Annotated in this window: 40 protein-coding genes (1 of these 40 running past the window's edge); 23 read left to right on the top strand and 17 right to left on the bottom strand. The window is 39.4% G+C overall.

The features are described from left to right. From IFO69_RS21255 to IFO69_RS21245, 3 genes are all read left to right on the top strand, one after another. On the top strand, positions 1-1,781 hold the 3' portion of the coding sequence (locus IFO69_RS21255) for a PSD1 and planctomycete cytochrome C domain-containing protein (protein ID WP_192012168.1). Its footprint begins 532 nt before the window's first position; the window shows 1,781 of its 2,313 coding nt (coding positions 533-2,313); the start codon falls outside the window, past its left edge; it ends in the stop codon at positions 1,779-1,781. A gap of 1 nt (position 1,782) precedes the next feature. Then, positions 1,783-3,237: a DUF1501 domain-containing protein gene (locus IFO69_RS21250; RefSeq protein WP_192012167.1), complete on the top strand. Its 1,455-nt coding sequence runs from the start codon at positions 1,783-1,785 to the stop codon at positions 3,235-3,237. A 62-nt stretch (positions 3,238-3,299) separates the two neighbouring features. Continuing rightward, on the top strand, positions 3,300-5,435 hold the full coding sequence (locus tag IFO69_RS21245; protein WP_192012166.1) for an FN3 associated domain-containing protein: 2,136 nt from the start codon (positions 3,300-3,302) through the stop codon (positions 5,433-5,435). A 34-nt stretch (positions 5,436-5,469) separates the two neighbouring features. Here IFO69_RS21245 and msrB read toward each other — a convergent pair whose 3' ends face one another. From msrB to IFO69_RS21230, 3 genes are all read right to left on the bottom strand, one after another. Beyond that, a complete protein-coding gene (msrB, locus tag IFO69_RS21240; RefSeq protein ID WP_192012165.1) occupies positions 5,470-5,988 on the bottom strand; it encodes a peptide-methionine (R)-S-oxide reductase MsrB in 519 nt (172 codons plus the stop codon). A 28-nt stretch (positions 5,989-6,016) separates the two neighbouring features. After that, positions 6,017-6,637, bottom strand: coding sequence for a peptide-methionine (S)-S-oxide reductase MsrA (gene msrA, locus IFO69_RS21235; protein ID WP_192012164.1), 621 nt, complete (start codon positions 6,635-6,637; stop codon positions 6,017-6,019). Between the two features lie 138 nt (positions 6,638-6,775). Then, positions 6,776-7,357 (bottom strand): RNA polymerase sigma-70 factor, encoded by a 582-nt coding sequence (locus tag IFO69_RS21230; protein WP_192012163.1) that lies wholly within the window; start codon positions 7,355-7,357, stop codon positions 6,776-6,778. 209 nt (positions 7,358-7,566) lie between these two features. On the opposite strand from IFO69_RS21230, the gene IFO69_RS21225 reads away from it, so the two are divergent. From IFO69_RS21225 to IFO69_RS21210, 4 genes are all read left to right on the top strand, one after another. Continuing rightward, on the top strand, positions 7,567-8,619 hold the full coding sequence (locus IFO69_RS21225) for a FecR family protein (protein ID WP_192012162.1): 1,053 nt from the start codon (positions 7,567-7,569) through the stop codon (positions 8,617-8,619). Positions 8,620-8,746: 127 nt separating this feature from the next. Next, the gene (locus IFO69_RS21220; protein ID WP_192012161.1) at positions 8,747-12,271 is read left to right on the top strand and encodes a SusC/RagA family TonB-linked outer membrane protein; all 3,525 of its coding nucleotides are present in this window, start codon (positions 8,747-8,749) and stop codon (positions 12,269-12,271) included. Between the two features lie 12 nt (positions 12,272-12,283). Next, positions 12,284-14,041 carry a RagB/SusD family nutrient uptake outer membrane protein gene (locus tag IFO69_RS21215; protein ID WP_192012160.1) on the top strand — a complete coding sequence of 586 codons (1,758 nt, stop codon included), beginning with the start codon at positions 12,284-12,286 and terminating at the stop codon, positions 14,039-14,041. A 148-nt stretch (positions 14,042-14,189) separates the two neighbouring features. Next, a complete protein-coding gene (locus tag IFO69_RS21210) occupies positions 14,190-14,873 on the top strand; it encodes a 3-keto-disaccharide hydrolase (RefSeq protein ID WP_225444247.1) in 684 nt (227 codons plus the stop codon). Between the two features lie 109 nt (positions 14,874-14,982). Here the strand turns inward: IFO69_RS21210 and IFO69_RS21205 are convergent, their stop codons facing one another. Then, the gene (locus tag IFO69_RS21205) at positions 14,983-15,162 is read right to left on the bottom strand and encodes a histone H1 (RefSeq protein WP_192012159.1); all 180 of its coding nucleotides are present in this window, start codon (positions 15,160-15,162) and stop codon (positions 14,983-14,985) included. Between the two features lie 366 nt (positions 15,163-15,528). Here IFO69_RS21205 and IFO69_RS21200 point away from each other — a divergent pair, with 366 nt between their 5' ends. After that, positions 15,529-15,894 (top strand): hypothetical protein, encoded by a 366-nt coding sequence (locus IFO69_RS21200; RefSeq protein ID WP_192012158.1) that lies wholly within the window; start codon positions 15,529-15,531, stop codon positions 15,892-15,894. An 88-nt stretch (positions 15,895-15,982) separates the two neighbouring features. Here IFO69_RS21200 and IFO69_RS21195 read toward each other — a convergent pair whose 3' ends face one another. After that, a complete protein-coding gene (locus IFO69_RS21195) occupies positions 15,983-17,308 on the bottom strand; it encodes a DUF6600 domain-containing protein (protein ID WP_192012157.1) in 1,326 nt (441 codons plus the stop codon). Positions 17,309-17,772: 464 nt separating this feature from the next. Here IFO69_RS21195 and IFO69_RS21190 point away from each other — a divergent pair, with 464 nt between their 5' ends. From IFO69_RS21190 to IFO69_RS21155, 8 genes are all read left to right on the top strand, one after another. After that, positions 17,773-18,813, top strand: a complete 1,041-nt coding sequence (locus IFO69_RS21190; protein ID WP_192012156.1) for a LacI family DNA-binding transcriptional regulator — start codon at positions 17,773-17,775, stop codon at positions 18,811-18,813. A gap of 582 nt (positions 18,814-19,395) precedes the next feature. Further along, positions 19,396-22,467 (top strand): SusC/RagA family TonB-linked outer membrane protein, encoded by a 3,072-nt coding sequence (locus IFO69_RS21185; RefSeq protein ID WP_192012155.1) that lies wholly within the window; start codon positions 19,396-19,398, stop codon positions 22,465-22,467. A 12-nt stretch (positions 22,468-22,479) separates the two neighbouring features. Then, the gene (locus IFO69_RS21180) at positions 22,480-24,108 is read left to right on the top strand and encodes a RagB/SusD family nutrient uptake outer membrane protein (RefSeq protein WP_192012154.1); all 1,629 of its coding nucleotides are present in this window, start codon (positions 22,480-22,482) and stop codon (positions 24,106-24,108) included. A 276-nt stretch (positions 24,109-24,384) separates the two neighbouring features. Continuing rightward, complete coding sequence (locus IFO69_RS21175) at positions 24,385-26,679, top strand: GH92 family glycosyl hydrolase (RefSeq protein WP_192012153.1); 2,295 nt, start codon at positions 24,385-24,387, stop codon at positions 26,677-26,679. Positions 26,680-26,733: 54 nt separating this feature from the next. After that, positions 26,734-27,612, top strand: a complete 879-nt coding sequence (locus IFO69_RS21170; RefSeq protein ID WP_192012152.1) for an ROK family protein — start codon at positions 26,734-26,736, stop codon at positions 27,610-27,612. A 38-nt stretch (positions 27,613-27,650) separates the two neighbouring features. Then, complete coding sequence (locus IFO69_RS21165) at positions 27,651-29,060, top strand: sugar MFS transporter (protein ID WP_192012151.1); 1,410 nt, start codon at positions 27,651-27,653, stop codon at positions 29,058-29,060. Positions 29,061-29,063: 3 nt separating this feature from the next. Next, positions 29,064-31,373, top strand: coding sequence for a GH92 family glycosyl hydrolase (locus IFO69_RS21160; RefSeq protein WP_192012150.1), 2,310 nt, complete (start codon positions 29,064-29,066; stop codon positions 31,371-31,373). Positions 31,374-31,423: 50 nt separating this feature from the next. Beyond that, positions 31,424-31,936, top strand: a complete 513-nt coding sequence (locus IFO69_RS21155; RefSeq protein ID WP_192012149.1) for a cupin domain-containing protein — start codon at positions 31,424-31,426, stop codon at positions 31,934-31,936. Positions 31,937-31,981: 45 nt separating this feature from the next. Here the strand turns inward: IFO69_RS21155 and IFO69_RS21150 are convergent, their stop codons facing one another. The 10 genes from IFO69_RS21150 to IFO69_RS21105 form a co-directional block, all read right to left on the bottom strand. Then, positions 31,982-33,340, bottom strand: a complete 1,359-nt coding sequence (locus tag IFO69_RS21150) for a vanadium-dependent haloperoxidase (RefSeq protein ID WP_192012148.1) — start codon at positions 33,338-33,340, stop codon at positions 31,982-31,984. Beyond that, complete coding sequence (locus IFO69_RS21145; RefSeq protein ID WP_192012147.1) at positions 33,337-36,669, bottom strand: VCBS repeat-containing protein; 3,333 nt, start codon at positions 36,667-36,669, stop codon at positions 33,337-33,339. The genes IFO69_RS21150 and IFO69_RS21145 overlap by 4 nt, the downstream gene beginning before the upstream one ends. Before the next feature lie 132 nt (positions 36,670-36,801). Further along, positions 36,802-37,677: an ROK family protein gene (locus IFO69_RS21140; RefSeq protein WP_192012146.1), complete on the bottom strand. Its 876-nt coding sequence runs from the start codon at positions 37,675-37,677 to the stop codon at positions 36,802-36,804. A gap of 87 nt (positions 37,678-37,764) precedes the next feature. Next, entirely contained in the window at positions 37,765-40,092 is a 2,328-nt protein-coding gene (locus tag IFO69_RS21135; RefSeq protein ID WP_192012145.1) for a PIG-L family deacetylase, read from the bottom strand. Between the two features lie 73 nt (positions 40,093-40,165). After that, on the bottom strand, positions 40,166-41,404 hold the full coding sequence (locus IFO69_RS21130) for an ROK family transcriptional regulator (RefSeq protein ID WP_192012144.1): 1,239 nt from the start codon (positions 41,402-41,404) through the stop codon (positions 40,166-40,168). A 338-nt stretch (positions 41,405-41,742) separates the two neighbouring features. After that, positions 41,743-43,311: a toxin-antitoxin system YwqK family antitoxin gene (locus tag IFO69_RS21125; protein ID WP_192012143.1), complete on the bottom strand. Its 1,569-nt coding sequence runs from the start codon at positions 43,309-43,311 to the stop codon at positions 41,743-41,745. Positions 43,312-43,401: 90 nt separating this feature from the next. Then, entirely contained in the window at positions 43,402-43,974 is a 573-nt protein-coding gene (locus tag IFO69_RS21120) for a hypothetical protein (protein ID WP_192012142.1), read from the bottom strand. 3 nt (positions 43,975-43,977) lie between these two features. Then, on the bottom strand, positions 43,978-44,976 hold the full coding sequence (locus tag IFO69_RS21115; RefSeq protein ID WP_192012141.1) for a 3-oxoacyl-ACP synthase III family protein: 999 nt from the start codon (positions 44,974-44,976) through the stop codon (positions 43,978-43,980). A 116-nt stretch (positions 44,977-45,092) separates the two neighbouring features. Next, on the bottom strand, positions 45,093-45,791 hold the full coding sequence (locus tag IFO69_RS21110) for an SOS response-associated peptidase (RefSeq protein WP_192012197.1): 699 nt from the start codon (positions 45,789-45,791) through the stop codon (positions 45,093-45,095). Between the two features lie 26 nt (positions 45,792-45,817). Then, the gene (locus IFO69_RS21105; protein WP_192012196.1) at positions 45,818-46,777 is read right to left on the bottom strand and encodes a YheT family hydrolase; all 960 of its coding nucleotides are present in this window, start codon (positions 46,775-46,777) and stop codon (positions 45,818-45,820) included. Positions 46,778-46,899: 122 nt separating this feature from the next. On the opposite strand from IFO69_RS21105, the gene IFO69_RS21100 reads away from it, so the two are divergent. Continuing rightward, the gene (locus IFO69_RS21100) at positions 46,900-48,552 is read left to right on the top strand and encodes a pyruvate dehydrogenase complex dihydrolipoamide acetyltransferase (protein ID WP_192012140.1); all 1,653 of its coding nucleotides are present in this window, start codon (positions 46,900-46,902) and stop codon (positions 48,550-48,552) included. A gap of 125 nt (positions 48,553-48,677) precedes the next feature. Next, positions 48,678-49,217, top strand: coding sequence for an ATP-dependent protease subunit HslV (hslV, locus tag IFO69_RS21095; protein ID WP_192012139.1), 540 nt, complete (start codon positions 48,678-48,680; stop codon positions 49,215-49,217). A gap of 56 nt (positions 49,218-49,273) precedes the next feature. On the opposite strand, the gene IFO69_RS21090 is transcribed toward hslV, so the two are convergent. Both IFO69_RS21090 and IFO69_RS21085 read right to left on the bottom strand, forming a co-directional pair. Next, positions 49,274-51,988 carry a response regulator gene (locus IFO69_RS21090; RefSeq protein ID WP_192012138.1) on the bottom strand — a complete coding sequence of 905 codons (2,715 nt, stop codon included), beginning with the start codon at positions 51,986-51,988 and terminating at the stop codon, positions 49,274-49,276. Positions 51,989-52,048: 60 nt separating this feature from the next. Further along, entirely contained in the window at positions 52,049-52,441 is a 393-nt protein-coding gene (locus IFO69_RS21085; protein WP_192012137.1) for a Dabb family protein, read from the bottom strand. A gap of 198 nt (positions 52,442-52,639) precedes the next feature. On the opposite strand from IFO69_RS21085, the gene IFO69_RS21080 reads away from it, so the two are divergent. The 5 genes from IFO69_RS21080 to IFO69_RS21060 all read left to right on the top strand — a co-directional run bounded on the left by IFO69_RS21080 (position 52,640) and on the right by IFO69_RS21060 (position 57,522). Then, positions 52,640-53,626, top strand: coding sequence for an aldo/keto reductase (locus tag IFO69_RS21080; protein WP_192012136.1), 987 nt, complete (start codon positions 52,640-52,642; stop codon positions 53,624-53,626). Between the two features lie 31 nt (positions 53,627-53,657). Beyond that, positions 53,658-54,554 (top strand): aldo/keto reductase, encoded by an 897-nt coding sequence (locus IFO69_RS21075; protein WP_192012135.1) that lies wholly within the window; start codon positions 53,658-53,660, stop codon positions 54,552-54,554. A gap of 187 nt (positions 54,555-54,741) precedes the next feature. After that, the gene (locus IFO69_RS21070) at positions 54,742-55,062 is read left to right on the top strand and encodes a hypothetical protein (RefSeq protein ID WP_225444246.1); all 321 of its coding nucleotides are present in this window, start codon (positions 54,742-54,744) and stop codon (positions 55,060-55,062) included. A 144-nt stretch (positions 55,063-55,206) separates the two neighbouring features. Further along, positions 55,207-56,862 carry a SulP family inorganic anion transporter gene (locus IFO69_RS21065; protein WP_192012134.1) on the top strand — a complete coding sequence of 552 codons (1,656 nt, stop codon included), beginning with the start codon at positions 55,207-55,209 and terminating at the stop codon, positions 56,860-56,862. A gap of 21 nt (positions 56,863-56,883) precedes the next feature. Then, a complete protein-coding gene (locus IFO69_RS21060; RefSeq protein WP_192012133.1) occupies positions 56,884-57,522 on the top strand; it encodes a carbonic anhydrase family protein in 639 nt (212 codons plus the stop codon). Positions 57,523-57,671 lie beyond the last annotated feature (149 nt).

The following is a 57,671-nucleotide window of genomic DNA, read 5'->3' as shown; positions in this document are numbered from 1 at the left end:
ATGATGAGGCTAATTCCTATGCGTTGATTAAAAGGTTGAGTTTGGATATTTCTGGCTTGCCTCCAACAATGGAGATGATGGAAAAGTACCAAAATCTTGATGATGAAAAGTATGAGACTTTGGTGGATGATTTATTGAACAAGGATGCTTTTGGTGAAAAGCTGGCTGTATTATGGATGGATATTTCCAGGTATGCGGACAGCTACGGATATCAGGATGACGAATACCGTACCCAATGGCCTTACCGTGATTGGGTGATACATGCGTTTAATAAAAACATGCCCTATGACGATTTTATCACATGGCAGTTGGCCGGAGATATGCTGCCCAATGCTACCAAAGAACAAATATTGGCAACGGCATTTAACCGAAATCATAAGTATACAGAAGAAGGGGGTGTTATTCATGAAGAATATAGAGTGGAGTATGTTTTGGATAAGACCAATACTTTTAGCAAAGGGATTTTAGGTGTTACGATGGAGTGTGCCCAATGTCACGACCACAAATACGACCCCTTTTCCCAAGAAAATTATTATGAGCTTTATGCCTTTTTCAACAATACCCCGGAGAAAGGATTTGAAGGAGATGTCTCCCGAAGCAAACCTGCAAAGACACCAATCCTTTGGATAGATCAGAAAGATTTTCAAAAAGAGGGAATATTGGATTACCTCAATCATCAAGACACCAGTAAAATCATGGTTTCAGTAATGGATGAATTGGACACGCTTAGAAAAACCTTCATTTTAGACAGAGGTGTTTACGATGCACCATCCAAAGAAGTTAAGCCTGGTACTCCTTCTTCTATCATGAAATTTGACGACCAGTATTCCAAAGACCGTCTTGGACTGGCCAAGTGGACAACGAATAAGAATAATCCACTTACCGCCAGGGTTTTTGTCAATTTGATTTGGCAGGAGATTTTTGGGCAGGGCATTGTGAAATCAGCGGGGGACTTTGGGATGCAAGGTGACCTGCCTACTCATCCAGAGTTATTAGACTGGTTGGCAGTGGACTTTATGGAAAATGGTTGGGATATCAAGCGGTTGATGAAGCAGATTTTCATTTCATCCACTTACAGACAAAGTTCCGAAGTGAATAACAAAGCATTGCGAAAAGATCCAGAAAACCTTTATTTATCTAGGGCGCCTAGGTTACGCCTTACTGCTGAAAGTGTTCAAGATCTGGTCTTGGCTTCTAGTGGACTACTTAATACTGAGATTGGAGGGCCTAGCATCAAACCTTACCAACCTGATGGGTTATGGGAAGCGGCAACTTCAGGTAGGGGGACACTGGCAAAGTATGTCCAAGATCACGGTGATGACCTTTACAGGAGAGGTTTGTATCACTTCATCAAACTTACAGTGCCTCCTCCCAAAGCCATTATTTTTGATGCCAGTAACAGGGATCGATGTGAGGTGACTAGAGGAAGGACGAATACACCTTTGCAGGCATTGGTGATGTTAAACGACCCATTTGTACTTGAGGCTTCGAGGGTTTTGGCGACAAAAATCGAAAAAGAAAATATGACTCCTGAGGAAGGTATTCAGTGGGTTTTCCAGAAAGTTTTGTGTAGGGAAATGACTGGAGAGGAGGAAGGTTTGATGTTGGAGTATTATCAAGAGGAGAAGACAAGGTTTGATAGCCATTCCGATCAAGTGAAAGTGAGTTTGGAAGTAGGGGAGATGGAAATGGATGAATCAGGTATTTCAGCGGAATCGGCTGCGATGATGCAGGTGATTGTGGCATTGTATAATTTGGAAGAAACGATTACAAAAATATAGGATGGAGAAGGAAGTATTAGAGCACGGATTAAACCAGAACAGAAGAAAATTCCTTTCTAAACTAAGCTTAGGTTTGGGAAGTATGGCTTTGGGCTCTCTATTGGTGCCTGACTTGTTTACCGGCAAGTCCAGTGCTGAAGAGGATATTATGGCTGCATTACCCCACTTTGCCCCAAAAGCAAAAAGGGTAATTTACCTCTTTCAAAATGGAGCACCCAGCCAACTGGAGTCTTTTGACTACAAGCCTCTTTTGAATAAAAGAATGGGAGAAGACCTTCCAGAGAGTATCAGGATGGGGCAAAGGCTAACGGGCATGACAGCTGGTCAGAGTTCTTTTCCGCTTGTTGGGTCCTATTATGGGTTTAACCAATATGGAGAAGCAAGGGCTTGGATCAGTGACTTGTTTCCCCATACTGCCAAGATTGTCGATGATATATGTATCGTGAAGTCTATGCATACGGAGGCGATCAACCATGATCCGGCTTTGACCTTTTTCCAGACTGGTGCTCAGGTGGGAAATAGGCCAAGTATGGGGTCTTGGTTGAGTTATGGTTTAGGTAGTGAAAACAATAATTTACCAGCCTTCTGTGTGCTATTAAGTAGGGGCAAAGGAAACGGGCAGGGCGTGTACTCCAAGCTTTGGTCCAATGGCTTTTTGGATGCAGTGCATCAAGGCGTTCAGTTTTCAAGCTCTGAAGATCCAGTGCTTTATTTGGGAGATCCGGAGGGTATGAAGCGAATGGATAGAAGAAGGATGTTGGATAAGATTGCGGCCATGAACCAAATGTCTTATGAAGAATATGGTGATCCTGAAATTCAAGCAAAAATCCAACAATACGAGATGGCATTTCGAATGCAGACTGCTGTGCCAGAAGTAACGGATGTGTCCAAAGAGCCTGATAGCATTATCAAGCTATATGGCCCAGATTGCCTCGTTCCAGGAACTTATGCCGCCAATTGTCTTTTGGCACGAAAACTTTCTGAAAATGGGGTGCGATTTGTGCAATTATACCATCAAGGCTGGGACCAACACGGTAACCTCCCCAATGAGATGGCTGGACAAGCCCAAGATGTAGATCAAGCTTCTGCGGCTTTGATCACAGATTTGAAACAAAGAGGCTTACTGGATGAAACATTGGTGATATGGGGAGGAGAGTTTGGAAGGACAAATTACTGTCAAGGCAAGATGTCTGCAGATAATTATGGTAGGGACCATCATCCAAGAGCATTTTCTGTGTGGATGGCCGGAGGAGGAGTGAAGTCGGGAATGGTCTATGGAGAAACTGATGAGTTTGGCTATAATATCGTCAAAGATCCAGTTCACGTACATGACTTTCAAGCCACTATTTTACACCTTATGGGAATTGACCACGAGCGCTTGACCTTTAAGCACCTTGGAAGAAGGTACCGCTTGACAGATGTGCATGGCGCTGTAGTCAAAGATATCTTGGTGTAATTGCCGAATTGTGTGTTTTTACGCCTAACAAAGAAGGAAGCATTCTTACGAATTAAGCATTAATGAATATCAGAAATAACCTCCAAAGTTGGCTGGAAAATGCCCTTATTGTATTTACTGGTCTGCTGATAATTTTCCTGATCGGAGGAGACCGTCTAGTGGTACCGCCGATTCTTCAAGTATTAGGACGAAGTCATCCTTTGATTTTGCACTTCCCCATAGTGCTGATGTTGGTGGCTTTAGTATTTGTGTTGGTTCCCAATATCCTGCCCACACCACATCAACAGAGAATGGCCAGGTGGTCATTGCTTTTAGCCACTTTTTTTGCTGGAATAGCGGTGTTGAGCGGTTGGATGTTAAGTCAAGAGGAAGGGTATGAGGGAGATAACCTCAACCTTCACAAATGGATGGGGGTAAGTGTTTATTTCATTGCCCTGCTGGTTTATTTTACCTTGGATAAATGGCCAAAAATGCAAAAATCCCTGAGCTTGGCTTTAGTGGTGGTCTTGATTGGAGCGGGGCATTGGGGAGCTAATTTGACCCACGGAACCGATTTTTTAATGGCACCTTTGCAAGCAGATAGTGAAGGTAAGGTTTCTTTAGAGGAGGCAGAGGTGTTTACCCATTTGGTGAAGCCTATATTGGATAATAAGTGTATCAGTTGTCATCAGGCCAGTAAAATCAAAGGAGGCTTGCGATTGGATGAGGTGGAGTTTATTGTCAAAGGTGGAAAAAATGGAGCATTGTTCGATTCTACCCATTGGGAGAAATCTCTTTTGGTACACCGCATAGAGCTTCCAAAGGAAGAGAAAAAGCATATGCCCCCGAAGGGTAAGGCCCAGTTGAGTCCAGAGGAACTAGAAATATTAAAACTTTGGGTTCAGGGCGGAGCAGATTTTGAAGGCACTTTGGCTGATCAAGGTCAAGAAAGTCCCCTCTATCAGTTGGCAAGCCTACAAATGGAAAAAGATGCTCCTTATGATTTTCCAGCAGCCAAAGAAGAAGATGTAGAAAGCTTGAATAATTTTTATCGTTTGGTTGAACCAATATTTCCAGGTTCACCAGCACTTTCTGTTTCTTATTTTGGAGCAGGAGCATTTGACGCAAAATCCCTTTCTGACTTAAGTAAGATTAAGGATCAAGTGGTGAGTTTGAATTTAAATAAAATGCCTCTTGAAGGGGTTGATCTGAAAGCAATTGGTGCCTTAGAGAATCTTGAAGACCTAAAACTCAATTCGACTGGTGTGAAGGCTAACCAACTAGGCTTTCTTCCAGATTTGCCCCATTTAAAGCAGCTTTCCTTGGCTGGAAATGAACTTGACAAATCAGTATTTGAAATATTGGGAAAGGTGAAACTTCTTGAGTCCCTGAGTCTGTGGGATACAGGTTTGACAGAGAAGGACAGTGAAGGTTTTACGAAAAAAATGCCTCATGTGATATTGGAATGGGGATTTCAGGATGAAGGAATTGTTTATCGACTTAATGCTCCGCAAGTAAAATTTGAAAATAAGATTTTCAAAGATTCAGAGGAAGTGGTTTTAAAACATCCTATTGGTTCGGTGCAGATTAGGTATACCCTGGATGGCAGTGAGCCAGATAGTCTGAACAGCTTGGTTTATGAAGAGCCCATTCATTTGGAAGAAACAGTTCAGCTAAAAGCAACAGCATTCGCAAAAGGCTGGTCTAAAAGTGAAACTGCAACAGAAAGTTTTTATCAAGCTGGATTGATTAATCCTGATCATGTCGATTTAAAAACAAGTCCTTCAGGAAATTATCAAGGGAAGGGCAAAGAAACCTTGGTGGATCAAAAGAAAGGAGATTCCAATTATGCCTCCGGTGACTGGTTGGGATTTAGAGATGAGCCACTCGATTTGTTCGTTGATTTAGGAGAGCAGACCGCTTCCAAACTGGCCGTGAGTTTAATGTATCATGAGGAAGCTCATATTTTCCCTCCTGTCAAGGTGATTCTGGAGGGAAAATCAAATGGAAGTCAGCCATGGCAAACGATAGTTTCAAAAGACTTAGATGTCCCAGAAAAATCTCAGAAAAGTAGGATGGAACAGATGATCTTTGAAATTCCCTCCGAAACCTATCACTCTTTACGCTTCAGGTTGTTTCCTAATACTAAGTTGCCTGCTTGGCACAGAGGGGCCGGAGATAAGGGTTGGGTCTTTGTAGATGAGGTGGTGGTGAACTAAAAAAAGGCTGGTTTTGCCAGCCTTTTTTTGTGAATCAGTATAATCCAATTGTTCCTATAGGTTCAAAGTCCAAGGATATGGAATTCATACAAAATCTTTTATGAGTGGGTGGCGGACCATCGTCAAAGATATGTCCTAAGTGAGAATCGCATCGGCCACACAGTACTTCAATTCTCTGCATACCGTGTGAATTGTCTTTTTTGTAAATAACACTGTTTTTCCTGACTGCCTCGAAGAAACTAGGCCATCCGCAGTCACTTTGAAATTTGGCTTCAGAGACAAAAAGCTTGTTGCCACAGACCGCGCAATAATAGGTTCCTTTAGTATCACTGTCCCAATACTGTCCAGTAAAAGCCCTCTCTGTTGCTGCTTCACGGGCTACTGCATACAAAAAGGGAGGAAGTATTTTTTTCCAGTCAGCATTGGAAACATTTATATGAGTGGTGTCAGTTCTTGAGTAGTAAGGATTCTCGACTCCTTCTTTCGTTACCTGCCCCATTCCGTAGCTATAAAGGGTGGTTAATAAAACACCTAAAATGATCAATCTTTTCATGGTTTTAAAGTTTATTGGGGAAATCGTTTTATTTGCTTTCCTTAAGCTTATCCTTGAATACCTTTTTGAATTTCTCCAGTTTGGGGGTGATCACAAACTGGCAATAGCCTTGTTCCTTGTTAAGGTTATAATAATTTTGGTGATAATTTTCAGCTACATAGAAGACTTTCATTGGCGCTACTTGGGTAATAACTTTTTTGGGATATATGTTTTCTTCGTTCAGTTTCTTGATATAATATTCTGCTTTTTCTTTTTGAGCAGGAGAATGATAGAAAATAGCACTACGGTATTGTGTGCCAATGTCATTACCTTGTCTGTTTAGCTGGGTAGGATCGTGTGATACAAAGAAAGCCTCTAATAGTTCATCATAACTGATCACGGAAGGATCATAGATGATGGAAACGGCTTCGGCATGTCCTGTATTGCCAGTGCATACTTGCTTGTAGGTTGGGTTTTTGACCGTACCTCCAGTGTAGCCAGAAACTACCTTAGAGACACCTTCCAGCTGTAGGAATTGGGCTTCTGTACACCAAAAGCATCCTGCAGCAAAAGTTGCGGTATCCATCTTGGTTTGTGACGTATATGATGCTGATTTTGCTAGGAAGCTAGTTCCAAATATCAATAGTGCTGTTAAAATCAGGTTTTTCATAATAAAGTTTTGGGTGATTAATTTCTAAAGATATTTATCGGGATCAATAAAACACTTAATCTATATAACTTAATACGTTATAAGTAGTAAAAATGGTTTGATAAACTCCTCATTAAGAAAAGTAGAGACTTATTTATATCAATATTTAAAAAATGATATCAAGAAAAATATCAGAGAAATGATTTTTGAGTCCTGAAATACTTCCCTGAAGCTTTGTAAAGCAAGTGTCAAATGGTTTTCAACGGTTTTTGTGGAAATACTTAATTCATTTGCAATTTCTTTATGACTCAGCCCTTTTAATCTGGACATCTCAAAGACAGTCCTTCGCCGCTCAGGTAACCGCATCAATGTTTTTTCAACCAGTCCCATCAATTCATTGTATGCCAGAGTGTTGTCTGTATTGTTGATGGGGACAATTAGTTGCATCTGATAATCTTTGGTTGCCTTTATTCTGATCTGTTTTTTGAATTCATCAATCATGACGTTTTTAGCGATCGTGTAAAGGTAGGCTTTGATACATTTTTCCGGATTGATGGATTTTCTAGAAATCCAGATTTTCACAAATACCTCTTGGGTGATCTCTTCAGCATCTTTTGTTTTTAAACCATAATGAACGCAGAAGAAGTAAATTTTTTTATGAAAAAGATGGTACAACTGATCAAATGAAGTTTGACAATCATTTTTTATACCGTATGCTATTTCTCGCAAATTCGGATTCATTAGATCAGTTCTTTTAATATGTTTTTCTATTGAATAATAAATTAAATAATATCGTAATATACATAACGAAAGATTAATTTTTTAATAATCACCTCTAAATAATATGAATTTATAGCGAAATATTACTGTTTTAAAAAATTTTAAATTTTTTATGAATTCCGTTAGGGGATAAATAAGTATAAGCAGTAATAGATTTAAAGAATGATCAAATGAATGTTGAATTGTTAAATAAATTTTTTCAAGGGGACTGTTCTCCTGAGGAAGTACATACAATTTTGGTCTGGATAAATTCTGATGAAGGAAAGAGGGAGTTGGAGAAGAAGTTAAGAGAATTTCAGCCAGGGCAGGAGAGTGCTGAAGAAATTAACAGTGAGCTCTTGCTTGAAAAGATAAAAACTCGAATTGAGTCTGAAAATTCTAAGACACTGGGGATTGGAGTATCTACAGAACCAATTTTGCAAGAAACAAAAAAAATAAATAAAAAGTGGTACAAAGGACTTTATAGAATTGCAGGTGTACTGAGCGTCCTATTTGCTTTGGCTTTTTTATGGTTTAAGCAAATTAATGATAATGATAATCAGGAGATGGACACAAGTAAGAAGGTAGAGATGATTACTAAATCTACCCCACTTGGCCAAAAACTTAAAATAACCCTAGCCGATGGCAGCCATGTTCATTTGAATAGTGGAAGCAAGATTGTCTTTCCAAGACATTTTAAAGGAAATAAGAGAGAAGTTCAACTTGAAGGAGAGGCTTTCTTTGATGTTGCCAGGGATGAAAAGAAGCCATTTTTGGTGCATACTCAGAGTACCACAACCCAAGTGTTGGGGACATCATTTGTAATTCAGGATTTTAAAGAAAGAAAAAGTACAAAAGTTGGGGTCTTAACAGGAAAGGTCAAAGTCACTGGAAAAAGTGCAAGTGGGGATGAAATAGAGGATAAAAGTTATTTCCTTTTACCGATGGAAGCTGTGAGCTATTATGCAGAGGATGGATCGATGAAAAAGTGTAAGGTATCATATGATGATATGTTTGCTTGGAAAGATAATGTGATCAGTTTTAAGTCCTCAAATTTTGAGGAAGTTACCAGTGTGTTGAGAAGATGGTTTGGCGTTCAGTTTGAGTTACGAAAAGGTTTCTCAAGTAGAAAAGATTTCACCGGGAAATTCGATAATCAGTCCTTGGATCAAATATTAGAAGGGTTGAGCGTGACTTTTGGATTTAAATATAAAATCAAAGAAGATATAGTTATTATTTATTAAAGAACAGCCTATGTAATATCACCTTAATCACAAAAAAGATCATCGAACAAAGCTGTATTTGGCGGTGCAGCGATGTCCAATGATCCAATTGTTTAAAGACAATTATTTATCTAAAAACAACTTAAACATGAAAACAAAGTTACTAAAAAAAATTGTAACCGTGGGAAAGTACGCCTTTTTCGGTATGATCATCCAGTGCTTTTTTCTAAGTAGTTTGCTGGCCGGCGAAAGCAAGGGACAGACAAGCCTGGAAGAGGTGTATATATCCTTAAGTAAAGAAAAAGTATCTATTGAGGATATTTTTGCAGTCATTGAGAGTGAAACTGAATTTCATTTTAGTTATCGGAAAGGGGATGTCAAAAAGAAAAGGCTTCATTCTTCCATCGACCAAAAGCGTGATGTTTCGGTGGGAACGGTACTCAGAAAGATATCCATAGATGCTAATTTGCAATTTAAAAGAATCAACAATGTCATCTATGTAGGTCAAAAAGACGTCAATAGTGTTCTTAGGGTTACAGAAATGATGGTGCCTGATGTAACCATCAAAGGTAATGTTAAAGATGAAAGTGGGATGGCGATTCCAGGGGTCACCGTTACCGTACAAGGTTCAACTAAAGGAACAGTTACAGATATTGATGGTAATTATACTATAACAGTTCCAGAAGATGGGGCATTAACATTTTCTTTTATTGGCTATTCTACACAAACCATTGCTTTAGGAGGACAAAGTGTGATTGATGTGGTGATGGTGGAGGATGCGAAAGCATTGGAAGAGTTTGTGGTAGTGGGATATGGTAAGCAAAAGAAAGTAAATCTGACTGGTGCTATTACAGCAGTAGAAACAGACAACCTTACCCAAATTCCAGCGAACAATTTGTCCAATACGTTGGCAGGAAGGGCCCCGGGGGTCAATGTAACTGGTACCTCTGGGTTGTCAGGAGCTACTTCATCCATTCGGATAAGGGGAAGTTTTGGAGATCCTCTCTATGTGATTGATGGCATTGTGAGAGATAAGGAATCATTTGATGCTTTAGAAGCGATGGAAGTAGAGCAAATTAGTTTTTTGAAAGATGCTGCAACAGCTTCTATTTATGGCTCCAGAGCAGGTAATGGAGTTGTTTTGGTGACCACTAAGCAAGGAAGTGTTCAGAAGCCAATGTTTAACTTTCAAACTTCTTATGCCCATTACTCTCCCACCATGGAGTTACTTTCTGACAAAACCACTGCTACGGATGAACTGATTTATCAAAACAGAGTGGCAGAATTCAATGGTACAACACCTCCAAATGGCGAAGAGGAATTTGCTTATTTCAGCGACAGAAGTTACAATGTGAATGATTTTATTTGGCAAAACCCTTGGAGTCAAAACTACTCATTGAGTGTGACGGGAGGTAATGATAAGCTCACTTATTACTCATTAATGAGTTATAGAGGGGAAGAAGGTTCTTATAAAAGTCTGGAGCATGGTAAGTTTAATTTGAGAACTAATGTTACAGCAAAAATATCCGAACGGATTAAGTTAGGACTAAATTTGGCAGCCACACAACAGAACCATGATCGTTTTTACTGGCCATTTTCTGGGGATGATGATTATGACGTTTCCGATTTATATAGAGTTACCTTTAACTGGCCAAAAGTTTACCCTTTTTATTTAGAAGAGGATGGTACTCCGGCCAATTATGTGACGGACTTTCCTGTACAAACACCGATGGGAAGTTGGCAAGCTTGGAGTGTGATCGATCAAATCGTTGGAGACAGATATATCAAGACAAGAAAGCGTCAGATGAACTCTATCCTCTCTTTGGACATTGATTTGGGGGACCTGATACCTGGATTATCCACAAAAGTCGTGGGGAATTATTTGGCACAGGATTATATGAGGAAAAAGTATTTAACTTTCCAAGAAAACTATGTTTATAACCAAGCAGATCCTGATGGTAATCGGTTTATTCCAGCACCACCTGATCCGAACAATACCAACATTTTTACCTTCAGCCAGAATCAGGAGTTTTTGAGCTATGATATCAATACAGCATGGAGCTATCAGTTTGACTGGTTCTTAAATTATAACCAAAATTTTGATCAGCACGGCATCAATGCCATGATGGTTTTTGAACAGGCAGAAAATGGTTTATATGGTTCATTTGTCCGAGCAGAAGATCCTGTAACTAATTACGATCAGGATTTTGTTTACTCTACTGATGCTGAAAGAAGGTATGGTAATGGATATGAAAATATTGGTGCCAGACAGTCGCTCATTGGCCGGGTCAACTATAACTATGCTGAAAAATATATTGCAGAGTTCTCTTTTCGATATGATGGCAATACGTTATTTCCAAAAGAAAGCAGATGGGGCTTTTTCCCTTCTTTCTCAGCAGCTTGGAGGATTGTGGATGAGTCTTTTATGTCCAATGCCAGAAGCTGGTTGGATGATTTTAAAATCAGGGTTTCCTATGGTACAACTGGGAATGATCTGGATGTGAACAATAACAGAATCAGTCCTTTCTCCTATAATTATACTTACAGCAATAGTGGTAGTTATATTTTTGGAGATGACCTATACAGAAGTATTGCTCCTGGAGCCACGCCAAACCCAAATCTGACATGGGCGACCTCAACTACCTACAATACAGGTATTGACTTTGAATTAATGGAAACAAGATTGTCGGGTTCCTTGGATGTTTTTTATAAGAAAGAGGAAGATATACTGGGATCCCGCCTAGTGACATTGCCAGATAACTATGGACAAGATTTAGCTCCTGAAAACTATGCTGAGCGATCTTGGAGAGGAGGAGAACTTTCCTTAATGTGGAGAGATGTGGCAGCCGGAGGAGCCGTCAACTATTCTGTATATGGTAATCTTGGATATGCCAAAGACCAATGGGATGTATTGGATCAAGCTCCTATATTTTTGGAGGGAGGAAACCGTGCTTCTGAATCTCAAATTGGCCAAGCTGCCAATAGAATATTTGGACTGCGGGCTTTGGGAATTATCCGAACCCAAGAGCAGTTAGATGAACTACTTGAAGCTGGTTTTACCCAGTATGGAAGGGATCCCTATTTGGGAGGTTTATATTTTGAAGATATTCGGGGAGACGGTTATTCAGACGGTCCGGATGGACGAATTGATGGCAATGATTTTCAGTTGCTTTCTAATAATGCATCTCCTAGAATTAATTATGGTTTTGGCTTTAACCTGGATTGGAATAATTTCAGTGTTAATGCCCACTTCCAGGGAGTTGGGATGTATGATCGTATTATCAGTAATCAAGAAGGAGCGGGTATGAGGCAACATGGAGGAGCCATAAGGCCTTATTATCCGTTATGGGCAGATGATGTATGGACTCCAGATAATCCAGATGCTAAATACCCGAGACCCATCGGGAATAATTGGTATGAATCTGGAACAGGGTCTACTTCTTTTTGGATAAGAAATGGGGCTTACCTTAGACTCAAAAACCTAAACCTTGCTTATAATTTGCCTAAAAACTGGCTATCAAGTTTAAATGTAAGCAGTACTCAGGTGTTTTTTAATGGAACCAATTTATTTTCCATTTCTGATATGAAAGAGTTTCATGACCCGGAACAAAAGAATTATGATTCTTTTCCTCTCATGAAATCACTTACCGTGGGTCTAAATGTTAAATTTTAATTCAGCAATAAAATGAAAAAGATACTATATACTTTGGCATTATTGGTCTGGATGACAGGCTGCTCGGACATATTAGATATAGAAGATATCAACCATTATAGTCCCGAGGATGTATGGAATGACGAGAATCTGGCAAATGCTTATTTGGCCAATCTTTATAGCATGTTTGGAAACTGGAGTACTGGGGCTGACCGAAATAGCCAACAAATTGCCGGTATCGTTTGGTATGCTGATCAGATAACCATATCCAATGGTAACTATAAGGACTGGAACTATGATCGAATCAGGCTGATTAACCAAGCTATTCAGGATGTTCAGACGGGTACTTTGCCACAAGAAGTAAAAGATAATATTTTGGGGCAAGCTTTGTTTATGAGGGCATATACTTATTTTAACATGGTGATGTACCATGGCGGAGTGCCTTACATTACCGTTCCTCAAGACCGTTATGAAGACGATCTCAATGTGCCAAGAAACAGCACAGCGGAATGTTTTGATTTTCTAGAAAATGATCTTGATCAGGCGATATCCCTATTGCCTACGCGTATTGAACCCAATTCCGGAGAGTATGGAAAGATTGATGGGAATTTCGCTACCGCTTTCAAGGCAAAAGTGCTTTTGTATAAAGCTTCCCCTCAATTTAACCCTTCAGATCCTTGGGACAATGTCTACTGGCAAGAAGCCTATGGTGCCAATAGGTTAGCATACGAGTCTTTGTTGGGGCAAGGCTATGGATTAGTTGAAGATTACTCGAACATCGCTCTAGAGGAACGTAATGAAGAGGTGGTGTTTTCGGTTATCAATAGTTATCCAAATAAAACTGCTGCTTGGGATCACGGTGTAAGGCCTGGATCAGAAAGTAGAGGGCCTGCTTCAGCATGCCCTACCTGGGAATTTATTCAAGAATTTCCCATGGCTGATGGTAAACTGTATAATGATCCTACAGGAGCTTACTATATGACAGATGAAGCGTTTCTTCAGAATTATTGGCTCAACAGGGATCCTCGTTTTAATAAGTCAATTGTTTGGGCAGGCAAGAGATATGAAGTGTCAGGAAAGGCAGAGAAGCGACAATATACTTCTTTGGGGATTGCCCATGAATTGGATGATTTTGGTATCAATCCAGCTGCTCAGACCAATTCTACCAATTTGGATAGGTATACTGGGTTCTTTATCCTAAAGAACAGCTTATTGGATTTAACACAAGCAGAAATACAGCAATATGACTTGGATTATGTATTGATGCGTTTTGCTGAAGTAATGCTCAACTATGCAGAGACGGCCAATGAAGTAGGAGAAATAGATATTGCATTGGACATTTTGAGACAAATTCGAGAAAGGGCTGGTATAGAAGTAGGAAATGATGGCAATTATGGTATCACTGCTACCAACAGAGTAGAAGTAAGGGAAGCGATTTTGGCCGAGCGTAATATAGAGTTCTGTTTTGAAGGGCACCGTTTTTGGGACTTGAGAAGACTGAGAATGTTGGACAGGTTGGATGGAACCACCAAACATGGAGTAGAATCCATCGCTATTGATGGAGATGGATCTGATATGTTGCTTTCTGAAGCAAGAAGCAGGGCAAGTACCTATGGGTTGGTCGAAAGCGATTTTAGGTATACTGTGCTTCAGGTTCCTAGGTCGGGCGTGCAGGAAAGCGTACTTCCCGAAAACTATTATTTCTTTCCTATTCAGAATACTGTTCTGGATAGAAACCCTAATTTGGAACAAAATGAAGGATGGGGTGGTACATTCGACCCTACATTATAACCAAATGGTGAAATAAGCAGTTGGATATTTATGAGGCTGAAATATTACTTTCAGCCTTATTTAAAAGCCCTATTTATGTAGGGCTTTTTTATCCCAACTGAAATATGGGTTAATTTGAAAAACTTTAAAATTTAGATAGAACATTTCAATGAAAACACAGCAAAAGACATATCAAAAAAGAATCAGGCTGGTGGCCATGGTGACCGGGCTGTTATTGGGCTTTCAGTGGACAATAGTCAATGCCCAATCCGACTCTGAGGGTTTTTTAGAATTATTTAATGGTAAAGACCTGAGTGGTTGGGTTGGTAATAAGACGGATTATGTCGTGGAGGATGGTGTATTAGTTATTCGGCCGGATCGTGGGGGACAGGGCAATTTATTTACTGAAAAAGAATACGAGGACTTTCATTTCAAGTTTGACTTTCAGCTTACTCCGGGAGCAAATAATGGTTTGGGAATCCGGGCTCCATTAAAAGGAGATGCTGCTTATGTAGGGATGGAATTACAAATATTAGATAATACAGCTGAAAAATATGCGAATCTGCATGAGTACCAATACCATGGCTCTGTATATGGGGTTATAGCTGCTAAGAGAGGCTTTTTAAAGCCCGTAGGGGAGTGGAACTCTGAGGAAGTAATCGTCAAAGGAAATAAGGTTAAAGTAATCTTAAATGGCCATACTATAGTTAACGGAGATATTAAAAAAGCAAGCAAAAATGGAACAAAGGACGGAAAGGATCATCCTGGGCTATTGAGAGAAAAAGGCCATATTGGTTTTTTGGGGCATGGCTCAGTGGTGAAGTTTAAAAACATTTGGATAAAAGAGTTGTAAGCACGACATCAAATCCTATTAATAAAATAGCCACTCCCAATATTGGAAGTGGCTATTTTATTTCTTGAAAAGGTAATTTTTTTAACCTTTCAGTTGCGTATCAATTCTCTTATTTGCTAGAGTTTTTGATCTCAGTGATTTCTTTTCTGATGTCCTGAGCTAGGTTTTTGATTTCCTGCATACCGTTTCTTACACGAGTACCAGCTGCTTTATTACCCTTTTCGTAGAATTTTTCAAAATCTTCTTCCAAAGAAGCTACCAAATCCTTTACTTCTGTGAATCTGCTCATAGTGTTAAATATTTAAGTTTATGCTATTTAAAAACGTGAATATAGGGAGTTTATTTAGTTTTCAATGGTTTTCCTCTTAAGATTTGTGCCTTCTATAATTGAAATAGGGGTTATTCTCAATATTTAGTGCTGATAGTCTGTGACTTGGATTAAGATGGGGGAATTGTAAATTGTCAGGATTAGATTGAAAATTGTGTAACTGATGAAATAGAAAGATTCAGGCATGCTAAATACTGTTTGTTGGTTTATTTCAAAAAAGACATGATAAAAGTCATATTTTTTTGGATGGATTTAATTGCGAACTTAGTGAAGTTAATCATATTCAACAATATAGGAGTTTTTATTTAAATTGAACCACTTTTAGTTATGTCAAAAATTGCTGTAATGAGCAGTTACAGTCCACTTGCAAACAATGTGGCTGAAATGCTGCGCCTTGGAGGAATGGAGGTTTTTGAACTCAATCAGACTATTCCCAGTAAAGAGGCCTTTAAAATAGATTTAATAATTTCGGAAGGCGATATTTCAGATGATTTAGCTTGTTTGAAAAAATTTAAGGATATAGAAGAAAAATATAGTGCGAAAGTATTGTTTCTCTCAGGGAGTATTTCGAATAATATTAATTTAACTATGTTGTGTCCTAGATTTTCTCAAAGTGTAATAGGAATACCTTTTACATATAAGGGCTTAATGGCTAAAGTAATGCAAGTCCTAAGTGAGAAAGGGATTTCTTAAATCAGAATTTCAAGAAAAAAGCATGGTCAGACCCCCAACCATGCTTTTAGTAATCTATCACCTAACATTAAATCTTAATCTCTTTTCATCAGTTGTTTCCTCTGGATCTGCTATTTGAACTCCTTGATGAAGCACTGTTTGATGAGCTTCTGCTTTTATTGGTAGAAGTACTACTTCTTTTAACTGTCGATGTGCTTCTATTGTTTGAACTATTGCTTGGTCGGCGAACTTGTCTGTTAGCAGGTTGACTAGGTCTGCTTACTCTGCTTTGCTTCACCTCCTTTGAAGACTTTACGTGTACATCAGTTGGTTTTGCCCTGTTCTCTACAGGTCGGTTTTGCCTTTTTATTTCAGCATTCTTAGAATATGACCCGCTTTGGTTTCTGTTGCCATAAGGTTGGGTTTTAGTGACCTTCTGTCCTCTAGAATAGCCAGTGGAGCTTCTGCCACTGCCATTATAAGTGCCTGCAGGACGCGCGGTCCTAGAAGGTTGGTTGACATTGGTTTGTCTTCCGGAGGTAACTGTATTGGATCTGCTGTTGTTTCTGGGTGCACTGACATTCCCTCTAGAGTTGGAACTACTGTTCCTTCCACTAATGGCGGCTCTGCTCGACCTTGCCCTTTCAGGGGAAGTTATTGTTCTTGGTTTAGCATTATTGCTCCTGTCATTTCTAGCTACTCTTACATCAGGACGATATACATTCAACGAACTTCTCGATACATTGGCTTTTCCTGGTTTTTGACTACTGTTAACCTTATATACAGGTACTCTTCCTCTGCTGTATCTCTCCACATCTCTTCTGCTAGGGCCGGAGATATACCTGTTTCTGTTGTATACTACTGTATTGTTAATTATAGTAGTTCGATTGTAGATGTTAACAACATTTCTTCTAGGAGCACAATATCTGTAAACATGCCTGTGGGTAAATCTTCTTTGAGGGACAAAGACCCAGTGGAAACTCGGGATTCCAATATTTACACTTACTGAAAAGCCTGGTGTCATTGGTGCCCAGCCGTAGTAGCCTCCTCCTGTTCTCCAGTTTACCCAGGCAGGTCCCCATTCGTATCCTGGAACCCAGGCCCAACCATAGTATTCATCGTAGAACCATCTTCCGTAGTGAAAAGGTGCCCAGCCCCAATCGTAATAAGACACCCAGGTATTGCCATACTCTGTCATTACCCAGTGTCCATTGGAGTTATATGGGTGGAAATTTCTATCGGCATAAGGGAGCCAAATATAGCCGTATCTGGAATCTTCTACCCAGTCTCCATAAGGAGCTAATTCATCATAAAATACTTGAAAAGATACTCCGACTGGAGTGTCTGCTTTGGCGTTTTTAGGGTTTACAAGTGTAATCGCCAACCACATAATCAGGGTGACTCCCAACCATTTTGTTAATTTTTCCTTTTTCATCTTCAGTGTGGTTTAGTTTTGAATTTTACAACGAGATATTTATCGGTTGGTTCACTTTGTCTTTCTGTTTACCCAATTACTTAGTCAACTTTATTTGAGTAATTTGATATATTAGTTGATTTAGCGAAAACCGTTCCAAATTTGAATTAAAAGAATCATTGCGTTTAATTTTAAAATGACTAAATTGTTTTAACACTGAGAATTGAGATGTTTTTTTCTGGAGAAATATTTTTATTGATTCCTGAAAACGAAAGAGAAATGGAGATTTCGAATCTTTGAAATTATTTGAAAGCTAATTTTGATCAGGAAGAATTAAAAAAGGAACATGACTTCTTACATTCCTATGTGTTTAAAGGAATAGGCTCATCTCTGTCTTTAAATTTTAAGAAAATAGATTATATTTGGTATTTAGCGAAAAATGCAGGCAATGATCCAAAGCCGATTCTTAAGCTCAATCTCACATAATGCAAAGAAAAAAACACTCGATAAAAGCAATAGCCAAGGAGCTAAATATTTCTGTGACTACTGTTTCATTTGTACTTAATGGTAAGGCAGAGGAAAATAGAATAAGTCAGAAACTCATTGATAAAGTTCAAGCTTATGTCAAAAAGATAGGCTATCGGCCCAGTCAGTTGGCAAAGAGTCTTCGAACGGGAAAATCAAACATCATTGTTTTTATGGTAGAGGATATTTCTAACCCCTTCTTTGCCACCATTGCTAAAATGATTGAGGATAGGGCTTTTTTGGATGGTTACAAAATTATTTACACCAGTACCAATAATGACCCTGAGAAAACGATTGGCTTGTTGAGTATGTTCCGAGACCTTCAAGTAGATGGATACATTCTTACTCCTCCCGTTGGAATGGATATCAATCTTATTGAGGAATTGTCTAAAGACAGAAACCCGCTGATTTTATTTGACAGGTATATTCCAGAGGTGGACTGCAGTTATGTAGTCATAGATAATTACCAAGGAGCCAAGCAAGGGCTAGATCTCTTTTTGAAAAATGGTTTGAAGGAAATCGGTTTTGTTACCATTGATTCAGATCAATCACAGATGCACGATCGTCGTGAAGCTTATGAAGAGATGTGTAAGGCTGAAAACCAAAAAGAAAGGATTCTAAAAATTCCATTTGACACTTATTCATCCCAGCAAACCGAGGAAGTGATGGAAGACTATTTTAAGAGTAACCGCGATTTGGAGGCTGTGTTTTTTGCAACTAACTATTTAGCCATGAAAGGAATGCAGGTGTTGAAGCAGTTGAAAATCAAAATCCCGGATGATTTGTCGGTGATAGCCTTCGATGATAACGAATTTTTTAAATTCAATACACCATCAGTTACCAGTATTGTTCAACCAAAGGATGAAATTGCTCAGGGGTTGATTCAGTCCATGTTTAAACTTATCAATACGGAACAAGAAGAAAGATCAGCCACAAAAATAGTTCTTCAGGCCTCATTAAAGGAAAGAGAGTCCTCCAACAAAAACCGAAGTGCTGGATAAGAGTATAATTGTTTAAAGATTCTTTTACTCAGAAATAGGTATAGGCTTTGAAAAATCCCAGAACCATTTAATGGTTCTGGGATTTTTGTTTTTAAAGGATAGAGGAGTATATAAATGCTGGATGTGAGCAAAAAAGTTGGCATACAATACAAGTATAGAAAAAAAATAATGATGTTTTTTTGAGAAAAAATCGGGTTTTTCATGGTGTGATTTTAATTTTTTTAATAAAACGAGAATAAGTTTAACGTTTGTTTAATTAATGCTTGTTGAGATGGGGTGATTTTCATTATTAGGTGGAATGAAAAATAATATTTAAAATTTCGGAATTAGAGGCACCTGTGGTGACCTGATAAATTGGAGGGATCAAGTACGTTTTTGAATATATATTTGTATATCCTAATACTTTTTTTGCAATGCTTAAATTTAGGTAAATTCCTAAATCGGTTTTGCATTTTTACTAAAAGGGTTTAGCTTTATCGCGCTGATTTAATTGTATCATATTAGTACAATTGTACAAAATGTATTCTTTTGATACACTTTTTAATTAGCGTTTATTAATTATTAACCCAAACCCAAGATTTAATGAACGAAAAGTTACCAGTTGCCACCGTGCCTGGTGGTAACATCACTTCAAACTTTCGGGGACTAAGAGGAGGCTTTTTATTAATGCTTCTCTCAGGCGTAGTCGGTTCTTTCTCTTCTGCAGAAGGAAAGACATTTATCGGAAAAGAAATATCCGATTCTAATTCTCCAATACCTTTTCATATCACAGCAAAAGAGGTTATCGGGGTCGTAACAGACGAATCTGGAGAACCATTACCAGGGGTGTCGATTTTAGAGAAAGGAACAACCAACGGTACGGTGACAGATCTTGATGGTAAATTTTCCATCAATGTGGCATCGAATGAGTCGATTTTGGTTTTTAGCTTCATAGGTATGGCCAGCCAAGATGTCCCAGTAGGGAGCCAATCGACTTTGAAAATAGAAATGGCATCAGATACTGAGTCATTAGAAGAATTTGTCGTGATTGGTTATGGTTCTCAGAAAAAGCGTGAGATTACTTCTTCTGTGGCCAATGTGGGGGAGGAAGACTTTGTCCAAGGCGGAATGAGGTCACCAATGGAATTGATCCAGGGTAAAGTAGCTGGATTGAATATCAACAGAACCCAAGGAAGTAATCCGAATGGGTCTACAGATATTCAACTGAGAGGGTTGACCTCAATTGTAGGAACAACAAGTCCCTTAATTGTAATTGACGGGATTCCTGGAGGTAGTTTGGATTTGCTCCAGCAGGACGATATTGAGTCGTTTGACGTATTGAAAGATGGTTCTGCGGCGGCCATTTATGGTACCAGAGGTAATGCCGGGGTGATTTTGATTACAACTAAAAAAGGGAAATCAGGACGTTCTCAGTTTGATTATTCTACCTATTTCCAGAGAGAATACGTGGACAAGAAACCTGATTTTCTTACAGCGGATGAATACAGGGGTTTGATTGATCAAGGGTTGATCGATGAGGTCAATGACCTAGGTCATTCAACGGACTTGTATGATATGCTGTTAAATAAGCAGAATCTAAGTCAATACCATAATTTTGCTGCCTCAGGTGGAGGAGAAAATTCCAGTTATAGAGCTTCATTCTATTTTAATGACGCAGAAGGCATAGCCAAGGAAAACAGTAGAAGGCAATTTGGAGGCCGGATCAACTTCAACCAGACTGGCCTAAACGACCGATTAACTTTGGCTGCTAATATGGCTACCAACTTCAATAAAGCCAATTTACTTGGTGGGGGTACAGGAGATTTTGAACAAGCTATTCAGAGGAATCCAACTGCACCTATTTTTAATGAAGATGGATCGTTTGTGGAAACCCAAGCTTATAACAACTACAATCCACTTTCTAGGTATGCCAATAGAATTAGCGAAAGAAACCAACAAACATTCTCAGGAGATGCACGTCTTTCCCTGAAAATCATTGATGGTTTGACTGCTTCCGCTTTTGGTGCTCATGTAAGGGATACTTACAATGACAGGTATTACCAATCGATGAATGACTTCGCAAACCGTCCCACTTCTGATTATCAAGGAATGGGTTATGCATCCAAGTATAATTATTTAAGATGGACAAATACTTTTGAGTCTACCTTAAACTATAAGAGAATGTTTGGAACTGATCATTCATTGGATGTAATAGGTGGTTACAGTTATCAGTATTTCACCACAGAAACTTTCAATGTTAATAACAATGGTTTTACAACTGACGGATTTTTAGATTGGAACCTCAGTGCGGGTAGCGCGATCAATAATACCCAGTTGCCCAGGCCTGGAATGGACAGTTTCAAAGAAGATAATACATTGATCGCTCTTTTTGCGCGGGCTAGTTATTCCTTTCAAGAGAAGTATTTTGCCCAAGCAACCATCAGAAGAGAAGGTTCATCAAGGTTTGGTGCCAATCACAAGTGGGGTAACTTTCCAGCGGTTTCAGTAGGTTGGGAATTGACCAAAGAGGAGTTTTTAGCCAATAGTGCTGCCGTGAATAACCTTAAAGTTCGTTTGGGATATGGAGTTACAGGTAACCAGGGGATTGGAAACTACAACTCTTTAGTGACTCTTTCTACTGGAGGTGTTTACCCGCAAGAAGGGATATTTTATCAAACATATGGAGCTGCAAGAAATCCAAATCCAGATTTAAGGTGGGAAAAGAAAAGGGAGTGGAACTTAGGTTTTGACTTCTTGCTTTTCAATAACAAGCTAGGAGGCTCTTTGGATCTTTATAATAGAGAGACAGTTGACTTGCTTTACAATTACACGGCTCAGCAACCTGCTTTCGTGAGAAGTACGTTATTGACCAATGTAGGTAGTATCAACAATAAAGGAGTAGAATTATACTTGACCTCTACTATTATCCAAAACAGTGATTTCAGTTGGAGAGCAGATTTAACTGCCAATACTCAAAGAAATAAGGTTACCTCACTTTCTAATGATGTATTTACCATTTCGTGGATTGAAGATGGTGGACTCCCTAGTCCTGGGAACTTGGGTAATGCCATCAGAGTAGAAGAAGGTGGTATAGTTGGTAATTTCTATGGAAAACGCTTTGCTGGTTTTACTGAAGATGGAAAATGGCAATTTTATAAGGCTGATGGCTCTATCGGTGGGGCAGGAGATATGGCCCAAGAAGATTTGACGATAATCGGAAATGGGGTACCTAAGTATATGGCATCATTGAACAATACCTTTACCTACAAGAATTTTGACTTGACACTTTTCTTTAGAGGTAAGTTTGGTTTTGATATTTTAAATACCAAGGATCTTTATTTTGGAAATAAAAGATGGTTGCCCAACAATCTGTTAGAAAGTGCGGTTACGACCCATGCTGAATTGGATGATGACCCACAATATTCAGACTACTATTTGGAAAAGGGAAACTTTGTGAAGTTGGATAACCTGACTTTAGGCTACAATTTCAAACTGCGAAGCGAATACGTGAGGAACCTAAGAGTATACGCAACTGGAAGAAACCTACTGACGATTACAGGATATTCAGGTATTGATCCTGAGTTGCAGGATGTAGGTTTCAATACAGGTATAGATGGTAGAGGTTTTTACCCAAGAACCAAATCATTTTCACTAGGGGTTAAAGTTGGATTTTAAAGCGCGGTAATCATGAAAAAATATATCAATAAAATTGCAGCAATCCTTACACCGGCCGCTTTACTGGGTACTGTAGCGTGTATGGATTTAGATGAAACTATATACAGTGAACTTTCAAAGGATAATTTCTACAACAATAAAGTGGAAATTATGCAAGGTGTGTTGAGACCATTTACTCATATGCAGGCATGGTTAGCACCTACTGGCCAAAGTGGTTATTATTATCATGGAGAATTGGCTGCAGACCAAGTGGCTTGGCCACAAAAAGGAAGGCACGGCTATGATGGAGGTGATCACATTCGTTTACATTATCACGAGTGGACTGCTCAGGAAAATAGGCTTAGAAGTGCTTGGTCTTTGATGTGGGCAGGCCTTGGATATGTCAATTCTGCTTTGCAAGATCTTCAGGATGTTGATTTTGTGGAGGCTGGCTTGACAGAAGAGGACAAGCAATCGATCCTTGCGGAAGTAAAAGTGATGAGAGCTTATCACTACATGCGCATCATGGATATGTGGGGAAATGTGCCTATTGTGACTACTGTAGGGGAGCCGACAAACCCGCCAACAGCAAGCAGGGAGGAAGTTTTTGCCTTTGTAGAGCAAGAACTTTTAGACAATGTTGAGTTGCTACAACCACTTTCCCAAGAGATGGTGGGGCGGGTTTCAAAAGCCGCAGGATACGCTATGCTTTCTGAATTGTACCTTAATGCAGAGAAATGGGCAGGTACAGCCATGTGGGATAAATGTATCGAGTACAGTGATAAAGTAATTGATGGTGAAGGAGGAAGTCTTAATGGAAGTATGGAATTGGACCCAGATATTTTAGGGCCTTTTAATAATACAAATCACCTTTCTTCAGAAAACATTTTCCAATTTGCCTTTAGCCGCCAAGGTGGATTTACATTCAGTTGGGGTGGGTTCTATTTTGGTTATAGTAATATGTCGGAAGCTTTGGATGTGACTTTCAGTGGTTGGAATGCTTTTGTGGTCATCCCAAGTGCTTTTGATGCTTATGATGAAAATGATCTTCGCAAAGAAGAGTGGTTCCTCTTTGGTCCGCAATATAAATATGGGACTACGGATCCGATTATTGCTACCGAGGAATATGATGGACAGCCTATGGTTTATGTCAATTCAATCAGAAGAAACAGTGAAGGTGCTACTGGTGAAGGAAGTATGACTGAGGGAGAAGAAAACAGTGGGGCAAGGTTCAATAAATATCGTTCCGGGACAAAAGAAGACGAAAACTATCAGGAGAATGATTATATCATTTATCGCTTGACAGAGATTTACTTTAATAAAGCCGAAGCTTTGATGCGTCAAAATGGTGGGGCTGCTCCTCAAGAAGCGGTTGACTTGATCAATGCAAGTAGATCACGTGCTTTTACCGCTGCTGATTGGGCAACAGAAATGTACACCACTTCATCGTTGACTTTGGACGAGCTGTTGGCAGAAAGAGGTAGGGAGTTTATTTTCGAAGGGAAGAGAAGGACAGACCTGATCAGGTTTGGTAAATTCACCACTGCTAATTGGTGGGATCATGAACCTAGCAATGATGCGAATATGGAACTTTTTCCTATTCCGCATGTCCAAACTGCTTTGAATCCGAATTTAGTGCAGAACCCTGGTTACGCAGAATAAACAATTTCACTTTTAGGGAAATCCCATCCGATTCTTCGGATGGGATTTTTTTATGATTTTAAAAGTAGCAGATCAATCTCCAAATCTTATTTTAGTTTGAAGAAAACAGCTTTTAAATTTATTATAATAAAACTAAAAGGTTTTAGCTTTTTAATATTTAGATAATATATTTGTAATTATGAACATTTTTAAATGGTGAAAAATGTTTATGGAAGAATTTATAAAAAGGAGAAAAGGTTTGAAGACCTTATAAAACCCCAATTAACAATAATCATTATGAAAAAAATATGGACGAACGTCATCGCCCTGATGGCTTTAGCCCTTACTGCAAATGGCCAAACCCAACTGATCCAACAGGTAGATAATCCGGTAGATTATGTCAAACCGCTTATGGGAACTGATTCCAAGCCTAGCATGTCCAACGGTAATGTTTACCCTGCCATTGCCTTGCCATGGGGAATGAACTTTTGGACCCCCCAGACTGGTACAATGGGGCATGGATGGGCTTATACTTACAATGCGGACAAAATCAGAGGATTTAAGCAAACCCATCAACCTTCACCCTGGATGAATGACTATGGTCAATTTGCGATCATGCCCATTACTGGTGAGCTTAGGTTCAATGAGGATGAAAGGGCAAGTTGGTATTCCCATAAGTCCGAAACAGTAAATCCATATTACTATAGTGTTTACTTGGCCGACCATGATATCACTACTGAGATTGCACCTACAGAGAGAGCGGCAAGGTTTAGATTTACCTTTCCCGAGACAGAGAATGCATATGTAATTTTAGATGCATTGGATAAAGGATCCTCTGTTCAAGTGATTCCAGGTGAAAATAAAATCATTGGATATACTACAAAAAACAGTGGAGGGGTACCAGATAATTTCAAAAATTATTTTGTGATTGAGTTTGATAAAGCTTTCACTTTTCAGCAGACCTTCAAAGATGGCGAACTACAGGATGTTTTAAAGGCCGAAGCCGACCATACTGGAGCTGTTATTGGATTTAAAACGAAAAGAGGTGAGGTTGTCAATGCTAAAGTGGCATCATCATTTATCAGTTATGAACAAGCAGAGCTGAATCTGAAAGAGATTGGAAGTGATGATTTTGATACCGTAAAGGAGAAGGGCAGAGCGATTTGGAATGAAGAGTTGGGAAGAATCAAAGCTGAAGGAGGTACTGAAGATCAAATGGAGACTTTTTACTCTTGTCTTTACAGGTCCCTGCTGTTCCCGAGAAAATTCTTTGAATATGATGCCAGTGGTAATGTAGTTCATTACAGTCCATACAATGGTGAAGTTCTACCAGGATACATGTTTACTGATACTGGATTTTGGGATACATTTAGGTCTCTATTTCCTTTTCTTAATTTGATGTATCCTGAGCTGAATGCTCAGATGCAGGAAGGGTTAGCAAATGCTTACAGAGAAAGTGGATGGTTGCCGGAGTGGGCTAGCCCTGGCCTTAGAAGTGTAATGGTAGGAAATAATTCAGCCTCAGTTGTGGCAGATGCTTATTTGAAATACCAGGGAGATTATGACTATGACATCGAAACACTCTATGAAGCAGTAATCCATGGAGCCAATAATGCGGGGCCACTGACTGCTGTTGGTAGGGCTGGTGCAGAATATTATAAGGAATTGGGTTATGTGCCTTATGATGTTGGGATCAATGAAAATGCAGCCAGAACCTTGGAGTATGCCTATGATGATTTTACCATTTATCAATTGGCAAAGGCCCTTGATAAGCCTAAAGAAGAAGTGGAGCTTTATAAGTCTCGTAGCTTAAATTATAAAAAGCTCTTTGATCCGGAAACCAAAATGATGAGGGGAAAAAATAAGAATGGTGAGTTTATGGCTCCGTTTAATCCTTTCAAATGGGGAGATGCTTTCACTGAAGGAAACAGTTGGCATTATACCTGGTCAGTTTTTCATGATATTCAAGGGCTGATGGAATTGATGGGAGGAAAAGAAGCTTTTGTCAATCAATTGGATCAGGTGTTTTCTTTGCCTCCTGTTTTTGATGAAAGCTATTATGGTGGCGTTATCCATGAGATCAGAGAAATGCAGATTGCCAATATGGGACAATATGCACATGGCAACCAACCTATCCAGCACATGATTTATCTGTACAATTACGCAGGTGAGCCTTGGAAAGCCCAACATTGGGTAAGGGAGACCATGAACCGTATGTATCGCCCCACTCCTGATGGATACTGTGGAGATGAAGATAATGGCCAGACTTCAGCTTGGTATGTGTTCTCTGCGATGGGCTTTTATCCAGTTTGCCCTGGTACAGACCAGTATGTTATCGGAGCACCATTGTTCAAGAAGATTACTGTGAAATTGGAAAATGGTAATGAGTTGGTGATCAATGCACCTGATAACAGTTCGGAAAACAAATACATAGAAGGCTTGAAAGTGAATGGAAAAGATTATTCCAAAAACTGGCTAAGCCATAAAGAACTGATGGAAGGAGCAGAGTTGAATTTCGAAATGTCCGCTTCACCAAACAAAAAGCGAGGAACGAAGAAGGGAGATTTCCCTTACTCTCTTTCAAACGAATAATAAAATAAAAATGGTACAAAGGAGGGCAGCTTTATGCTGCCCGAAGCTTTGCTTATGAATATAGAAAAAGTCATAGGGGTAGACATAGGAGGTTCTCATATCACTGCGGGGTTAGTTGACCTACATTCCAATGTTTTGGACAAGGATTCATTGGTACGCCGTAAGGTCAATTCTTCAGGGTCATCTGCTGCCATTATTGATGAATGGAAAGAAGGCATATCCTCAGTTACCCATGGAACTGGGGCAAATATTAAAATTGGAATTGCCATGCCAGGACCATTTGACTACCCCAAGGGAATTTCATGGATTAAAGAGCAGGGCAAATACGATTCATTATATGGGTTGCCTGTTAAGGAACTTTTGGCTAAAGCATTGGGGATGGACTTGGCCGATATCCATTTTGAGAACGACGCTGCCTGTTTTTTACAGGGAGAAGTAGCAGCTGGAGCTGCAAAAGCTGCTGGGCGCGCTATTGGCCTAACTTTGGGAACAGGACTTGGAAGTTCGAGGTATCATGGAGTTTTTGCAGAAGATGCTGCTTTATGGTGCAGTCCTTTTCAGGAAAGTATTGTGGAGGAATATGTGTCTACTAGATGGTTTGTCAATACTTACTACAAGAAGACAGGAAAGCATATCAAGGAAGTGAGAGAGCTTACTTCCAAAGAAGAAAACAAGGAGGTGGCCAAGGAAATTTTCAAGGAGTTTGGTGAAAACTTGGCTTTGTTCCTGAAAAAATTCATACAAAAAGAACATCCAGAAGTTATTGTGTTAGGGGGAAATATTACCAAAGCAGAAGCTTTGTTCGTCCCTGTCATCCAACAAGAACTGGCCAGTTCTGGCCTGAATACTCTAATAAAAATAACAGAGCTTGGTGAACAGGCAGCACTCATTGGTGCAGCTTGTAGCTGGCAGAACAGTCAAAGCACATTTTAATAACCCATAAAAATTATAAAACCTAATTCAATAGACCCATGGCGTCAATTAGTAGTGTAACTCAAGAGACCGGAGATAATGTAGAATTTGACTCTGGCCAAAAATATTTTGGTCCTTTGTTTTTAGTGACCATGCTGTTTTTTATGTGGGGATTTATCACCTGCATGAACGATATCCTTATCCCACACCTTCAGCAGGTATTTACTTTACAAAACTGGCAGGCGATGTTGATACAAACCGCCTTTTTTGGAGCCTATTTTATCATTTCCCTAATTTATTATATTATATCTATAACCAAAGGTGACCCGATTGGTCGAATAGGTTACAAAAATGGAATTATCTTAGGACTGATCATTTCAGCCGCCGGATGTTTGTTTTTCTATCCAGCAGCAAGCTTTGAGAGTTATGCTTTTTTCCTATTTGCCCTGTTTGTATTGGCATCAGGAATCACCATTCTCCAAATTGCAGCGAATCCATATGTGACCATTTTGGGTAAGCCCTCGGGGGCATCCAGCAGACTCAACATGACCCAGGCTTTTAACTCTTTGGGAACAACCATTGCACCGATTATAGGGGGATATTTAATATTTGGAGCGATAGGAGATTTGGATATTTCAGCTGATGCGGTGAAAATGCCTTATATAGCTTTGGCGCTGACATTGTTGTTTATCGCGTTGATTTTTAAGCTATTTAAATTACCTGAGGTCAATGCCCAAGGCGTAATTGTATCGGATAGCGGAGCATTGAAGCATCGTCATTTGTTTTTGGGGATCATTGCTATTTTTGCCTATGTGGGCGGTGAGGTGACCATTGGAAGTAATCTGATCAATTTTGCAAGGTTACCTGAAATAGCAGGATTGGATGAAGCGGAAGCCAGTCATTATTTGGCTTTGTTTTGGGGAGGGGCTATGGTAGGAAGGTTCTTTGGAGCGGTAGCGTTAGCAGATTTTAAGAACAACCTAAATCGTTTTTTAATCATTGGAGGAATAGCCCTTTTGGCCTTTGTAACCATTATAAATGTATATGATCAGGAGATGGCTTTGTACGCTTTGGCATTTATTGGACTTAATATTTTGGTTATCATCATTGGTAGATTTATTCCAAACCGTACGCTCTGGTTATTTGGATTGAGTGTTTTGGCACTCTTGGCTGTTGGGCTTGTGGCGAAAGGTCAGCTGGCACTTTGGTCCATTGTAGCAGTAGGGTTGTTTAATTCCATCATGTTTCCAACCATCTTTTCTTTAGCCATCAAAGGTTTGGGAAAATATACAGCCCAAGCTTCATCGCTATTGGTAATGGCCATTGTGGGAGGAGCCGTAGTGACACCGATTCAAGGCCTAGTAGCTGATTTGTCAGGAAGTGTACAGCTTTCATTTTTGGTCCCTATGATTTGTTATGTATATATTGTCTTTTATGGCTTTAATGGATACAAACCCAAGCATTCTTAATTTATGAAAAAAGTTCTCTCGACCTTTTTGATGGGGGTAATGGTTTTACCAGGATTTGCCCAAGAACTGGACTTTACAAAATATGTCGACCCCATGATTGGTACGGCCAAGATGGGACATACTTACCCCGGGGCTACTGTTCCTTTTGGAAGTGTTCAGCTAAGTCCTGACACAGATACTATTTCCTATGAAGTGAATGGTAGGTACAATGGAGAAGTCTATCGCTATTGTGCAGGTTACCAATATGACGACCCCACCATTGTTGGGTTCAGCCATACGCATTTTAGTGGTACAGGACATTCCGATTTGGGAGACTTTTTGATAATGCCTACCAATGGTCCACTGCAACTTAATCCGGGGACTGCTTCTGCTCCAGAGACTGGTTATCGTTCAAGGTTTTCCCATGAAAAGGAAAACGCTTCTCCAGCCTATTATCAGGTGGAGCTAGAAGACCATGGTATCAATGCCGAGTTGACAGCAACCAGTCGTGTTGGGGTTCATCGGTATACTTATTCCGAAGGTAAAGATGCTCATATAATTTTGGACCTAATGTCTGGTATCTACAATTATGAAGAGAAAAATGTCTGGACTTTTCTTAGGGTAGAAAATGATACTTTGGTAACGGGCTACAGGGAAACAACAGGCTGGGCAAGAACTAGAAAAGTGTTTTTCGCTTTGGCTTTTGACAGGCCGATAAAAGAGTACGGAAATAAAAAATATGATCAAAAACAGGCGTACAGAGGTTTTTGGGGACGTTTCAATGAAACCAAAAACTTTCCAGAAGTTGCAGGTAGGCAAATTAGAGCTTACTTTGATTTTGATCTAAAGGATGGGGAATCATTGGTGGTGAAATTGGCCTTGTCACCAGTAAGCACTGCAGGAGCGATCAAGAATATACAGGAAGAAACTCCAGGTTGGGACTTTGATGAAATCCATCAGCAGGGAGTTGATCTTTGGAATAAAGAACTGAACAAAGTAACGGTAGAAACCATCAATGAGGCGGATAAGGTTAACTTTTACACAGCCATGTACCATGCTTTTTTAGGGCCAACACAGTATATGGATGTGGATGGAGCTTATCGTGGACTGGATATGAATGTGCATCAAGCGGATAACTTTGTGAATTATACGAGTTTTTCTTTATGGGATACCTATCGCGCACTTCACCCGCTTTTCAATGTGCTCCAACCTGCCAGAAATAGAGATATGATTCAATCCATGTTGGCACATTTTGATCAAAGTGTACATCCCATGCTGCCCATTTGGTCGCATTATGCCAATGAGAACTGGTGCATGATCGGCTACCATAGTGCTTCGGTGATTGCTGATGCAGTGGTCAAAGGCAATGATGATTTTGATTTGAAGCATGCTTTGGATGCGGCTGTTCAAACTGCCGAAACTACTTATTTTGATGGAATAGGGGCTTATATGGAAAATGGTTATGTACCGGAAGACCTTAGTGGTGCTTCAGTATCCAAGACGTTAGAGTATGCTTATGATGATTGGGCCATTGCGCAGATGGCTAAGAAAATGGGAGAAGAGGAAATTGCAGAGAAGTTTAGTCAAAGAGCGGAAAATTACAAAAATGTATTTGATATGAAGTCCGGGTTTATGCGTCCAAAACTACAAGATGGTAGTTGGAAACAGGGATTTGATCCATTGGATACGCATGGCCAGGGGTTTATCGAGGGAAATGCCTGGAACTATAGTCTTTATGTTCCCCATGCTCCTAAAACGATGATTGATATGATGGGTGGGCAGCAACGGTTTACTGAGCATTTGGATTCCTTATTTACCATGGATCTTCCCGATAAGTATTTTGCCAATACGGAAGATATTTCCCGAGAGGGAATTATTGGAAATTATGTGCATGGCAATGAGCCGTCCCATCATGTAGTTTACCTTTATAATTGGACTAAACAAGCTTGGAAATCACAGGATAAGATCAGAATGATTTTGCGTACCATGTACAAAAATGGTGAGGATGGGCTCGGGGGCAATGATGATTTTGGTCAAATGAGCGCTTGGTATATTTTCAGTGCCTTGGGATTTTATCCAGTAGCACCAGGATCTGTTGATTATGCTTTGGGCAGTCCATTGGTAGAGGAAGCCACAATTAATTTGGAGAATGGCAATACTTTTATCATTGAAGTCAATAATCAATCGGATAAAAACGTTTATGTGGATAAGGTATTGTTAAATGGAAAAGTGTTGGAAAAACCTTTTATTCAACACCAAGATATTATGGCAGGGGGGACATTGAGCTTCTATATGAGATCAAAACCGAATAAAAAGATTTTTTCCAAGGATTAATCTATTTCTATTTATAATTTTAAGTGACAATCTATTAACCTAAGAAAGACATGAAGATAGAGAAAAGTGCTTCTAAGGAAGAAATTTTTAAGCAGATCAAGGACTGGTTGGACTTTAATGATTACAAAGTAGCCGCAGAGGATCGAGAAAGACCTTGGGGAGGTTTTTTTGTGATTGATGAAAGCCAAATCGGAAAATTCAGGTCACAGTTTTTTGCAAGCGTTGAGTTTTCCGAAGCCCAACTTCAGCAAAAATTAAGTCCAAAGATTCTGATAGTAGGCCCTGAAAAAAGGCTTTCATGGCAATATCACCACCGAAGAGCTGAAATTTGGAAACTAGTAGGTGGAGAGGGTGGCATCATTACTAGTCCTACGGACGAAGAAGGTGATTTGGAGCCATTGGTACTTGGTGAAGTAGTGGAGCTAGCCAAAGGAGAAAGACACCGTCTAGTAGGAATGGACAATTGGGGAGTGGTTGCTGAAATTTGGATGCACACTGATCCCGAAAACCCTTCCAATGAAGATGATATCGTCCGTGTTCAGGATGATTTCCAAAGGAAATAAATTTAAAAAAATCCCTTCCAAGTTCAATCAGGAAGGGATTTTTTTTTATTTTGAAGATAGGGGGGGCGAACTATAGATTTGCTTTATTATGAAATTGGCAATTTTTTCTCCTTGCTTGATACCTTCTTCAATGGCATCCCTATAGTGAATGCCTCCATAAAGTCTGGAGATAGCAGCCTCTTCCGAAGCTTGTAAAAATGAAGTGAATTTTCTCGGAGGCAAGCCAAAGTACTCTTCAGAAGTATCTGTATAACTGAAATGATCTCCAAAATAGCTGGTCAACAAGACGGCGCTTGTTCTTGAAATTACACTGTGACCGCTGGTGTATTCAGGAAATGGTGGGGTCTGCAAAATAGGTCGCCACTTTTGATCTACATATCGGTTGATCACAGTTTCAGGCCTAATCCGGTCACTATCATATTTTTCCTCCCAACAGCTAATAAAGGCGTCGTGAAGTCCTGTAGCCACTAAAGTGTGTACTTCCACCACCTCGTTAAAGGAGATTCCAGACTTTTTACAAGCGATCCCAGTGATGTTGATCCAGTGGCCGCCGGGACTGATTTTCTTTAATCCAATGGCCATGTGGCCGGAATAAGAAACCATGAAGGGGTTGCAGTCCCAAAAGTTGGCAATCAGTCTTTTTTCCGTGTTCAAGACTTTGGTGGTGTCATATACCTCTTTGGTCAATTTGTAGAAAGAACTCGTACTGTCCATGGAGAATGGAACAGGGCTTAAGGGTTTAAACTGTTTTAAGTCCTTGATGTAAAACGTTCGGATTGTTCTCCACTCTGGATCAATTGCTCCTAGGTAAGCTGGCGGGGTAGGGTACCAAGTTCCTGGTTCATTGGCTGGAGCATAGCGAGGTAAGGCACTGAGTTTTCCATAACCGTCAGATTTGCTAAAGACCAATACTTGTTTGGATACGCTGTCGGCAAATGATATGCTGTTTTGCAAGACTTTTTTACTGATCCAATTATTGCTTCTATACTTTTTGATAAGGATTTCTTGGGCGGAGGAAAGTTGCTTTCCGGATGGCATAATTCCTTTACCGACTCCTAGCATACTGTAAATAGCAGTAAAAGTACTGTCGATATCACCTGTGTCCGGATATTTAATGGTCAAGTTTTGGTTTAATGCAGATATTAGCGATCTATTTATACGTTGTGGTTTATTTAAAACAGCATAGGCACCCAAGTTGCTGTAAGCATAAAACCGAGAAGCTCCAGTAGGAGGAGTGACGTCAGAAACCATGATTTTTGTGATTTCAAACAAATTATCTACATAGAGATTGACCTTTTGTTCATTACTTTGTCCATGGGCAAGAAGGCAAGAAAGGAAAAAGATTGGGATACTCAAATTCAGAAAGGTGCAAAGCTTCACTTTCAAATGGTAATGGTACTTCATGGATAATTATTTTTTTGGTAAGCTACTACACCTTGATTATTGATTCCAAAGAAGAGGTATTTATGATTGGCCAGTTGCATAGGTTGGATGGATTTGATGTCTCCTTTTATGGCCAGCCCTGATTTTTTTTGTGGAAGGTAGGAAAACTCTCCTTTTCCATTTCCAAGGAATACTTGGCCAAAGTTGGCATCCATCACTCCAATCCTTAAGCGGGTATAATTTTGGTTACCACCCAAAATAAAGTCCAATTCTCCATCTTCATCATAGTCCATTACCTGTATGCTATATACAGGTGCAAATTGTGCCTCAATAGGTAGGTTGTGGATTTCGATGCTGTTTCCGGTATTTTCAAAATAGAGTGTTTTTAGTTCATTTGCTTGAAGCTTATTGGCTGACTGAAGTTGGCTTTTGCTGAGAACGTCCTCTATTTTTGCTTGGGAGTAGCTTTCGTAATTGGTGAACTTGCTACGCATCCCATACAGTTGATCCAAAAGTTCGTCTCTGCTAGCAAAGGGATAAGCTTCCCCTTGTATGTACCTAACCATGATAGGGTCCACTGATCCGTTGTCATCAAAATCACCATAATACAATGTCATAGGTTGACCTTTACTGGCTTGGAGTTGGGAGTTTAAGCCGTAATTTCCAGCGATCAAATCCATGTCTCCATCTTTGTCAAAATCACCTTTGGCCAGACTGCTCCACAAACCATGAGGAGAATCAGGTAAGTAGATTGCTGTTTCATTGGAAAAACTTTTTCCTGACTGGTTGATATATACTTGTACAGGAAGGCATTCTCCCACTATCACAAGGTCTTCAAATCCATCCTTATTCAGGTCTAGCCATTCAGCATCTGTAACCATTCCCAGACTACCTAACTCAGGAAGGAGAGTTGAGCTTACATTGCTAAAAGTACCTTTTCCATCATTTAACAAAAGATAGCTTTCCGGTGCCTGAGGATAATAACCAGGAACAATTCTTCCCCCTACGAATAAATCCGGGAAACCATCTTTATTAATATCCGTTTTCCTAACCACCGAGCTGCTGGTAAGCATTTTGGGTAAAGCTTCATTATCTCGAATGAATTTACCTGAACCGTCGTTTATATAAAGCCTGTCTTGCAAGGCTTCATCTTGAGAAGTGTAATTATGGTAACCGCCACTAGCTACATATAAATCAGGGTTGCCATCACCATTGGCATCAAGAAAAAGCGCATCTGCATCGGTAAATTCTTCTTCCAATAAAATGGCTCTTGTTCCCACCAGTTGGCCCTCATCATTTGTTTTGTACATTTGACCGGGGTTGCCCTTGGTACCACCTACAAAAAGAAGCTGTGAGTTTTCACTGACAGTGGTTGTGGCCATTACTGGGCCAATATAACTGGGCATTTCTATCAATAGCGGTTGTCTTTTGAAATCATTAAACCCAGATTCTTTGTGTTTGTAGGGAATAGGGGAGGTTGTTTCCGAGTAATAGCTGTCAAAAAACTTTTGTCCACTTTCTTCTACTGTGCTTCTAGCATTTTTTTCTTCCAGAATAATCAGTTGGTTGGCTTTGACATTTTTAACTGTTTCTGTTTTACCAGAAGGCCATTTGATTTTTACAGAATCTATTTGACTTATGTGACCTAACCCAAAATGCAACTTAAAGCTTACAGAAGACTGAAATCCTCTAGTTGGCATTTGTTCTAAAGTCTGAACTTTATCGGCTGTATAAATGCTTACTTGACTTCCTATTCCTTGGGTATTCTTACCTTCACCTTTGAGGGCTACTTCCAAGAAGTGGTTATTCTTTGGTGATTTGGGTTTGTTTCTATAAATGGAAGTATATTCATTGATATTGCTAACTACCAAATCTAAATAGCCGTCATTGTCCAAATCTGCATAAGCAGCCCCATTGGAAAAACTTGGTTCATCCAGACCCCAAGCTTTGGAGGCGTTGGTGAAAGTTAGGTCTCCATTGTTTTTATATGCATAATTGGGAATAGGGGTAGAGGTCATGGAAGTAACCAATGCTAAGGTATCTGCTTGTTCGCGGTTGATGGCCTTTTGGAAGTAAAAATCACCTTTATATTTTAAAAAATCTCTATTTGTGTAGTCTCTAAAATAACCATTGGTGATAAAGAGATCTTTTAATCCATCATTATCAATGTCCAAAAATAATGAAGACCAGCTCCAGTCTGTATTTGATATTCCGGCTAATTGACCGATTTCACTGAAGGTATTGTTTCCATTGTTGACATGCAGCATGTTTCGCATGTTTTGATGGTAAAATCCTTGCATGACCATCAAGGCATATTGTTCATAATTTTCGGGTCCATATAGAAGTTTTTGGCGTTTGTTGTCTTCAGGAAGCATGTCTAAAGTAAAGATATCCTTCATGCCGTCGTTATTAATATCGGCAATATCCAATCCCATGGAAAAATGGCTAATATGCTGAAGTTGGTCAGCCAGTTTTTCCGTAAAAGTGCCATCTTGATTATTAATGTAGAGGTAGTCGTGTTCGATGTAGTCATTGGAAACATAAAGGTCTAACCAACCATCTTCATTGATGTCGGAAGCGACAATACCCAGCCCAAAGCCAAGGGCATTGCCAATGATTCCTGCTTCATCACTGATATCTGTAAATTTTCCATTGTCATTTCTGAAAAGTTTATCCCCAGCCCGCTGATGCCTTTTACTTTTAGCTTCATCAAACTCCAATTCATGGATAACCTCAATATGGTGATTGAGCAGGTACATGTCCAGATCACCGTCTTTGTCAAAATCAAAAAATAATGCCTGGGTACTATTTGAGGGGTCAGCCAAGCCATATTCTGAAGCTTTATCTGTAAAGGTTAAATCTCCATTATTAATATATAATTCGTTTTTACGACTGTCATCTTCACCGTCTCCAGAGAAACAAACATATATATCCAGTAGTCCATCTCCATTTATATCAGCCATTGAAACACCTGTGGTCCAACTGTCTTTACCCTGTACACCTGCTTTCTTACTGATATCTTTGAACTTAAAATTCCCCTCGTTTAAATAAAGACGATTTTCGGTCATGTTGCCAGTGAGGTAAATGTCTTCTAATCCGTCGTTGTTAATATCACCTATGGCAACTCCACCACCATTATAAAAATATTCATAGGTTAATATGTTATGCCTATCGTCTTCCGTTAGTTTATTTTTGAAATTGATTCCAGAAATTTTTGGCTTTATTTTTTCGAAGTAAGTTGAGTAGGAATCAGGTTTGAAATCAGAGGACACCAAAAGTGGGATCAAAAGTGCTGAGCCTACTTGAAGGGTTTTTTTGGCTAATGCATTGTATGGTTTATTTGCAAGCATTTTTATATTAGGTAATGATTAATGGGTATGGGTAATCAATACTTAATATAGAAGGATAATTTATGAATAGCAAAGGAAGGGAAGTGTAAAAAATATAAAGGGAATTCCCCTGATGGATTCATCAGGGGAAAGTTATTTTGCTAAATTTTCTACGGGTGTTCTGTGCTCTTCAACCAAAGCTGCAGCGCCCATTATCGCTGAATCTTCCAATGAAGAGGTATAAATCGAAAGATTGTCGCTTATGGCAGAATAAGGAAAAGTTTTAACGGTTTCAAGCATACTTTGGGAGAAGTAAGGGAATGCTTTTCTGATGGACCCTCCAATGACTATCGCCTCAGGAGCATAAGTAAATAGGATATATTTGATCAAATTACCGATATGCTTACCATATTCTCCAAAAAGGGCCAATGCTTCTTGATCTCCTTCAGCAGCTTTATGTGATAGTTTTTTTGCTGTCGTATGGTGTAATATTCTAAAGAACTTACTGCTACAATAGTTTTCAAAATTACTATCGCAATAAGGAACTCCGCCCCACTCACCTGCACCACATATATAGCCAGGATAAAGGTCACCATTGGTAATGATGCCGGTCCCAATACCAGTTCCCAGGGTAATTCCTACTATATGCTTATGTTTAGATGCTCCGCCGTATTTGAACTCTCCCAATGCAAAGCAATTGGCGTCATTGTTGACAAATACGGGTTTGTTGAGTTTTTCTTCCAAATAATCCTTAAGAGCCACTTTGGTAAAAGCAGGAATGTTTTCAAGGTTATACACGATTCCTCTATTAGAGTCTACCAAACCAGGAATGCCTATGCCGATTCCATCAATATCATAGGAAAAGTAGGAGCTTATAAATTCGGCAATTGTAGATAAAATAACTTCTTGCGGTGCATGGGAAGGGGTAGGTATTTCTTTTCTATCTACTAATTCACCATCTTTCATTATACCGGCATTAATTGAGGTTCCCCCAATATCCAGTCCCAGAATAAGCCGATTTTTTTTCATAAATATTTGTTTATAAAGTCAAAGAAATCCGAAAGCAAAGCGCCTTCGGATTTCTAAAAACTACCAGGCGTAAGATTACAGCACAAATTAGATCATTCCTTCAATGGACTTCTCTAGTTCTCTCGCGTGAGCGATAAACTCCTCAACATTCATGTCTTTGAAGAAGATCAACCCGTGGCTGGCTCTTACTTTGGCCATATCGTGTTGGTAGAAATAATCTTTACCTAATAATAATTGTACGTCGTTCAATTGGCTCACCCAAGTTCGCTTGGCAATTGTACTGAACTTGCCATTATGGGCATAACTTGGGAAGGAGGCGTTTACCTGGCTTAAGTAGCAATTGGTAAATGAGTCTTCCATAACAGAAAGGTCACCTAAAGAAACAGGAACAATCACATTGGATTCTGCTGCATCAAATTTGAACCAAACGTTTCTGTAACCAATGATACGCAACTCACTTAAGTCTTTTTCTTTGCTCCACTCTTTCACAGCAGCGGCAGTAGCTTGAAGTACTTTATAGTGAGTGTCAGGGCCGCTACCTTCTGGATCAAGTGTTAAGCTTATTTTGGTAGGGTTTACTTTTCTAAATAAATCTACGATAGGTTCTACATCACGTTGCTTTTCAGGTTGTTCTGTGAAGATGTCACCGGTGTAGAATCCTAGTCTCAAGTGGTGAACGTTCTTCACTTTAACACCAAAGTGAGCCCAAACCAATTCCTCTTCAAACTCCCGGATCATACCTTTAAGTTTCTGGATTTTTGGTGGGTTTTTCTCGCCGTCATAAGAGTTTTTCAAGATGCTTAGTACATCATTGATGGTTTCTCTCAGTTTTTCTTTGTTAGGGACATCAAATACCTCTACAATTGCTCTAACCACTCTGTGGCACAAACCTCGTTGTTGTTGTTCAGGATCCTCAGAAGCGACGTTTGTGAGATAGTGATAAACATCTTTGTCAGTTTTTAGCTTGTAACCTGTTTCAAAGAAATCTTCATAATTAACCATTTGGATTTCATTATCATCCATTAGTTTCTTCGTGTGAAGAAGGGTGTCAATTACAAAGGTGTTGGTTACGGCGGTAAAGCCTGAAGTCAATACAGAGAAGTGGGCCTCGTTTGAGTTTTCACTTAGCTGATTGGTAATGTGAGGCAATATACCTAATGAAATATCATCATGGTGAGGGCCTGTGTGCAAGAGTACCTCGTCTTTTTCTTTGGCTATGCCATTGTTTAGTTTTGCGATGGTGCTTTCGATTACTGAATTCACAGTGTTCTCAGAAAGTCCCGGAATCAAAGAAGTATATGGGTCTGCCTTAAGATCATCCAGCTTAAGTCTGCTGGCATATTTTCCTAACTTTTTGCAAAGCTCCAATACCGACCTTTCGGTCTTTTCTTGTGTCCATTCACCAGTCTTGTAATAAGAATTGACTGTATCGGTCAATTTAGAAGCAGCTCCTTTGGTCAAGTAAAAACGGCCGTTTTTCAATTTTTGAAGAACAGTTCCTGGGAATACGTTATCCAATGGAGTTTCCAGTGAATCTTTTACGATTTGCGCTTTTGCTTCACCGGCAGCGATAATAATACCTACTGCTTCTGGGTTGTAGACGATGGTGTCCAAACCGATAGTGATTACAAGCCTGTTGGCAGAAACTTCAATACCTCCTAGGTCACCTGCTGCCACAGCTTGAGTTTCAAAGTTGGTTTCAGTAAGTCTTGTAGTAGAGAAAATATCAGATCCTCTGGTGTTGAAAGCAATATGTCCGTCAGGACCTATACCTCCCAAGAAGAACCCGATCCCGCCTTTCTCGCGGATTTTTGCTTCATACTCTCCACACCATTTATCTATAAGGAAGATTGACTCTTGTTGTAGCTTTTCAGGCTTATTGGTGGCTTCCCTGAATCTTAAAGAAAGATCTACTTTATAATCAGGGAATACTTCTGTGAAATGTTTGCCCTCTGCAAGAGGGATTTCATCAGAGTTGATCAATAATGCTTTTTCTGGATCCAATCCGAAGCCATCAATGTAAAATTTATTTACATAATGATAAAAGCTGTTTTTCTGTGAAGATTTGATTGGGTAAAATTCATCAATCTGCACAAAATGTAACCCGTTAAGTACTGGCTTTTTGGTATTGGTCAAACCGTACTGGTCACGGATAGCTTTGCCTTTTTTACTATCCCAATTTTCAAGTAGGAATTGGGTCCATTTGATGAAAAATTCTGGTGTTTTACCTGTGGGCAAGCTGATAACACCGTCAGGGTTATTGGATGCCCACTCCAGGAATCTACATGCTGTCATTAGCCCTAACTTAGGGAAATTGTCTACAGTTAGGTAAGGAATCAACGTGTTGATTTCTTTAACACCTGATTCTTTTAAGAAACATTCTTCTACTTCCGATAAAGGATAGTTACTAAGCATATTTAGAATTGTTTTTATGTTAATGCTTTTTAAAATGACCTTTGAGCATGTTTAGATTGGAGATGTTCTCAGGTCAGTTTATAATGTCTTCGAATATATTTTCAATTACCACTGCTACCCCGCCAAGAAGCCCTACTTCCTTGCCCAATTTGTACAGGGCAAGTTCTGACTTTTCCCTTGACTTGGCCATGCTGAATATATTCAGGGCCTGTTGGATAGGAGTGATCAAATATTGCTGTGCCTCTGCTACTGAGCCACCTACGATGATTAAATCCGGGTTCAATAGCTGGATCAATATGGAAATCCCTCTGCCCAGATCAAGTCCCACATCAGAAAGAATGGTGATCGCTCTTTGGTCTCCCGCGAGGGCAGCATCTACGATCAAGGAAGGTTCAATGCCTTCTCCTCTTTCTTTGGCTAATCTGCTCAAGATAGAATCGCTGTCTTTTTCTATTGCTTCCTCGGCCATTCTGACCATCGCCGTACCTGACGCCACGGCTTCCAAACAGCCTTTTTTGCCACAGGTACAGGAGATTTCCCTGGATTCAAAAATGGGAGAGTGGCTAAATTCTCCAGCAAAGCCAGCGCCACCACGGTAAAGTTTACCATCAATGATGATTCCCAGACCAATTCCCCAGCCAACAAAAATGCCTAAGACATTATTGAACTTTTGTCCTTGGCTGAATTTGAACTCCGCCAAAGTCATTGCGCGGGCATCGTTTTCTATAAATACTTTTTTCTTGAATCTGGTTTCAAAATTTTCCACCAAGGTTTTCTTGCCAAACTTCAAATAAGTATGATTGACACCATTCACAGAATCCACTAAGCCAGGCATAGAAATACCAATGGCAATGATCTTTTCATCAGCGATGTCTGATTTCTTCATGAAAGTTTCCATGAAGTCGCAGATTTTGTCAAAAGTGCCTTTGTCGTTATTTAAGGTGATCTTAAATGTTCCTGTTTCGGTTACAGCCTTATTGGAGCTGTCATAGATAGCAGCTCTTATCATGAATTTGCTAACATCCAATGACAGTACATAAAATGAATCCTGTGCAAGTCTGTACAAATCCGGCTTTCTACCGCCTTGAGATTCAGCCCTGCCTTGTTTGATCAGTTTTCCTCCTTTAATAAGATCTGTTAAAAGAGAGTTAACCGTTGGCAAACTGATACCTACCTCATTACAAATTTCACTAGCGGTATTGCTGCCGTTTGTGTAGAGGTTTTTGATGATTTTTATTTTGTTGAGATAGTTTTTGATCTCAACAACACCTTCTTTTTCGTCTAGGCTTTTTTTCGGATCTATTAAATTCATTTTCGTTTGATTTATTAGGGTACTCAAATAAACAAAATATACCTTAAATTAAAAAACACTTTTATAAAAAAATTAAAAAAGATTTATCTATTTAAAGCAAAATATTGTTGGTTGAACCTGGCTTATATCTATTAAATACAAATAAATGCCATCAATGTGGGAGTAATTTGAAAGATTTAAAGAAAAAGAAGCTTGAAATGGATATAGGAACGGTAATTTTTTTAAAAAAAGGCTGATTAGCGCTGAAAAGTTCTTTTGTTGGTTATTCTTAAGTTTGTTGAATAAATTGCTTGTAAAAAGAAATAGCACCAAATTATTTTGGTGCTATCAATATTGGTTCAGTCAAAAGTTTGAAATGGCAATATTGGCTCTGGTATTTTGTCCGGAACGATTTCATCATCTTTAAAGGTAATGATCTCACTTAACTTTCCAGATCTGGAGTAATAACTCCACCTTCCTTCTTTTTCTCCTTCATCCATTTGCCCTTTGGAAGCTATTTTTCCATTGTCATGGTAATATACCCATTGGCCATGGGCCTTTCCAAAGTGGTAATTGCCCTCAGATTCTTTTTTCCCATTTACATAATAAGTGATTCTTGACCCTTCTCCATCTTTTAATGAGCCTTTATCCAGTGTATCAGTACCATCGAAAGAATGGTAGTCACTCACGTTCATTAATCTACCATTGCTCCAGTGCTCTTCTTGGGTAAGCTTTTTGTTATCATAGAAGAGTCCCCAGGTTCCGTCTTCAAAACCATAAAAGTAACTACCTACTGATTTTAACTGCCCCCCATCATAATAATAGAACCATTGGCCATGTTCTGACCCCAATTCATATTCTCCTTCTGCTATCAGGATTCCAATCTTATTGAAGTATTTCCAAAGGCCTGATTTTACACCGTTTTTATACTCTCCGATGGAGTAGAGTTGGCCGTCAGTATAATAACTTTTCCAAAGTCCAGCTTTGGTGCCATTCAAGTATTGTCCTTCAACCGATACGGTGCCATCAGCGTGGTTTTCTATATAGTCTCCAACAGGTACACCCAATTCATAGGTTTTTCTTTTAGATAGAGTTTTGTCGGGGTAGAATTCTTCCCATGTGCCCACTGGGATATCATTTTCATACCTCTCAATACGGGCCACTCTGCGATTTTCGTAGTAATACTTCCATGTTCCTGATTTACTTCCATTTTGGTCATATTCCTTTTCGGAAGCGATGATTTTGGTGTCAGGAAAATAGGAGATCCATTTTCCAGTTTTCTTTCCTTTTTTGTATTCGCCCGTTTGTTCTACTCTGTTCGTATAGGAGTATCTGACGAAGTTTCCATCCGGCTGTCCATCTACATAATTTACTTCTACTAGGAGTTGCCCTTCAAAAGAATATTCCAAATAAGCACCATCCAAATTGCCCATGTCATAAGAGCTTTTGATAGCCAATTGCCCGTTTTCATAATAGGAAAGCCATTCGCCATCTACTTTACCGTCCTTGAACTGCCCTTCTCTTTTAAGGACTCTCCTGGAGGGATGCCCTGGGTAATATTCTTTATAGTCACCTACAGCTACACTGTCTTTGTAAACAGCCTCAACTAACAATGTTCCATCAGTTCCATATTCATTTAAGGAGCCAGTGAGTTTGTTTTCTTTATAATCAGCAACGATGTGGGCTTGGCCATTGCTATGATAGGTAATCCATTTACCGTCTTTTTTACTGTCTTTAAGGTAACCCTCTTCCAGTAATTTATCAGTTTTGGGATTGGTGAGCCTCCATAACCCGTTCATTTTACCTTGAACCACTACACCAGTTCCCACGATGGTAGAGTCAGCATTATAAATTTTGACAGTTTTGCCTTGGGCAGATACAAAAGTGGTGCTTGTGACGAAGCAAAATAATAGAAAAAGGTACTTCATGGGTTATATATAATTTCTTTTAAATGATATACGAGTTGTTTACGTTTCCGTCCTCTTCTTGTTTCTAAATTAGGACTTATTATTAAAAAATCACTCAATGAAATGGAAGTTCTTTAAGCTATTCCATTCTTTGAGTAAGACAGCACTGAATTGTTTCAAGTCGGGTTTATAGTCTATTTTTTTAATGAACTGTAGGTGTTTCATTTTAGCCAAATGATCGGGAAGGGCCATATAATCGAGTTCATTAGTTAGCCTTTTAAACTTTATGATACCTTTATAATCCCAAGGTGAGCCTGTTTGACACACATGATAATTTCCTTGGATATAATTATCATAAATCTTTTTACGAGGAATGTTTTTAGTCCCAAAATATATTAGAACATAAAACCCGTGCCCCCACCAGTTCAAAAACCTGATATTAAAACCTTCTTCCTTATGAAAGTTTCTAACAAGGTCCAGAACCTGATAAGGGCAATGCTCCAGTTCATTGCCCTTACTTATTTTAGTGCCTATTTGATGCCTATCGAAAGCGGTTAGCTCACTTTCTGAAATTTGATTGGCCAATTGGGAAAATAAGTTGACAAATTGATTTTTCAATTGATGGATTTCCAAAAAAATCGATTCATCATTAAGTATTTTCAAATTGACATTTCCTTCATTCATAAACTACCAATTCAAAAGTGCAGAGCCCCATGCAAAGCCGCTTCCGAATGCAGCTAAACATACTAAGTCACCTTCTTTGATTTTTCCTTGTTCCCAAGCTTCACTCAGGGCAAGAGGGATTGTAGCAGCAGTGGTGTTCCCATAATGCATGATATTGTTGAATACTTTTTCGTCGGGCAGCTCAAATTTTTGTTGAATATATTGACTGATCCTTAAGTTGGCCTGATGTGGTATCAAAAGGTCGATATCATCTTTGGTTTTATCGTTGACGGAAAGTGCTTCTTGGATTACTTCTTGAAACCTGACTACAGCATGTTTGAAAACTACATTGCCGTTCATTTGCATTCTAAAACTAGGCTCATCAATGATGTCACTGGACAGCCTTACTTCACGGCTACTGCCAGGATCCTTCAGGTAAAGCTCTTCTGCAAAATCACCATCCGCATGAAGATGGGTAGATAAAATCCCGGAACTTTCACTTTCAGTTGCTGAAATGACTGCAGCACCAGCCCCATCTGCAAAAATGACAGCATTTGACCTGCCGGCAGTGCTTTTGTCCAGTGCTGAAGATTGGATTTCAGCACCGACCAACAATATGTTTTTGTACATACCGGTTTTTATAAACTGGTCTGCAACGGATAGGCCATATATAAAACCAGAGCAAGCATTTCTTATATCCAGTGCTCCTATGCCTTGTAATCCCAGTTCCCTCTGTAAAAGCACGCCATTGCCAGGGGCAAAATAGTCTGGTGTACTGGTGGCGAATATAATGAAGTCAATCTCTTTCATCGCTATTCCAGAACGTTCAACAGCCATTTTAGAGGCTTTTGCAGACATGTTGGCAACAGTGTCCACGCCAGGAGTAAACCATCTCCTTTCTTTGATTCCTGTTCGCTCTACGATCCACTGGTCACTCGTGTCCATTATTTGGGTCAGGTCCTCGTTAGTGACAATGTTTTCCGGAACGTAATGTCCCACTCCGGTTATTCTGGATTTTTTCATGGGGTACTTATTCAAATATGCAGGTACTGATTAGACTCTTGGCAAGCAAAATGCTTGCTACAGCAAATATGCACCATCTTTATTTAAATTACACGGATTAGGCTTTTTATCCCCTTTTATCCAAAGAGAGTATAATTGCCAAATTGATCCATTGGCCCTGTTCTTTTAATAAGGAATTCAGCGTCTACGCTGATTTGGTTGACCATAGGGGATACAGGGTAAGAGATCATTTCCTCAGTTGGAAAAGGTTGGAGCAAAGCGGTCAACTGCTCTTCTTGGCTGAATTTGTCAAGCCATATTTTTTCTTGTTCCCTTCTGAAGATAACAGGCATGCGATCACTGACATCCTGGTTCATTTCATTTGCTTCGACAGTGATGATCTGAAAAGTATGGTTAATATCCCCTTTGTCATTTTCATACTCTTCCCAGATACCGGCAAAGCTGAAAATTTCGGAGTCCGGTAGGGTAAATCGATGGGGGATTTTGGTTTTTTTTCCTACTTTTTTCCAACCAAAATAACCATCTGCGGGTATGATGCACCTTCTCCTTTTAAAAGCATTTTTTGAAGAGGCTTTTAAATGGACTGTTTCTGCTTTGGTATTGATAAATTTAAGGGCGACAGGTTTGTTCTTGGAAAATTCAGGAGTAACACCCCAATAGAAATGGGAAAAGCCCTTAGGGCTGTTTAGGGTGATGATGGGGACCAACTGAGTAGGGGCAATATTATACCTGGTCTGAAAATCTTCCAGCATTTCGGCCTCAAACCTTGATTCAAGTTCCTGTTTCGTTTTTCCTAAAGAGTATCTTTCGCACATGAGCTTAGTGAATAAGTTCATGTAAATTAATCATCGGATTCGATAAATTCAAATGCTCTTTTTTCTGACCAATAGATTTCATTCCTTCTTCTAGGGCTAAATCCTACATGCCCTCCGATATCCGGAAACTCCATATAGATGTTTCTTAGGGATTCACCCAAGGCGGAAGGGAAACATTCAGGACTTAGGAAAGGATCATTTTTGGCATTGAGTATTAAGGTAGGGATTTGAATACCCTCCAAAAAGAACAAAGATGAACATTTGTCATAATAATGATTTGCATCTCTGAAACCATGCATGGGGCCAGTGTATTGATTATCAAACTCTTTTAGTGTTTTTATTTTGTCAAGTCCTTCAGTTTCGATAATATCAGGGAAAAGTGCCGCTTTCTTTTTGACTTTTTCCTTAAGTGTTTTCAAAAAGCGCCTGGAATATATGATGTTCTCACCAGTAGAAATCTTGATGCAGCTGCTTTTGAGGTGCAATGGAACAGAAATAGCTACTGCCTTTTTGATTTTTGAGTTCGTTTCAAATTGCTCGCCTAAATACTTTAAGGTAAGGTTACCCCCAAGGCTGAAGCCTATTAAATAAATTTCATCATAATTATTTTCTACATATTTGATCACTTCATTTAAGTCGTAGGTCGCACCGGAATGATAGAAAAATGGTTGCTTGTTTAGTTCTCCACTACAGCCCCTGAAATTCCAAGTAAGGATGTCATACCCTTTTTGAAAAAAATATTGAGCCATTCCACACATATAAGGACGTCTACTGTCACCCTCCAGTCCATGGCTGATAATTACAATTTTTTTATGATCTCCTTTTAGCCAATCGAGGTCCAGAAAATCATTGTCTTCCGTCTTAATCCTTTCTCTCTCAAAGGGTAAGGAAAGAGGTTTTCTGAAAAGTCCTGGTACAATAGTTTGTAAATGGCCATTAAATAATATGGGAGGTCCCGCGTATGAGGTGTTTTTGATCAAAGGCATTTTTGAAACAATCGAAACGTTTTCATAATTTCTTGACATGAAATTACCATTATTAAATTTGAATAAAGATATTTTAAGAACTATTTTTGACTTGCGTAAAATTGAATAGGATATAAAAACTTATGGCCGAAGTAATAAGAATGCCCAAAATGAGCGACACCATGGAAGAAGGGGTGATCGCAGCTTGGTTGAAGAAAGTTGGAGACGAAGTAAAAGCCGGAGATATACTCGCGGAAGTAGAGACCGACAAAGCTACTATGGAGCTAGAGTCTTATGATGAGGGGGTATTGTTGCACATTGGTGTGGAAGAAAAAGATGCGGTTCCAGTAAATGGAGTGATTGCGATCATCGGGGAGAAAGGCGAAAATATTGACGACCTTTTGAAAGATGTTGATGGGGGAGGAGCACCAGCTACTGAATCAAGCAAGGAAGAACCAAAAGAAGATAAAGCTGAAAGCACCTCCAGTGCTTCTGCAGAAGAAATAGATACATCTGATGTGAATGCTACTTTGATCACCATGCCTAAAATGAGTGATACCATGCAGGAAGGAACCATTGCTTCTTGGTTGAAAAAGGTAGGTGATGAAGTAAAGTCCGGGGATATTTTGGCGGAGGTGGAAACAGATAAGGCCACTATGGAGCTGGAGTCTTACGAAGATGGTATTTTATTGCATATTGGTGTAGAAGAAGGAGACAGTGTAGAAATTGACGGTGTCATTGCAATTATTGGTGAGAAAGATGCTGATTATGAAAAACTATTGAAAGCACACCAGCAACAGTCCGAACCTGCCAAAGAAAAGCCAGCTGCTAAGGAGGAAAAGAAAGAAGCGCCTAAGGCAGAAGCCAAGTCTGAAGCGAAAAAAGAAGCTCCTAAGGCTGCCGCTACAAACAATACAACTTCTGAAAATGGAAGAGTAAAAGCATCTCCTTTGGCTAAGAAAATGGCTGAAGAAAAAGGTGTTGATATTTCATTGGTACCAGGTTCCGGTGAAGGAGGAAGAATCATCAAAAGAGATGTGGAAAGCTTTGATCCTGCATCTGTTCAAGCGGCTCAGTCTGCTGCACCTGCGGCAAGTGCGCCAGCATTTGGGCAGGAGTCTTACCGTGAGGAGAAAGTTTCCCAGATGAGAAAAACCATTGCCAAGAGATTGGCGGAAAGTAAGTTTTCTGCTCCGCATTTCTACTTGACCATGGAAATCAACATGGACAAAGCCATTGAAGCACGTAAGAGCATGAATGAAATCGCACCAGTGAAGATTTCATTCAACGATATGGTCATCAAAGCAACTGCCGCGGCACTTCGTCAGCATCCTAAGGTGAATTCAAGTTGGTTGGGTGACAAGATCAGGTACAATGATCATGTCCACATTGGAATGGCAGTAGCGGTTGAGGAGGGTTTATTGGTACCTGTAATCAGATTTGCAGACGGCAAGACACTTTCTCAAATTTCCCAAGAAGCCAAAAGCCTAGGTGGAAAAGCCAAAAACAAAGAATTGCAGCCTAAGGATTGGGAAGGAAATACCTTCACTATCTCCAACCTTGGTATGTTCGGTATCGAAGAGTTTACTGCTATCGTAAACCCACCAGATGCTTGTATCCTTGCGGTAGGAGGGATTAAGGAAACCGTGGTGGTGAAAAACGGGCAAATGCAGGTTGGAAACGTAATGAAGGTAACTTTGTCATGTGATCACAGAGTGGTGGATGGTGCAGTAGGATCTGCTTTCCTTAAAACCCTAAAAGGTCTTTTGGAGGATCCCGTTAGGATTCTTATCTAAGAAAAACTGCTGTATATGATTTACAGCTGAATGATATGTCAAAAAGTCCTGTTTGGTGTTTTCCTGACAGGACTTTTTCTTTTAGTATAGTTTTTGTCAATCAGTATATCAAACATTTTAATACTATGGAGAAATTGAGATCAACCACGGTTGTGGCGATAAAACATAATGGAGAAGTAGTCATTGGTGCAGATGGACAGGCTACCCTAGGTAATACTGTTGCCAAGAGCAGTGTGAAGAAAGTTCGAGTACTCCAAGGAGGAAAAATTGTCACTGGCTTTGCGGGATCCACCGCTGATGCTTTTACACTTTTAGAAAAATTTGAAGAGAAATTGGGGGCTTTTGGAAATAATATGAAAAGAGCAGCTGTTGAACTTGCCAAGGAGTGGCGGACAGATAGAATGTTAAGCAAGTTGGAAGCTATGATGATTGTGGCAGATGCAGAAGATGTGCTAATCATTTCCGGTACAGGAGATGTGATCGAGCCAGATGAAGCCATTGCTACCATTGGGTCCGGGAGCATGTACGCTCAGTCTGCAGCCCGAGCATTAAAGAAGTTTGCCCCTCAATTGTCAGCTGAAGAAATGGTCAAAGAGAGTTTGAATATTGCAGCGGAAATTTGTATTTATACCAATCATAATTTGGTAATAGAAAAAGTAAAGTAAAACAAATTTGACAATAGGAATTCTAAAGGGCAATTGGTTGAGATCAAGTGCCCTTTTTAGCTGACTTTTTGAGTAAGCCAATGAATTAAAATGTTGGCAATGGCCGTTTTGTTCATTGGTTTCGGAGTATAATCATCTAATCCAGAGTCCAAACACTTCTGCCTTTCATTGTTAAGAATCCCTGCTGTCAAAGCGATAATGGGAGTATGCCTATCTGAGTTTTCATATTCTCTGATAGCTTCTGTGGCCTCATATCCATTCAGACCTGGCATCTGAATATCCATAAAAATCAAGTCTATGTTGTTTTCCTTAAAGATTTTGATGGCTTGTTTTCCGTTTTTGGCTTCCAGGATATTTACTTTTGGTATGAGCGATGTCAATAGTTTTTTGGTGAGGATCATATTTACCTGATTGTCCTCTGCCACCATAATCGTAGGACTGATTTGCATAAGTTCTTCCAGGTTAGGATTCTGGTCGTGATATTGGGCTGCTTCCTCATCCGGTGAGTTGTCCGTTATTTTTTTGATGATATGGGCTAGATTGGGGCGCTTAACTGGTTTGATCAAATAAGCATCTAGATAAGAAGGGATCTTCAAGTCTTGAACAAACGCATTGTGCATTAATACTGTTTTGGTTGAAGCAGGTATAAGGTCGGGTTGCTCCTTTAGTTTTTTGACAAGGTTAGCCCCATCAATGTTATAAAGCCTTTGGCTAACCAATATCAATCCAAATTTTTGTCCTGTTTCCAAAAGTTCTAACGCCTCCCTTTCGCTACTGGCAAGCTCATAATTGGCCTCCATATTATGGAGTAATTTCTGGATTACATTTGCATGGCTTTGGTTATCCTCAATGATTAGAACATTGAGGTCAGTGGCGTTAATGTTTTCTTCATTTTCATTTTTTTCCTTCAAAACGGTTAAATCAAGGTCAAACCAAAAATTACTTCCCTTATCAATCTCGCTTTGCAGATGGATTTCGCTATTCATCATTTCTAGCAGCTTTTTAGAGATGGCAAGTCCAAGACCTGTTCCTCCGAATTTACGGGCTGTTGACGAATCTTCCTGTGTGAATGCTTGGAATATTTTTTTCTGATTTTTACGGTTGATTCCAGTTCCTGTATCTCTTACCGAAAACCTGATATTTGCGTTGCCTTCAGCTTCTGAATCTAATCGAAGTATTTTTAGTTCTATTTCACCCCTAGTGGTAAACTTGACCGCATTGCTTAACAGGTTGATCAAGATTTGCTTGATCCTAATTTGGTCAGCCAATACCAAGTGGGGAATACTTTCATCAATATCCAAAATTAGCTCAAGGTTCTTTTTATGCGCCTGAAAAGCCACCAAATTTATTGTCTCGATGCCCAATTCATAGATGTTGGTTGTGGTGGTTTCAATCTCTAATTTCCCCGCCTCAATTTTAGAGAAATCTAAAATGTCATTAACAATTTCCATTAATGATTTGGCAGATTGGTTGATTAAGGTGATATACTGTTTTTGGCTGTTGTCAAGTGGGGTAGAGGTGAGCAAGTCTGAAAAACCTATCACGCCATTCAGAGGGGTTCTGATCTCATGGCTCATACTTGAAATAAAATCAGATTTGGCTTGATTGGCGGATTCTGCCAGTTGTTTGGACTTTCTGATTCTATAGGTACTAAATAAAATGATAGTCACCAGGATGATCATAAGGATAAATCCGGCCAAGAAAATGTTACGACGGAAAATTTGTTGTTCAAGTTTTTCATTGATCAACTTTTCATTCAGTGCCATTTCAGTATTGATAGCATCCAGCCTCTGATCAAAATCAAACTTTGCCTCCAGTCTGCCCATGTTTTGGGAACTGACCTGATTGTGAAGGCTGTCTTGGAGTGCGGCATATTTCTTTTGATAACTCAGGGCCAGTTTCCAATTTCCAAGATGTTCATAATATGAAGAATACATGCTGTTGATTTCGATCATGTGCTCCTTATAATTGTCGGATAGACTTATTTTATTGCCTTTATCTAAATATAACTTGGCTTTGAAATATTCTCCTTGTGCCATGTATATTCTGGAAATTCTGATAATACAGCTCACTAATGTGCTATAGTATTTTTCATTGCTAAGGATGTCATAGGAATTATGGTAAGTGGCAAGGGCTGTCGTGGTATCTCCTTTGGCCGCTTGTATATCACCTAAAGTCCTTAAGGCAAAAGATTCTAAAAAGTCATTCCGCTGGTTTGATAGAAAAGGGGTGATTAACTTTTCAGCTTCATCGTAATTTCCTATTTGGCAAAGAATGAACGCAATATTATTGAGAGCCCTTCCGGTTAGGACTCTGTCGTTTAATGGGAGGCTTTTTTCATATGCTTTTCGGAAGTATTCCAAAGCTACATCCATTTGTCCTGTAGCTTCAGTATAAATGGCTCCAATGTTAAAAAATGATCTGACGGTTAACCTGGGGTTGTTGAGGGGGATGATACTTTGATGGCCCTTAAAAGCATAATCAATCGCTTTTGTGTAGTCATTCATCCTGTAATAGATCCAACCTAAATTGATCATACTTTCAGCCTCACCAAGGGTATAGTTCTCTTTTTTGGCCAGCTCTAGTGCTTCCAAGGAATTGTAGAGTGCATCTTGAATGTTCTTTTCAATGTTGACTTCTGCCCAATTGTTTAAACTGTCAATTTTGCCTTCCACAGAGAGGGAAGTTTGGGGAGAACTCACCTGCAAAGGGCTGCCCAAACTATTTTGTAAGCAAAGAATGAAAGCAAATATGAAAATCAGGTTTTTCATTAAAACTATCTTCAGATTTATGATCCAAGTGTGTGGAGGAAATTGGATATCAAAACTGGATCATTTAATTTTTGTGTCATACACTTGAACCCTTTTCCATTTATCTTCATGGGCAGCAATAAAAGCTTTGTGGTCTTCATGTAATTGGTAGTGGTTATGGTCTTCTATTGAATCAAAATATACGGTAAGGGAAACCTGAAAAGAATGGTCCACTACATCCCTTCTCTCTGTTACGGCTGGAGTACCGATATATGCTTTTTTTATACTGTCAATTTTAACTAACTTTTCACATCCTTCAATAAAGCCTTTGAGGTCTTTATTTGGGTTTTTTAACCAGAAATACACCTGGTGAATCAATACTGATTTTGCAGGGTGGGCACTAGCTTTTTTGGAAGCGAAAAGCCCCGTTCCTAGGATCAAAAGGCTGTTAATAAATTTCCTTCTAGTTTTCATAGTTAACAGATCTTGTTTAATATTGATTAACTAAACAATGTTATGGATAGTTAATGAAAAGCTATGTTATGAATTAAATTATTATGTGTACGAAAGTACTACTTTAATGTATAAGTTACAATGGGTTGGATTTTGTAATTACAGCTTAACAAGATAAATGTAAATAAAATAAATGGCTAAAAATAATATTGGTGAATCATGAAATATAGAAAGCTTGGAAAGACTGGATTGAATGTGTCGGAAATATCCCTTGGGACTTGGCAAGTAGGAGGAGGTTGGGGAGGCTCTTTTGATGGGAAGTCCGCGGAAAAAATTTTAAATGCCGCTATAGATAATGGAGTGAATTTCCTTGATACTGCGGATGTATATGATGCAGGGATGAGCGAGGCAGCTGTGGGGAAACTGCTTAAAAGCCGATCAGAAGATGTTTTTGTGGCGACAAAATGTGGAAGACAAATTAACCCTCATGTCAATGAAGGTTATACGCCAGCGGCACTGAGGGCCTATGTGGAAGCAAGCCTTAAAAATATGCAGCTGGAAACACTTGATCTTATTCAATTGCACTGTCCTCCAACAGAAGTTTTTCGGCGGGGTGAAATATTTGAGCTTTTTGACCGGTTAAAAGATGAAGGCAAAATCAGGAATATGGGAGTTAGTGTGGAAAAGGTTATGGAAGGGGAGTTGGCTATCCAATATTCCAATGTGACGACTGTCCAGATAATCTTTAATATGTTTCGTCAAAAGCCATCTGAAACTTTCTTTAAAATGGCAAAGGCTAAAAATGTAGGAATAATTGCTCGTGTTCCTTTGGCAAGTGGTATGCTTTCTGGGAAAATGACAATGAATAGAAAGTTTGATGAAAATGACCATAGACATTTTAATAGAGAAGGAAAGGCTTTTGATAAAGGAGAGACTTTTTCTGGAGTTGATTTTGAAAAGGGATTGACTGCTGTTGAAGAACTAAAGGAGATTTTCTCTGGAGTTGAACCCTTGGCCAAGTGGGCTTTAAGGTGGATTTTGATGTTTGATGAGGTGAGTACCGTGATTCCTGGCGCCTCAAGAGAAAGTCAAGTAATCGATAACATCAATGCAGCTGAATTGCCAAACCTTAGTACTGAACAAATGACAGCTGTGAAAAGTGTCTATGAAAAGTATATCAAAGCTGATGTGCATCAGCTTTGGTGATTGAGTTAAAACACTAACCTTTACGCGTAAAATGAAATATAATCCATTAGGAAAGTCTGATATCAAAATAAGTGAAGTCTCATTTGGCTGCATGTCTCTCAAAGGAAGCAAACAACATGATATTACGCTTGTTAAAAAGGCAATTGATCAAGGAATCAACTATTTTGATACAGCAGATTTATATGATGCAGGAGAAAATGAAAGGCTTGTCGGAGAAGCACTAAAGGAGAATAGGAGCGACATAATTCTTGCCACTAAGGTAGGAAATCAAATACGAGAAGATGGAAATGGTTGGGATTGGAACCCGAGCAAGTCATATATTTTAAAAGCGGTGGATAAAAGCTTAGCCAGACTCCAAACAGATTATATTGATTTTTATCAGTTGCATGGTGGAACGATTGAAGACCCTATTGATGAGACCATTGAAGCATTTGAGGCTTTAAAAGAAATAGGGAAGATAAGGGCTTACGGGATTTCTTCCATCCGTCCCAATGTCATTAAGAGCTATGTAGATAAGTCCAATATTTCAGGAGTGATGATGCAATACAGTATGTTGGATCGAAGACCGGAAGAAATTTGCTTGGACTTGCTGGATCAGAAAAACATCAGTGTTCTGGTCCGTGGAGCCTATGCCAAGGGTATTTTGTTGGGTAAGCCCGCTAAAGAATATTTGAATTGGACTGAAGAAGATGTGGCCAAGATCAAATCGATGCTGAGTCAAAAGGGAGAGGGCCTTGATGCTATCAGGAAGTTGGTGTTGAATTTCCCCTTACAGCACAGGGCGGTGGCATCCGTAGTTAGCGGAATTCGTACTGAAAGTCAACTTCATGAAACACTGACTGCTTTAGAGATAGATGAAGAGCTTCGCTCTAAGTTGATCGAAATTCGAAATTCATTGCCGAGAAATGTATATTCGGCGCATCGATGATTTAGAGGTATAATTTTTTTATTATTGGTCATTAAAGGTGAGGTCAGGTATTTATTTGACTTAAGTCAATAGAAATGCCTTGAAAACAGTGTTTTTTCGAGATATTTGAAGGTTGGTGTTTACGATTTTCGCAAACTTTTGATTATTTTTGGCGTACTATCAATATACAAATCTTTTAAAAATAAGCTTGAAAGAAACGTCTACATACAATCGCAAACAAATAGCCGCACTATTTTTGGTGCTGTTTGGGATATTTGTATTTGCCCCAACTGTAATAGTTTTGGTGGATAGTAATGTTGATGTTTCCATGTTTTACTCCGTAGTGGAAGAGGAAGAGGAAAGTGCTGAGAATAATAAAACAGAAAAGTCTGAGTTTATCAAAAGAATGGAAAACTGGAAAGTGTTTGTCACTATTTTCCTAGATAAAGGTAATTTAGACTACCACAGAGAAAAAGATTATGCCTTTGTAATGGCTGATCAATTTTGTCCCCCTCCAGAATTATCATAAAATTTTGTTAAAGATAGCTTCTCTTAGGAAGTTGTGCTCATTCCTGAACTGTTTAATTTTAGGTGTTGAGTATTGGTGTTTTATATCTGAGGATATAAAATATTATCGATTGTACAGTTTGAATAATATAACGAACAAAATTTTATGACAAAGAAGAATAATCTCTTTGCGACTTTAAAATCCGATGTGCCTTCAGGATTGGTGGTGTTTCTGGTAGCGCTTCCATTGTGTCTAGGCATTGCCATGGCTTCTGGAGCTCCGCTGTTTTCAGGAATTATTACAGGGATAGTCGGAGGAATAATAGTAGGGGCACTTAGTCAATCACATATAAGTGTTTCTGGTCCTGCAGCAGGATTGACGGCTATTGTATTGGTGGCACTCCAAGATTTGGGTGCATTTGAAATTTTTTTGGTGGCAGTTGTCTTGTCGGGTGTCATTCAGCTAGCTCTCGGCTTTATGAGGGCAGGAAGTATTTCTAATTATATTCCGAGTAATGTAATTACGGGGATGCTAGCTGGTATTGGTGTGATTATCTTTTTGAAGCAGATTCCTGTGGCTTTGGGCTCTGATGCTGAAGTAGGTTCAGGATTTGCTATATTTTCTGGAATTGCAGCTTCATTTACTGACGTGCAGGTAGGGGTTATTCTTGTAACGGCCATTTCACTATCTATCTTGATCGGCTGGGACAAGGTTCCTGCTTTGAAAAGGTTAAAATTGGTGCCTTCAGCTTTGGTAGCGGTAGTCGTAGGAGTATTGATTAACCAAGTTTTGATAATGAGTGGAAGTCCTTTGGCCATTGGAGAAAAGTATTTGGTCAGCTTGCCCGTTCCGGAGTCCATTGAAGATTTTAAAAACTTAATCACCTTGCCTCAATTTTCTTCAATAAGCAATCCAGAGGTTTGGATAGTGGCCATCACCATAGCAGTAGTTGCTTCTATTGAGACTTTATTATGTGTGGAAGCTGCTGACCGCATGGATCCAATGAAGCGAGTGACCAATACCAATATAGAGTTAAAAGCACAAGGTGTTGGAAACATTGTAAGTGGTTTGTTGGGTGGGCTTCCAATGACTTCAGTAGTAGTTAGAACTACTGCTAATGTAAATTCTGGAGCAAAATCAAAGATGTCTGCCATTATCCACGGGATTTTTTTACTGATCAGTGTGCTGAGTATTCCCGTTATTTTGAACAAGATACCTCTGGCCACTTTGGCCGCGATTCTTTTGATGATTGGTTATAAGTTGGCCAAACCGGCTACATTCAAATACTATTGGAATCAGGGTAAATATCAGTTTGTGCCTTTTGTTGCAACATTAAGTGCGGTGGTCTTCTTGGACTTATTGAAAGGAGTAGCTTTGGGTATCGTTATCAGTGTGTTCTTTGTGTTGAGAGGAAATGCCAAACGCAGTTACTATTTCAATAAAGAAGGTTACCAGGATGGTGATGTCATCCATGTAGATTTGGCTCAGGAAGTCTCTTTCTTGAACAAAGCAGCGATTAAGCAAACCCTAAACCATATTCCAAAAGGAGCCAATGTAGTGATTGATGCTTCTGATACGGTATATGTCGCCCATGATGTACTGGAGCTCATCAAAGAATTCAAGGAAATCCAGGCTCAGGAAAAAGAAATTAATGTAAAGTTGGTAGGCTTTAAAAAAGCTTATAATATTGAAAACGATTTGGATGAATACAATCATGTTTCAACTGAACACAAGAAAATATTAACTTACAGAAAAAACGGTAAAACCTCTCATAAAGAAGTGATTACCGAATTAATCAACGATAACAATCACATTAACTAAAATCAATAAGACTCAAAATATATGAAAGCACATACCGCGGAAACCCAAGCGACAGTTACACCTGCCAAAGCATTGCAGTTTCTTAAAGAAGGTAATCAACGTTTTGTAAATAACCTGAAGGTAAACCGAAACTTGCTGGAGCAGGTAAATGATACCAAAGATGGACAATGGCCATTTGCGATTGTACTAAGCTGCATCGATAGTCGGACTTCTGCCGAATTGGTTTTTGATCAAGGATTGGGAGATATTTTCAGTACACGTATTGCTGGAAATATTGCCAATGAGGATATTTTGGGAAGTATGGAGTATGCCTGCAAAGTGGCAGGTTCCAAGTTGATTGTTGTCCTTGGGCACAGCAAATGTGGCGCAGTAAACGGAGCGTGTGCTGGGGTAAAGATGGGAAACCTTACAGGTCTTTTAGAAAAAGTAAATCCATCCATCGAAGAAGTCAAAGGGCAGATGCCAGATGCTGAGTTGACTGATCCTTCATTTGTGGAAAAGGTTGCCCATTTTAATGTCATCCATACCATGGACCAAATTCTTGAGCGAAGTGCTGTTCTAAAGGAACTATTTGAAAATGGAGATATTGGTATTGTGGGTTGTTATTATGATGTGGAAACGGGCGAGGTAGAATTTACAAAAACCCTGTTGAACGATTAGCTTGAAATAAATTTTGTTCGAATAAAAAAGAGGCTGTCTCAAAACAAGAGTTAAAAAAGTTTGACAGTCGATTTTAGCCAATAGAGGCCGATTTTCATTAATCGGCCTCTATTTTTCTGACCCAAGGTCAGTTTGACTCTGGTTTTTTT

The sequence above is a fragment of the Echinicola arenosa genome, from assembly GCF_014841125.1.
GTDB classification, from domain to species: Bacteria; Bacteroidota; Bacteroidia; order Cytophagales; family Cyclobacteriaceae; genus Echinicola; species Echinicola arenosa.
Note: the sequence above shows the minus strand (reverse complement) of the source record. Positions and strands in the feature narration are given on the sequence as shown.

Bases quoted from the DNA above. Each gene is read 5' to 3' on its own strand.
- IFO69_RS21140 (WP_192012146.1), bottom strand. From the start codon at position 37,677: ATGAAAAAAAATCGGCTTATTCTGGGACTGGATATTGGGGGAACCTCA.
- IFO69_RS21250 (WP_192012167.1), top strand. From the start codon at position 1,783: ATGGAGAAGGAAGTATTAGAGCACGGATTAAACCAGAACAGAAGAAAA.
- msrA (WP_192012164.1), bottom strand. From the start codon at position 6,637: ATGAAAAACCTGATTTTAACAGCACTATTGATATTTGGAACTAGCTTC.
- IFO69_RS21160 (WP_192012150.1), top strand. From the start codon at position 29,064: ATGAAAAAAGTTCTCTCGACCTTTTTGATGGGGGTAATGGTTTTACCA.
- IFO69_RS21065 (WP_192012134.1), top strand. From the start codon at position 55,207: ATGACAAAGAAGAATAATCTCTTTGCGACTTTAAAATCCGATGTGCCT.
- IFO69_RS21145 (WP_192012147.1), bottom strand. From the start codon at position 36,669: ATGCTTGCAAATAAACCATACAATGCATTAGCCAAAAAAACCCTTCAA.
- IFO69_RS21075 (WP_192012135.1), top strand. From the start codon at position 53,658: ATGAAATATAATCCATTAGGAAAGTCTGATATCAAAATAAGTGAAGTC.
- IFO69_RS21220 (WP_192012161.1), top strand. From the start codon at position 8,747: ATGAAAACAAAGTTACTAAAAAAAATTGTAACCGTGGGAAAGTACGCC.
- msrB (WP_192012165.1), bottom strand. From the start codon at position 5,988: ATGAAAAGATTGATCATTTTAGGTGTTTTATTAACCACCCTTTATAGC.
- IFO69_RS21130 (WP_192012144.1), bottom strand. From the start codon at position 41,404: ATGAATTTAATAGATCCGAAAAAAAGCCTAGACGAAAAAGAAGGTGTT.
- IFO69_RS21190 (WP_192012156.1), top strand. From the start codon at position 17,773: ATGCAAAGAAAAAAACACTCGATAAAAGCAATAGCCAAGGAGCTAAAT.
- IFO69_RS21105 (WP_192012196.1), bottom strand. From the start codon at position 46,777: ATGCCTTTGATCAAAAACACCTCATACGCGGGACCTCCCATATTATTT.
- IFO69_RS21215 (WP_192012160.1), top strand. From the start codon at position 12,284: ATGAAAAAGATACTATATACTTTGGCATTATTGGTCTGGATGACAGGC.
- hslV (WP_192012139.1), top strand. From the start codon at position 48,678: ATGGAGAAATTGAGATCAACCACGGTTGTGGCGATAAAACATAATGGA.
- IFO69_RS21110 (WP_192012197.1), bottom strand. From the start codon at position 45,791: ATGTGCGAAAGATACTCTTTAGGAAAAACGAAACAGGAACTTGAATCA.
- IFO69_RS21175 (WP_192012153.1), top strand. From the start codon at position 24,385: ATGAAAAAAATATGGACGAACGTCATCGCCCTGATGGCTTTAGCCCTT.
- IFO69_RS21135 (WP_192012145.1), bottom strand. From the start codon at position 40,092: ATGCTTAGTAACTATCCTTTATCGGAAGTAGAAGAATGTTTCTTAAAA.
- IFO69_RS21085 (WP_192012137.1), bottom strand. From the start codon at position 52,441: ATGAAAACTAGAAGGAAATTTATTAACAGCCTTTTGATCCTAGGAACG.
- IFO69_RS21060 (WP_192012133.1), top strand. From the start codon at position 56,884: ATGAAAGCACATACCGCGGAAACCCAAGCGACAGTTACACCTGCCAAA.
- IFO69_RS21180 (WP_192012154.1), top strand. From the start codon at position 22,480: ATGAAAAAATATATCAATAAAATTGCAGCAATCCTTACACCGGCCGCT.
- IFO69_RS21195 (WP_192012157.1), bottom strand. From the start codon at position 17,308: ATGAAAAAGGAAAAATTAACAAAATGGTTGGGAGTCACCCTGATTATG.
- IFO69_RS21090 (WP_192012138.1), bottom strand. From the start codon at position 51,988: ATGAAAAACCTGATTTTCATATTTGCTTTCATTCTTTGCTTACAAAAT.
- IFO69_RS21080 (WP_192012136.1), top strand. From the start codon at position 52,640: ATGAAATATAGAAAGCTTGGAAAGACTGGATTGAATGTGTCGGAAATA.
- IFO69_RS21170 (WP_192012152.1), top strand. From the start codon at position 26,734: ATGAATATAGAAAAAGTCATAGGGGTAGACATAGGAGGTTCTCATATC.
- IFO69_RS21210 (WP_225444247.1), top strand. From the start codon at position 14,190: ATGAAAACACAGCAAAAGACATATCAAAAAAGAATCAGGCTGGTGGCC.
- IFO69_RS21115 (WP_192012141.1), bottom strand. From the start codon at position 44,976: ATGAAAAAATCCAGAATAACCGGAGTGGGACATTACGTTCCGGAAAAC.
- IFO69_RS21120 (WP_192012142.1), bottom strand. From the start codon at position 43,974: ATGAATGAAGGAAATGTCAATTTGAAAATACTTAATGATGAATCGATT.
- IFO69_RS21200 (WP_192012158.1), top strand. From the start codon at position 15,529: ATGTCAAAAATTGCTGTAATGAGCAGTTACAGTCCACTTGCAAACAAT.
- IFO69_RS21185 (WP_192012155.1), top strand. From the start codon at position 19,396: ATGAACGAAAAGTTACCAGTTGCCACCGTGCCTGGTGGTAACATCACT.
- IFO69_RS21125 (WP_192012143.1), bottom strand. From the start codon at position 43,311: ATGAAGTACCTTTTTCTATTATTTTGCTTCGTCACAAGCACCACTTTT.
- IFO69_RS21155 (WP_192012149.1), top strand. From the start codon at position 31,424: ATGAAGATAGAGAAAAGTGCTTCTAAGGAAGAAATTTTTAAGCAGATC.
- IFO69_RS21150 (WP_192012148.1), bottom strand. From the start codon at position 33,340: ATGAAGTACCATTACCATTTGAAAGTGAAGCTTTGCACCTTTCTGAAT.
- IFO69_RS21165 (WP_192012151.1), top strand. From the start codon at position 27,651: ATGGCGTCAATTAGTAGTGTAACTCAAGAGACCGGAGATAATGTAGAA.
- IFO69_RS21100 (WP_192012140.1), top strand. From the start codon at position 46,900: ATGGCCGAAGTAATAAGAATGCCCAAAATGAGCGACACCATGGAAGAA.
- IFO69_RS21230 (WP_192012163.1), bottom strand. From the start codon at position 7,357: ATGAATCCGAATTTGCGAGAAATAGCATACGGTATAAAAAATGATTGT.
- IFO69_RS21225 (WP_192012162.1), top strand. From the start codon at position 7,567: ATGAATGTTGAATTGTTAAATAAATTTTTTCAAGGGGACTGTTCTCCT.
- IFO69_RS21245 (WP_192012166.1), top strand. From the start codon at position 3,300: ATGAATATCAGAAATAACCTCCAAAGTTGGCTGGAAAATGCCCTTATT.
- IFO69_RS21205 (WP_192012159.1), bottom strand. From the start codon at position 15,162: ATGAGCAGATTCACAGAAGTAAAGGATTTGGTAGCTTCTTTGGAAGAA.